Source organism: Parapedobacter deserti, assembly GCF_042646065.1.
Classification (GTDB): domain Bacteria; phylum Bacteroidota; class Bacteroidia; order Sphingobacteriales; family Sphingobacteriaceae; genus Parapedobacter; species Parapedobacter deserti.
Window position 1 is genome coordinate 57,672 of sequence record NZ_JBHRTA010000016.1, and the last position, 57,671, is coordinate 115,342.

The following is a 57,671-nucleotide window of genomic DNA, read 5'->3' on the forward strand; positions in this document are numbered from 1 at the left end:
CCGGTGATGACCGGGTTGAATTGAACACTCAAGGTATTCGACGCTTGGTTTCCATTGTTTGCGATATTAACCGCCACGCCCGCAGCGACAGAAAGCTGCACTTCCCCGCGCATAGCGGGTGTGACCAGAAACGTGTAAGCCGTATTGTCACTTGTCTGCAAATCACTCACGATGCCGTTGGAAACTGTGATATCATCAAGCGTAAATCCGGTGACCGCCTCACTGAACGTCGCGGTAACGACGAATGGCCCGTTAACCGGCGAAGCCACCTCAGTCGTAAGTGTCACCGCTGGTGTCACCGAATACACCATCACACCGTCAGTCGGCGCTATGCCCTGCAATGCCCGAAGTGCATCATTGCCCGCGGCGTCTTGTATGGTTCCTCCATCCAGCATCAACTCATTGCCCAGTGTAATGCCGTCCAGATCCTGATCATCCGCCTGCACGGTATAACTAAAGGTGAGCGGATCGTTGTCTGAACCACCAACATAGCTTGCCTGCACGGTGACCGCGCCAATGGTCAACTCCAAATAAGGTGTGCCATTGGTGGTATTGACCGTCACTGCTTCATCTAGCTGTACGGCAAATATCAGCGCATCACCTTCCCGATAATAGCCGTTTGCCGGGACATTTACCGAGATTACCGACGGTGACACCGCATCTACCAATATCCCGTTTGTGCTTCCCACACCCGCCAGCACAAGGGAGGCGTCGTTTCCGGCCTCGTCCTGCAGCGCACCGCCATTCAGTGAAATGCCAGGCCCTATTTCAATTCCATCCGTATCCGATTCGCCCTCCTGAACGGTATAGCTAAAGCTTAGTGTGCTGTTGGTGCTGCCGGTAAGATGCGCTTGTACCGCATTGCGGCCAATCGATATGGGCAAGGTAGGCACACTGCCGGATACCGACACATCTTCACTAAAGTGTACGGTAAAGCTGAGCACATCGCCACTGCGATAAGTACCCCCAGCTGGCACCGCTACGGATGTCACCGCCGGTGCCGTGCCATCGTAGACAAGGCTGAGCGTATTGGAAGCGGTGTTGCCGTTGTTGCCGATGTTCTGCGCCGCGTCCGCGAGCACCTGAATGCTCACTGCACCGTCTGCGACAGGTGTCACGAGCGCAGTATAGGTGATGTTATCGGCGGTCTGCAGGTTGCTGACAGTCGCATTGGCAACCGACAGGTCTGCCGTGGTAAAACCGGTGACCGGTTCCGTAAACGCTATACTGACGGTAAACGCCTCGCGGACCGGCGAAACTGCGGTGGTCGATAGCGTGACACCCGGCGTTATCGCATAGACAAACACCCCATTCGTGGCTGCCACGCTGTTCAGGATCGGCACTACATCATTGCCTGCAATATCCCGTATGGTGCCGCCATTCAGCCGAATGTCACTGCCAAGCACAACCCCATCCAAGTCCTGCTCCCCTGGCTGCACGGTATAGCGGAAGGCGAGGCTATTGGTGCCTGATCCGCTTATATAAGGCGCTTGCACTCCCGTTGTGCCAATGGTCAGACCCAGGTAAGGGATGCCAACGCCAGCGTCCACGATTACGTTCTCATTGAACTGTACGGTAAAGGTGAGTACATCATCTTCCAGGTAGTAGCCGTTGGCCGGCACGGCTACCGAAGTAACCGCAGGTGCCACCCCATCGATGATGATGTCGTGTTGTCCGGCTATTGAATTGACGCCGCCCACTGCGGGCAATGTCAAGATCGCATGGTCGCCGGAAGCATTCCTTATGGTCGCCCCATTCAGTGTTAGCGCTCCGGTAGATTCGTAATCCAGGTCGGCGCTGAGGTCGCCCGCCTGCACGGTATAAGTAAACGTCAGTGTATTGGAGCCCGAACCGGAAACATACGTCGCCTCCCGGTCGATACTCCCCGTCTCCAGCACCAAGGTAGGTGAGCCATTTATAACATCGACGATAACCGCTTGGTCAAACGAGACCGTCAGTATAATGACGTCAGCTATTTTATACAATCCGTCTGGAGTGACGGCCTGAGCCCCAGTGATTTTTGGATTTATGGCGTTTACGGTAATGGTGATTGTATCTGTGGCGGTCTGGGTACCACCACTGCCGCTTAAGCCCAGGTCGCTGGTCGTGATCTGCAGGCCGGCCGCGCCGTTGTATCCGGGTGTGGGCGAAAAAATCAGACCATTTAACGCACTGTTGATGTCCGCAATGGTGCCCTCGAAAGTCATGCTGCCATCATTGGCCCCGCTACCGACAATGAAGCTCAGGCCTGTAGTGCCCGGCAGCGTGAGCAACCCATTGCTGGCCGTCAGTGTGACCCGTATGATACCTCCTCCTGCATCCACATCGCCGACGGAAATGAGGTTGCCGTTTCCGGCGCTGAAGACCAGTGCTCCATCCTGATCGACAGTTTGCGCTGCGGGAACGGTATTCACGGGTGCATCGTTTACCGCTGTCACAGCCAGCGTTATGGTGGTGGCGTCTTCCAAGGCTCCGCCCGACCCGGTGTGGCCGTTATCGTTGATACTTACGGTCAGCGCCACATCTGAGGTGGCGTTGAGCGCCGTGGTGAAATTAAGATTACTTGCTGCCACAAACGCATTAAGGTCCGCGATCGTACCGACCAATGTTAAAGTCCCTGTTCCGGACCCACTGACGGCTATCCCACCACCCGAAGTGGCGGAAAGCGTGCCGCTTCCCACCGAAAATGTGGCGGTAACGGGATTGCTACCTGCATCCACATCGGCGAAGCTGATGCCCGTAAGCGCGGTTGGCACGTCTTCATCTACCGCAATAGTGGCTGGAGCCGTAACAACAGGAGCATCGTTCACGGCCGCAATCGCTAAGGTTACCGTCCCGGAATCCTGGCGGGCCCCGCCTGATCCGGTATTGCCATTGTCATTTATTGTTACAGTCAATGTCACATCGCCATTCATATTCAGCGCAGGGGTGTAGGCCACAGCGCCCGCAGCAATGAAAGTGTTAAGATCCGCAATTGTTCCACTCAAGGTTAGGGCACTGGCAGTTCCCCCGACGGTAACACCACCTCCGCTGGTCGCTGACAGCGAACCGCTCGGGACGGAAAACGTAGTGGTAACGATTCCTGATCCGGCATCAACATCGCTGAAGCTAATGCCGGTAAATGGGGTTGTCGTATCTTCATTGACGGCAATCGTGGCCGGAATTGTCAGCACCGGTGCCGTATTCACCGCTGTCACATTGACGGTTTTGGTCGCCTGCACGCTCTGATCCGTCCCATCGTCTACCATAAAGCTGACCGTCCGATTGGCGGTATTCGGGTGCTGTGAGGTATTGCTGTAGGTGACGGCGCGTAGCGCTGCTTCCCATTCCGCTAATGTGGCTATCGCACCCGCGGAGGTGAGTTCCAGCGTGCCGGTAGCGGCGTTGAAACTACCCGTGATATTGCCCATCGTGGAACCATCGTTGATAAAGCCCAGTACATCCTGACCGCTTTGGAAATTGCCGGTAATAGCCACCACGGCCGAAGCAAGCGTTGTGTTGTCCGGGTCGGTCACCGTCAAAGCATTATCAATCGCTATAGCCGCCGGGCTGCCATCAACCGGCTCCGTAAAGGTGGTGGTGCCACCGGTGGTGGTGACCAAGGGTGCATCGTTAACGGCTGTGATATTGATCGGTACCGTACCGAGTTCGACGTCTCCGGATCCATCACCGTCATTGGCAGTGATCGTGAGCATGTCGGCGGCAGGTCCACTGAGATTCGCGGGCGGGACATATTGTATATTGGTTGGGATGCCGATATAGCTATTTATGGCGATAGGGGAGCCAGTTATTGTTGCCGTTGCGGTGCCGTTTCCAGCGAATGTCACCGGTATACCTCCGGGGGCTGAAAAAGCAATCGTGCCATTGAATACTGATAATATGACTGTGATTTCGTCACTATCGACATCGGCAAAACTGCTTGAAGAGATATCGAGGTTACCCATGATGTCTTCAGTAACCGTGATGACCGCTGGTAAACCGACGACCGTAGGAACGTCGTTCACAGCGGTAACGGGAAAGGAGACAGACGCCTCATTGGAATTTACATAGCCATCATTAGCCAAGAAAGCGATGGTAGCCGTACCAAAGAAATCCGGTGTCGGTGTGAATGTGGCAGCCTTTAGTGCGGTATTGACAGCGGCAAGCGTGCCTGACGCGGTAAAGGACGCCGTTCCATTTCCTCCTCCACTAAAGGTAATGCCGTCGGTTCCCAGGGTTATAGTTCCACCCGTTACCGTAAAGGTGAGAGTCTGGTCATCGCCGTCGATATCAGCAACCCCGATATCATCAGAAAGTGCTATTGGCCCGCTGTCTTCTAACACGGCTGTTGGCGCCGTGGGCGCCGTGGCTACCGGAGCATTATTTTCGATTTTTTGCACGGTGGCTGTAGCTGCCGCTCCTACGTTGTCGGAAGCATCCGTCAGCGTTACGCTGAGTGTAACCGTTCCGGGGTTTAAATCACTCAGGTTGATACCCGTCACTTGATCAGTCACACTTGTGACCGTACCGGAGTTTGAAACAGGTATACCCCCGCCGCTACTAGTAAATGTGTAATGATAAGTTGCCCCTACCTCAGCTCCCGCAAAGGTAAAACTGATGGCCGCCTCGTTATCCGAGGTAATCAGATCCTGATCAATGCTTACGGTATAACCCAATGGTGGAGCGAAGTCTAGGCACCAACTAAAATTATCCAGATTTAGGTAGATAAATCCTCCAGCTATCGAGATCTCTAACTGATCGATCAGCTTTTTGGAATGATCTTCGGGCCCTTCCGCCGAGAAATCGATATAGGTGTAACCAGAGTTGGAGGTAGGATTTGTTTCAAATCCTCCCGTTTTGGTAAATGTGTAAACTTGGCTTCCAGATCGGAGTCCGCTGATCGTCACGGAACCGCTACCCGTTGGGCTTGCGCCATCCGCTATCGAGGATAGGTATAGGTAAAGCCCCGGCACGGCAATTACTCCGTCAACTATGGTAATGGTAAAGGGGCCTGTTCCGGCAGTATTCTTTAGGTTATACGCTGATCCTCCCCATCCATTGTTTGGAATTTCGCTATTGACCCTCCAATTTGTAGAAAGCGTAAATACTTTCCCGTTGCCCGAAAACGTTGTTGCGCCATTGGTTTCCCCTTGATCGAACGTTTCAGTAAAACAGGAGCCGACATAATGCAGTTGCCCGCCCGTAAATGCCGGAGTGCCACCGGTTTCATCTTCATTTTGGATGTCCGTATTAGCTTTTAAATCCAACCGAAGGCTGCCCTCACCGGCGACGTTGTTGACCACAACGGTGTAAGTAGCAGAACCGTTAGTGCCTGAGACACTAGTGATGGTCCCGCTTGCGGAACCCGTGGTTGTAAGCTCAAAATCGGTAATATCTACATTGAATGCATTTTTAGAAAAGGTAACCGCATAGGAAACCGTTGTGGCAGTGCTGGTGGGGCTGCCCACGAGCGCAATACCCAGCACCTCAACGGGGTCTTCATCGCCTACCGAAAAGGGGGAGGCGTATGTAAAATGGTCGAGATAAAAGTTGATGTCGCTGGCTTCTATTCGAATCTCGTCTACGTCAAAGAAGATCGGATTTGCCGAAAAGTCTAACGGTGCTTCGGCCGTTCTAGAAAAACTGGCAGGGACCGAACCGGTGGCTATCCCGTTCTTATACCCCGTGATAGTACCCGATTCATCTGCGAACCCGGCATCCCTCAGGTAAATACCCCTAAACTGAAATGCTCCACCATCTGCTTTCTTTATTGTCCATGCAGTGATTGCCCCTGGATTTGCGTTGTTATCATACAGACAATAAGAACCACCATATCCCTCAATCAGCTTCCCAGTAATTACGCTTCCATTACCTGGATCATTAATTGAAAACAAAAATCCTCCGGCGTTTGCGACTTCCGGTATCCCCGGATCGGGCAAATTATCTCCGAACGTGAGTCCGTATCCATACTCGGCACCCAGATTATTAAAATCAATAGTAGTCTGTGCCTGATTCCAGTAAGGCACAAACATCATCAATAACCCTGCAAAGAGGGCAGAAGCGAAGAAGCTTTTCATGGCAGATCCAAAATGTATCCAAGCTGATAGAACTTGAAAAAGGGGATGTCAATCACATCCCCGAAAATCGGTTAATTTCTTGAAGGGAATATTCCTTCCAATGCGATAATATAATTCATCGCAATGTAGGGTTGCCTATTCTCGTGTGGTTGATTTCCCCCCACCGGTTGGATGGTTTGTGGGCTCATCGTTGTGTTGGGCACACCTTGGATGAAAGCGCTACCGGCAACTGTCTTTCCCCGTTCGATCGTTACCTGGTTATTGGCAATGACAGCATTCGTGGGATCACTTGCCGTGCCATTTTCTTTACTCGCCATCAGTTGATGCGTGTGCATGGGCATTTGGGCCGAGATAAGGCTTACGTTTTCCACCCCACCCGTTTCGCCTTGCGTGTAATTAGAGCGTCCGGCACCCTGGCCCATGCCTATCGCGCACCTCCCGCGCAAATCCGGGAGAGCGAACGTCGTTCGACCGTCCCCACCATAGGTGGTGCCCAAGAGTGAAAAAAGCGCAGTATTTTGCGCAATCGAAAGTAGCCTGCCGTCACAAATCGCCCAGCCCCTTGGAGCGAAATTGAATCCGACCATCATGATTTGTCCAAGAAACGGTTCCATAGTTTTGAATTTAAGTGGTTAAAAAAATTTATAGCGTAGTCTAACTTAATAGTAAAAGGCTCCGAAATCCGATGCTTCAGTTGATATTATTAGGTCGTCAATCAGTCTGAATTCTATTCATGATTTATAAAGGCTCCATCTTGAGCCCATCATGAAAAAACAGGTTGGACGGCGCGAAACGTCGAATACTGCGCATATAAGTTGGCCGACAATTTAGATAGCGTTTTAAGTGATAGATAGTAGATATAAATAGATAGATAGATAATGCCGTGCAAGGTATTAAAAAATCTTCTTAATGTCATAGAATTTATTCGCATAATTTTCGAAAAGTATGCCACTTCGATACACTTCGTCTTACCGCGATACGCCTGGTGCCATAGCTTGCCTTGCGGCTCCGTCCGACAAAAATGTTGCACCATTAATTGCCTGATCTTGAACTAATCACTATTTTCGTTGCAGATATGGCAACTTCTAACGGATCGGGGATGGATGGTGATCAGCTGAAAGGCAAATCGACAAAGCCATGCGTGGGCGACGATTCGTTGCGCCTGCAATTCAATGCTATCTTTCACACGTACGAGCAGCCCTTATTTCGCCTGGCCGCCAACCTTTGTAAAGATGAAGACATGGCGCGTGACATTGTGCATGATGTTTTCCTGAAGCTGTGGGAGATCCGCCAGCAGCTGCATCAGATCGAATCTATCGAAGCTTTTCTCTATACGCTTACACGCAATAAGATCATGGATTACCTCCGTAAGGTCGCCTCGGACGCCAGGCTCAAACAGGCCATCTGGGAGTCTATGCAGGAGGTGCTCCATGCAGACAGTAACACAATGGAGGCAAAGGAATTTCGTGACATCCTGAACGGTGCAATAGATCAGTTGCCTGCCCAGCGGAAGGCCGTCTACCTGCTGCGCGATGCCGGCTACAACTACAACGAGATCTCGGACCGCCTGAACATCTCGCGGCACACCGTAAAGAACCAAGTGAGCGCCGCGCTAAAGACCATCCGTAAGGCTATCGGCAACTTTTTCAATTAATTTATTCATTCGGATAGGACACATTCCCGCTTGTTGCGTCTATTAGCTTAGACAACGACATGAAGAAGCACATCCGTTACCTGTTTCAGCAGTATCTTCACAACCGGGCAAGCCGTCAGGAATTGGAGGCCTTTTTCCACATCATCAATTCCGCACGCTACGATCGGGAGCTTGCCGCCCTGTTAAAAGAAACCTATGAGACATTAAAGCGGGAGTTTCCCTCATTGACGTATATCGATGCCGACGGGAGGCTCAATTTCCTGCAGACAGGGGAGCCAAGGACCACCAAGCGGCTATCGACACGCAAGCGTGTGTGGATCGGTTCGGCGGCCGCTGCGGTCATCCTTGCCGCCTCTATCGGCATCGGGCACCTGGCCCCAAGACTGACTACACCGCAAGGCAGGGAAACCGTGCAGGTGATCCGCCAGGCTGCAAGCGATGAGAATAAGGTCATTCAGCTTTCGGATGGGACAACCGTGTGGCTCAACTCATCGAGCAAACTGGAATACCCCCAGCATTTTGAGCGGGGCAAACCTAGGGAAGTGTCGCTCATCGGCGAAGCCTACTTTGAGGTGGAGCGCGCCGAAGAGTGGCCGTTTATCGTCCATGCTGCCGAGGTAAAGACCTCCGTGCTGGGCACCGCCTTCAATGTAAAGGCCTATCCCGGCTCGGCAGCTGTAACCGTGGCGGTAAAGCATGGTAAGGTGGCCGTCAGCAAAAGCGGCGAGCCGCTGGCTGTATTGAAGGATAACCAGGAGCTGCGGATTCCGCTTGCCACGCAAGACCATCCGGTGCTGGAGCGGCAGCTCAGCAGTAAAGTGGCGGGCAATTGGAAAGCGGGTTATCTTGACTACGAAGATGAGACCATCGCCACGGTGATTGCCGATCTGGAACGCTTTTACGGAATCCAGGTGACGCTGGAAGACCAGTCGCTGGCCGATGAGGAGATCACCATCTCGCTGCGCCGCGACAGCCGGCCGGAATACGCCATATCAATACTGTGCCGGCTTATCGACAAGCAATACGTAAAACAGGAAAATATGTATATCATTCATTAACATTATATAAACACGAAAAAGCGCGCTTATGGGCTGAAACTATACAAAAAGCGAAGCCACCGCCGGCTGGTCCCCGGCGATGGCTCATGGATCCAATAAACTAAAGGCATGTTATATTAAATCATTTCAAAATTATGCATTTAAAACCAAACCAATGCAAGAGGAGACTATTGATGAGAATTTCCTTCCTTTCCATTTTTCTTACTGCTGCAACGGTATTTGCAGTATACTGCTCGGCGGCCCAGCACCTGAGCACCGTTAAGGCGACACTGCCAGCAGGCACCGTATCCCTGCGCGATGCGCTGAAACAACTTGAGCAACAGACGGACATCCGCTTCACTTACCGCAGCAACGACATCAGCGAGTACAAGGGCATACGGGTGTCGGGCAACGGCAACAATGTGGCCAGTATCCTCGACGACATGCTTCAGCAGACCGAGCTGCGTTATGAGCATGTGGGCCAAACGGTTATCATCAAGAAGGTCCCACCGGTATCGCGGGGCGCCGAAGCCGAAGGCCTATCACTGCCCGGCTCGCAGCAGCTGATTACCGGTCATGTGGTAGACGAGCAGGGGAACCCGCTGGCAGGGGTTTCCGTCAGGCTGAAGGGCAGCGCCCAGGTGACCACCACTAACGATGAAGGCGTGTTTACACTCCCGGGCGTCGGCCCCAGCGCCACGGTGGTGATCTCCTATGTAGGTTATCAAACGCGTGAGCTTACGGCAGCCGAACTCTCCGGCACATCACCGCACATTGCCCTCCAGCCGGATTTCGGCAACCTCGATGAGGTGACGGTAATCGGCTACGGCACCACCAGCAGGCGCGTTAGCACGGGCTCGACATCGGGCATCAGCAGTGAAGAGATCAGCCGTGCCCCCATCAACGATCCGCTGGCGGCTTTGCAGGGGCGCATCGCGGGCCTTGACATATCGAGTAGCAACGGGTTGCCCGGGTCGGCATTTACCGTGCGGCTGCGTGGCCTGAACTCACTGCGGCAAGGAGGCAATGATCCGCTGTATATCGTAGACGGTGTGCCGTATTTCTCGACGCCGCTGAATGCGTTCAATGGCGACAATGGCAGCCAGAGTCCGCTCACGGGGATCAACCCTGCTGATATTGAGCGCATCGATGTGCTGAAAGATGCCGATGCTACGGCCATCTATGGATCGCGGGGGGCCAATGGTGTCATCCTGATTACCACCAAAAAAGGTACCGCTGGCAGGACACGGGTGGGCTTCAACCTCTATACCGGCGCGGGCAAGGTGACCAACCAAGTAGATATGCTCAGCACCGCCGAATACCTGGAACTGCGCCGCGAAGCTTTCCGGAATTCCGGCGCGGAGCCCGATCCGGAGACGACGCCAGACCTGTTCGAGTGGAGCCAAACAGACGACCGGAATTGGCAGGATCAGCTTATCGGCCACACGGCTAGCGTTACCGAAGCAAACGTTTCGATGTCTGGAGGCACTGAGCTCACCTCCTTTCTGTTGAGTGGTACGTTGCGGCGGGAGGGCACCGTGCAGCCCGGCAACAACGGCTACCGCAAGGGGGCCGGTATGCTGACCATCAATCATCAGTCGGCCAACCGCAAGTTTGGCATCACGGCCACGGCCAATTATACGGGCGATCTCAACAATGCCCTCGCCACGGATATCACCCAGTACTTCAGCCTGTCGCCTAATACGCCGGTCCGCGATGAATCGGGCGCTTTCTACTGGTACGGCAATGACCAGAACCCCATCGCCTACTTGGAGCGGCGCCATGAGACACGCAACAAAGCCCTGCTCACCAGCGGTACCGTGCGGTACAGCCCCATAGATGGACTTACGTTGTCTACTGCGCTGGGTTACAACCACACCAGCCTTGATCAGTTGCAGCGGTATCCTTCTACGACATTCAACCCGGCAAGTGGATCAACCAACATGTCGTACTTCGGTGATAGCGACGTGGCATCCTATAGTGTGGAGCCCCAGGTTACCTACACCTATACAGCGGGCGGGAGCACGCTCGACCTGCTGGCCGGAGGCACCTGGCAACAGAGTGAGCGGCAGGGCCAGTTCCTGCAGGCCGAGAATTTCTCATCTGATGCGCAGCTGAACAACATTGGGGCTGCCGCTACCCTCCGGACACGCAGTACCTCCTATGCCATGTACCGCTATCAGGCCTTCTTTGCCCGGGCAACTTACAATTGGGCCAGCAAGTACATCGTCAACGCCAGTTTCCGCCGCGATGGCTCCTCGCGCTTCGGGCCGGACCGCCGTGTGGGCAACTTCGGTGCCGTAGGTGCAGCATGGGTGTTTTCCGAAGAGCAGCCCATCACGGACGCACTGCCTTTTCTTAGCTTCGGCAAGCTGCGTGGCAGCTTCGGCACCACGGGCAACGACCAGATCGGCGACTATGGCTACTTGGATAGCTGGAGCTACGCCACTTATCCGTACGACGGCGTCACCGGCCTGTATCCGACGCGCGTAGCCAACCCGGCCTACAGCTGGGAGCGCAACCGCAAGATGGAAGGCGGGGTTGAACTCGGCTTTGCCAACAACCGGTTTACGCTAAATGTAAACTACTATTTCAACCGGTCAGACAACCAGCTTATCCAGAAAACACTGAGCCCGCAAACTGGCTTCTCGGGCTATACCGCCAACCTGCCCGGCGTGGTTGAAAACCGGGGCTGGGAATTCGAAGCGAGCAGCGTCAACTTCCGCAACGATGCCTTCGAGTGGAGCACGTCAGCCAACCTGACCATCGCACGCAATAAGCTGGTAGACTATCCGTACCTGATCGGCTCGGGCGAAGAAGACCGCTTGGCCATCGGCTACCCAATTGATCTCGTGTTTGGATTCAAGTTTACCGGGGTGGATCCGCAAACCGGCATCGCGCAGTTTGCTGACCTCGATGGCGACGGCCAGGTGACAAACCAGTTGGGCGATAGGTACGTGATCGGTAGCCGCCTTCCTGAGTTCTACGGCGGCGTCACCAACAACCTGCGCTATAAAAATTTTGATTTGAGCTTCCTGCTCCAATTCGTCAAGCAAGAGGGTGAGGGCCTCAACTTCGGTTACATGGCTCCCTCGGCACTCGGCTTACGCACCAATTTTGACAGGTCGGTGCTCAACCGCTGGCGGCAGCCCGGCGACATCACCGATATCCCGCGTGCTGCAGCCTTGGCTGCTGACGAGGGATATAGCACATACAACACCTACTACCGCCATTCGGATGCGCTTTGGGGTGATGCCTCCTTTATCCGGCTCAAGAACGTCATGCTCAGCTACGATTTCACGTCGCTGTTGCCGGCCCTCAAGACACAGCACGTTAGCCTGTATATACAGGGACAAAACCTGTTTACCATTACCGGCTATGATGGCTTCGACCCGGAAACGCGCGGCCGAGTGGTGCCGCCCATGAAGTTCTACACCGCAGGTATTCGTTTCACTTATTAATTTGAACAGACGATGAGAATTCTTACCTATATCGCTTTCGCTATCCTCCTTGCCGGAGCCGGCTCGTGCAGCAGTTTCCTCGACCCGGGCGCACCAAAAAACCAGATGCCGGCAGCGCTGGCCTTTACAGACGATAAGACGGCCACCGCCTCGGTTACGGGTGTGCTGAGCCGGATGAACCAGCTCAACTATCAGTTTGCCAATGTGCTGTCCATGATCCTGCCGGCCATGGCGGCGGACGAGTTTGTCTACGCGGTTTCGTCGGCCCCGTTTGACGAATTCAAAGACAATGCCGTATCATCCGCCAATCAGTATGTAAGCACGCTGTGGAGCCAGCCCTACTCCTACATTGCACAGGCGAATGCCTGCATCGAAGGGCTTGAAGCCGCCACCGGGCTTAGCCCGGCCGTGAAGAGCCAGCTACTGGGTGAGGCCCGGTTCATCCGCGCATTCTGCTATTTTTACCTGGTTAATTATTTCGGTGATGTGCCGCTGGTGCAAACCACAGACATATCGGTGAGCAACACCCTGGGCCGCGCGCCTGCGGCAGAAGTGTATACTGCCATCATCGCCGACCTGCAGGATGCCAAAGAAAGGCTGGGCAACGGCTATCCGGCTGGCGCTGCCGTCGATGCCGGCGGCGAACGCATCCGGGCGAACAAGGCGGTTGCTTCGGCGCTGCTGGCCAGAGCTTACCTATACACCGAGCAATGGCAGGCCGCAGCGGCCGAGGCCACAGCGGTGATCGGCAATAGCCTGTACCGGCTTATGGATACCGAAGCGCTTGACGACGTATTTAAGGCAAACAGCGATGAGACCATCTGGCAACTGCAGGCGGTAAACACTGCTGGTGGGCGCAACACCTGGGAAGGCTTCCTGCTGATTCCGGCAACCCCGACGTCCTCGCCGCTGTTCCGGCTGGTGCCGGGCTACCTTTACGACGCCTTTGAAGCCGGAGATGAGCGCTTTGCCAGCTGGGTAGGCAGCGTAACCACCTCCACAGGCGCTGAACACCGGTATCCATATAAGTACAAGGCGCGGTTCGGTGTCACCCCTGTACAGGAATACACCATGGTACTCCGCCTGGCAGAGCAGTACCTGATCCGCGCGGAAGCCGCGCTGATGCAGGGCCGTCCGGAAGAGGCCATGGTAGACATTAACACCATCCGCAGGCGTGCCGGCTTGGCCGAGCTGCCTGCCGATGCCGGCGCTTATGGTGGCGCCGGAGCCTTTGCCGCTGCCGCGCGGGAGGCGCTGGAACAGGAGCGGCGCGTGGAGCTGTTCGGCGAATGGGGCCACCGCTGGTTCGACCTGCGGCGCTGGCCCAGCGTTACCGGCGATACGAATAAGACCCGGGCCGACGATGTGCTGCCGGCACTGAAAAACGACTGGCAGTCTGCCGACATATACCTACCCTTGCCCGATGCGGCCACGAGGACCAACCCCAATCTATTGAAGTAACCCTAAAACGACAACGCCATGTTCCCAAGATCACTCGTATTGCTCCTCTTCTGCTGCACGCTGGCGCTCGCCGCCTCCGCTGCCAAACGAAAAGCCACTGTCACAGGTAAGCTGACCGGCTATGCCGAGCAGCAGGTGACGCTGAACGTTCAGGAATACGCTGTTCTGGCGGGCCAGGAAAAGGTGGAGACAACCCTCGCCGGCGACGGCACCTTCAGCTTTGCTGTTGAGCTGACCGGCCCGGCAAGAGCTTTTCTGGTCTTGGGAACATCGCCTGTCGAAGAGCGCTTTACCGTACAGAAGGCGGATGGGCGCGACACCACCATCACCACGCAGACCAATCGTGCGGCGCTGGTATACCTATACCTGACACCAGGCAGTAAACAGCATTTGACGGTCGATGCCAACGACGTCCAGAACACGCTCCAGATTACCGGAAAGGGAAGCGCTGCCAGTAGGTACCTCAACGAGGAAGACTGGCGATTCAACCGCTACCAGGATAAGCACCTGAAAAACTATTTCAGCTATATGCACTATCCGCCCGAGCTATACGTCCGGTATGTCGAGCAGCGCAAGGCAGACCGGTTGGCCTTTCTCCAGCAGTATGCCCGGCAGAACCGCCTTCCCAAACACCTGCGCTACGTGAGTGAGCGGACCATCCGTGGCGACGCGGTCACGGCGCGGCTGCTCTACCCATCCATGCGCAACAGCTACCGCAAGGACGACTTCGTGCCAGATGACAGCTACTATAGCTTCATGGAAGAGGTCGAGATCGATTACTCGCGAAGCGATAAAGGCATCGCCTACTTCTACTTTCTTGACTATTACCTGAAAGAGAGCCATCGGCTGGCAGGCACGGATGAAGACTACTTCGATTGGGTGAAGACCAAGCTCAGCGGCTGGCCCCTCTACGAGTACTACGCTTTTGCGCTGGCCAGCAATTTTAAGAAGAAGCTGTATGACCATTTTGGTTCGGATAGCCCCTATCCCCAGCTGGCCGCGAAGGTGAAAGCAAAGTATCAGCAGCTGGAGGGCATGCTGGAGGGTAGCCCCGCGCCGGCCGTCGTGCTGTACGATACCAGTGGGAGCAAGGTTTCGCTTTCCGAGCTCAACGGGCAATACCTGTATCTCGATTTCTGGGCTACGTGGTGTGGGCCATGCATCCAGGAGATACCCGCGTTGGAAGCGTTGCAGCACGACTACCAGGGCCGCAACATCGCGTTTGTCAGTATTTCGGTAGACAAAGAGGCCGACAGACAAAAGTGGAAAGACTTTGTCGCTTCCCAACAATTGAAAGGCATCCAGGTGTGGGCTGATGCCACGAACAGCCGCAAATTTACCGAAGCGTTCAACATCCGGCAGATACCCCGATTTGTACTGCTTGATCCCGCCGGCAATATTGTTGACGCCAACGCTGCACGTCCGTCGGACAAACGCATCCGCCAGCTCTTGGACAAGCTGCTGTAGGCGATGGGAGAATAGGCGTTAAACCATCCGTTTAAAACTGTTCGTCTGTCAGCTCTTTATTTGCCATGGCACCTGCCAAACTTCCGGCAGCCACGGCGGAAGCCACCGAGCGCATCATACCTGCGTTGTCTCCGCAGGCGAACACACCGGTCACCGCTGTTTTTTGAAAATTGTCTACTTCGATATAGCCTTGCTCCGTCAGCTTGCAACCTAAGCTGGCGGGTATATCCGTATGCTGTTTGAATGGAACCGCTGCGTAAAGCGCCTTGAAACTCATTTTATTGCCATCGTACAGCACAACGCTGTTGATATGCCCGTTTACATGCTCCACTTCAGCAATTTCCGTTTCCACAACCGGAATATGGTATGTTCTTAGCTTTTCCGCTTGTTCGGCACTAAATGCTGCCTTTCCCAAAGTCAGAACCGTGATGTCGTCGGTCAGGTTGTTGACCATTGACGCCAAGTGAAAGGCGCGCTCGCCGTTTGCCATAACTCCCGTCTTCTGCCCGCGGAACTCATAGCCGTGGCAATAGGGGCAGTGGATCACAGAGATTCCCCAGCATTCGGAAAAACCCGCTATCTGGGGCATGATATCGATTATACCCGTGGCAAAAATAAGCTTCTTTGCACTAAACGTATCGCCCAGTTGAGTGGTAATCGTAAAACCATGTTCGGTTTTCTTTCCGCTGACGGCAAGTCCATCGTGAAATTTTACGGTGCTGTATTGCAACACCTGTGCCTTGGCTTTCGCTGCGATTGCGCCAGGCTTCTCTCCATCTTGTGTGATGAAATTGTGCGAGTGCAGCGTCTGCCTATTGCAGGGTTTCCCGCTGTCAATGATCAATACTTTTCGCAGGGAGCGGCCCAGTGACATAGCTGCGGAAAGGCCGGCATAACTTCCGCCGACAATGATCACATCACTATTTTTTCTTTCTTTCATATGATTGAAATTTGCAATTGCCCAAAGTGCACCTGTCCATTGATTTGGAAAGTACAAGCAAAGTTAAAAAGAATTCTTTTATTGCGACATTATCGCAATTAATTAATGCGATTTATTTGCATTAACTTTGCAACGGAAATAAATGACGATGAAACGCAGGAATACACCGGCAAAAGAGGCCGTACTGAATGTGCTGGCCAATACCAGAAAAGCAATGAGCCACGACACGATCGGACAGAAAATAAACATGGATGTGGACCGCGCTACGATTTATCGGGTATTGAGCCGTTTCTGCGAAGACGGCTTGGTGCACCGAATTATCGCGGAAGATGGGAAGCAATACTTTGCGGTCTGCATGAAATGCGATGAAAATAAGTTAGACGATAATCATTTCCATTTTCGCTGTACAAACTGCCAAACCATCGAGTGCTTGCCCATTCCTGTTCTTGTTTCTGTGCCGGAAGGTTACCGCGTGGAAAGCGTAAATTGTGTGCTCACGGGGACGTGTAAAGACTGTGCATTGTAGGATAGGTAAATTAAGCGTTTGTTGCAAAGAGATTAACAAAAAGTTACCAAAATATTATAAGTTTACAAAAACGGCCCGCGGAGCCGGCCTATTGCATATCTTTGGCAAACGTGTATATAACCGCATGGAGCGCTCTGATCTGATTCGTGATTTACAAGCAGGGAAAGAAGCTGGTTTGACGGCTGTTTTTCGTCTCTACAATCGCTCTTTGCTCTATTTCTCACAGCAGTTTGTACCTCAGGAAGTAGGAGAAGAAATTGTCGCCGACACCTTTCTCAAAGTGTGGGAGCTACGGGATCGCTTTAATACCATGGATCGATTGAGGGCTTTTTTATATATCGCCACTAAAAACGCATGCCTGAACTATCTGAGAAGTCCCCATGCAAAACGATCAGTGGAAAATATTTCCGAGTTCGAGGATTCTTTAACTGAAGACACCGACACGTTGACCAAGATCGTCCAAACAGAATTGATCAGGCAAATTTATGAAGAGGTTGCTAAACTCCCGCATAAGCAAAGGGAGGTATTTAGTCTTACCTACCTTGACGATTTGAGCGTTGAGGAAATCAGCGGAAAATTAAAAATTAGCCCTTCAGCGGTCTACATCAATCGTTCCAGAGCATTAAACTACCTGCGTAGTTCGCTAAAACTGGATGATAGCCTTTGGATATGGGCCTTGTTGCTCCCTGTGTGTTGATGTGTTACGCCGGCTGCCATTACTCAGCACGTTCCTTCCAATATCCCGATACCTCATTAGTCAGCCGCCCAGTCGGCCAACCGTATACTTTTGCCCCCTAATTCTTAAACTGCTCAGCCTTTTATATAATTCGTAAAAATCCTTGAAAGATTTTCGATAATGACGTGTTTCTATAAATGGAATACAAGTTATACGCCCATGCGCGAAATAGACAACATCGTACGACTGATCAAAGAACACCTGGAAGGAAAAGGACAGCCCAGTTCCGAAGCGGAATTGAACGAACTCTTTGAACGCTATCCAGAACTGATTGGCCTCATGGAAAAAATGAAACGCAGCCAGGAACTGAAATCGGCGTTAAACAACTATAAATCTATCTATAACGAGCAAAGCCAGTTGAAAGAGGAAAAAATGCTGGAACGCGTGTTGGCGGGAATCCGCCATAAAGAACCGAAAAAACACACGCAAGCTGTGCTATGGAAATATGCTGCCGCTGCAGCGCTTGTTATATTTTCTCTGGCTGGGCTTTGGGCCCTGAAAGACCTAACAACAAAAGATGCACATCCGCAAACGGAATTGGGCGCGCACTTACTGCCCGGCAAAAACAAGGCTGTCTTAACACTGTCTAACGGACAACAGGTTGAACTTAGTTCCGAGCAAGAAGGCATCGTCATCAGTGAGCAATTAACATATTCAAACGGTGTCCCGCTGCTGGAACACGAACAACATCCAGATAATGCCATGCAAATGGCGCTGACCACCCCAAGGGGAGGTCAATACCAGATTGTGCTGCCTGATGGTTCGAAGGTGTGGCTCAACGCGGACAGTAAATTGGAATACCCAAGAACGTTTTCGGCGGACCACCGCAACGTGGTACTCGAAGGGGAGGCTTATTTTGAGGTCGTCGAAAATCGCGAGAAACCGTTTATTGTCACAACAGCCAAAGAAACCGTCGAGGTATTGGGAACGAATTTTAACGTCAGCGCATATAAGGACGAACCTGTATCATCGGTTGCACTAATTGAAGGAAAGGTTAAGATTTCGCTTCCCAACCAACGGTCGACAATTATCTACCCCGGCCAGCAAACGCTTATCGACGGCAGTGCCATGCGTGTGGAAAGCGTGGATGTAAACGAGTGCGTATCATGGAAAAATGGCGAGTTTATGTTCAACAACGAAACCCTGGAAAGTGCGATGCGCAAACTGGCCCGGTGGTATAATATTGAGGTTGATGTAGCCCCCAGCTTACAAGATATATCGATTTGGGGTTCGGTATCGCGATACGACAATTTCGATAAGGTATTGCGCATCATTAAAATGGCAGAAGAAAACATCCAGTTTGAGGTAAAAGGAAGGAGGGTGACGCTTATGAAGTAACTGTTTTATCTCATTCTGGAATAAGAACAAAGCTGAGGAAGGTGGTGCTTCCCCAGCGAATGGTTCTATTCTAAACAGCTTGTTACATCTTGTTTTGAAACTAAAACCAATCAAAGGTAATGAAAAATTACACGTTATCCCTGGGAAACGGACAACCGTTTCTCAACTATAAAAGTCTAATTATCGTGAAAACAGTAGTTGTGTTTCTCTTGTTTGGCGCATTTAACATGCAAGTAAACGCCTATGCACAAACGGTTAGTATCGATAAAAAAGATATAGCCATTATCGACGTTTTCAGGGAACTGAAGCTACAGACAGATTTTAATTTTATCTGCAGCTCAGCAATATTAAAAGAAACGCCTCCCCTTGATGTACACTTAACCAACGTACCGTTGGAGGAGGCGCTGCGATCGATTTTAGCCCCCCATGGACTGATCCACGAACGGGAAGGAAAGAACATAGTGGTACGGAGGGAAAAGAAGAAGCCCAACTACTCTTCCACACGCGCAACCTCGCAACAACAAATGGTTTCCGGTCGCGTCACTGATGGGAACGGCAAGCCCTTGGCCGGCGCTAGTGTCACAGTCAAAGGTAGTCTGACGATAATTGCGACCGACGCAAACGGACAATTTACCATCACTGCAGATCGGGGAGATCTCTTGGTGTTCAGCTCCGTTGGTTATGCAAAGGTCGAGCAGCCAGTTGGGAGTTCCAATGTGATTAATGTGCAACTCGCAGCTCAAGAAACCGATTTGGAAGAGGTCGTTGTAATTGGATACGGCGCAGTGGCTAAAAAAGATTTAACTGGGGCGGTCAGTACCATCAGCGGCGAATCATTGCAACAAATTCCGGTTCAGCGGGTGGATCAAATGCTACAAGGACGCGCAGCAGGTGTCGATGTAAAATCTGTAAACGGAGCGCCAGGCTCAGGAACCACCATTCGAATCCGGGGAAGCCGATCCATCAACGCAAGTAACGAACCGCTTTATGTGATTGACGGCGTGGTTGACGCCGGGGACCTAAATACCATCAATCCGGCGGACATCGCTTCCATTGACATCCTTAAGGACGCCTCAGCCGCGGCCATCTACGGCTCTAGGGCATCAAATGGCGTGATAATCATTACCACGAAGCAGGGTACACCGGGCAAGGATAAGGTTACGGCAGCAGCATCTTATGGCGTTTCACACATCCCGAGCCATCCGAAGATGTTAAACGCTGAGCAGTACATTGGTTTTATAAATGAAGCGTATATCGAGATGGGACAGCCCGAGCTGTATCCCAATCCAGATTCTATTCTGCGCGTCGTAGGCAGCGAAGGTACACCGTGGATAGAATCCGTATTTCAGACCGGCCACTTTGCAAATTATGACTTGGCGGTGAGTGGCGGCAATGAATCGCTGACGTACCGTTTGTCCGGAAATATCACTGACCAGAAAGGGACGGCTATTCGATCTTCATTCGATCGGTATCAGGTGCGCTTGAATATGACCAAACACCTCAACGAGTCGTTGCGTTTCGGTGTAAACGCCAATTATAGTCATTATGTACGAGAACCCGGCTCCAACATCAACTTCGGTTCCAACGAAGGGTGGTCATACTCGCACATGTTCCTCCCGCCAACCATGCCGATGCATAAGGGAGACGGAACCTTTGAAAGCTACAATCCCAGTCGATATGTCGGAGGCGGCCACGTCAACACAAGTGTCGCCACGGCCAGTCTAACAGACGCTTACACAAAATACAATGATTTGCTAGCCACCATTTACGGTGAGTACGACATCATCGCAGGGCTCACGTTCCGGTCGACATTAGGAACCACGGTTTCACATAGCCGATACAATTTTTATCGGCCTTCGTATATGCCGCTGAGCGTTGTCAATGGCCAGGAGTTTGGTGATGCGCTGTCGGACATCTACCTGCGCAGCTATTTGCTCAACGAAAATACACTGACGTTTAAGCGCGCCTTCGGTGAACACAGCCTCAACGCCGTAGGTGGTTTTACATACCAGCGAAGAAATAGTGAACGGCTTTATGTAAGGGGCGGAGGTCTTACCAATGATATCATTAGGTGGAATGATTTTGCAAGTGTGCCCCAGGATCAGCGCAACACCATTTCCAATTACAACGACAACACACAATCGTCGTTTGTAGCACGTTTAGCATACGACTACGGCAAAAAATATTACTTGACACTAACCGGCCGCTACGATGGTGCGTCGAATTTTGCGCTTAGGCACAAATGGGCGTTTTTCCCCTCTGCAGCATTCAAATGGCGGATCATTGAGGAGGAATTTATGAAACAGCTGAAAGGAAATACCTTAAGCGACCTGGCCCTTCGCCTAAGTTACGGCACTTCAGGCAATCAAGGTATTGCCAATTACCAGTCGTTGGCAACGCTGAGCTCCGATCCTCACAGTTATGTTTTCGGCGGTGTACCACGGCTCGGATATACACAGGGACGATTGGAAAACAGGGACCTAAGATGGGAAAAATCCAGACAGTTAAATATTGGCGCCGACGCAAGCTTCCTCAATGGACGAATCCAGCTTTCCACTAACTACTACCAAACCGAGACAAGAGACCTGTTGCTTACTGTTCAGATCCCACGGCAAACGGGCTATGCAAACAGACTGGTCAACCTGGGTAAAACGAATAGTCGTGGATTTGAATTCGAAGTACGGGGGGATGTCATCAAAAGACCTGACTTTACCTGGAACGCCGTCGTGAACTTATCCACAAATCAGCAGGAAGTGACCGATATCGGACCGCTTGTCCGGGTGCTGCTTGATGACAACGGATACGGTGCCCAGACGAATTTTCTGGAAATAGGCGTACCCATCGGTGCTGCTTATGGTGTAAAATATGAAGGAACATGGAAAAATCAAGCGGAAATAGACGCGGAACTGGCTAAACCTGCCGGTGAACGTACGCTCGTTTCAAACTCCAACTTCTACCGGCCCGGAAAACCCCGATATGCCGATACTAATGGAGACGGTGTGCTTAATATTGATGACTACCACTACCTCGGCACGCCGCATCCGAAGCGCTTCGGTGGTTTTGGCAGTACGTTCAGCTATAAAGCGGTAGCGTTAGATTTCTTCTTCAACTTCGCTCATGGACACTCGATGTTTAACAACATGGAGTTTTTTGCCGGTACCGGCACCTATCTCACCAACCAAATGAGCTACATGGCGGATCGATGGTCTCCCGACAACCCCTATTCAGACATCCCTGGGGTCAATTCAAGAGACCATGTCCCCAGTACACGGCTGTTGCAAGACGCCTCATTTCTGCGGTTAAGCCAGCTAAACCTCAGCGTAGACCTCGCAAATTACGTATTCAAACAGACAGGCAAACAGCTTGTTGTGTACGTCGGCGGCAGAAATCTTTTACTGTTCACGAAATATAGGGGGTATGATCCGGAAGTGAACAGCTCTGGGACTAGTTCGACAGTGCGGGCAAAAGATGATGGTGCCTACCCCAACAGCAGAATTTACAACATCGGAATTAACCTTACACTTTAATCTTTACCAAACTCATCTCTAAGATCATGAAGATTATTAGACTTCTATATGGTGTTTTCTTGGCATGTGCATTATCCGGCTGCGAAGAAATGCTCACAGAAAGCCCGCAAAGCATCATCGCGCCAAATGATTTCTTTACCACGGAAGCGCAATGCATCCAGGCGACCAACGGTGTATACAGCTCGCTAACCGGCATTTTCGGGAATCAAGACCTGTGGGCATTGACGTTTGCCGGCAGCGACTTGTTTTTGTTCAATGGCGGCGGAGTGGACATCCGGGCCTACCAAGCTTACACGCACTCCGCGTCTGCATCAGCTAGCAGCTACAACACCTGGAACAGGTGCTATACCGCTATAAAAAATGCAAATATGGTAATCGCTAAGGTCGCCGAAGCACCGATCGACCAACGTATCAAAGACCGGTTACTGGGCGAGGCAAAATACTTGAGAGCCCTTTATTACTTTATACTTTCCAACGTTTTTGGGGACGTGCCAATGTGGCTAGATGAACTGGATGTAACCACCGTCTCCGAAATGGAAAGAACACCCCTAGCTGCGATCAGGGCACAGCTCATTACCGATCTTGCCCAAGCAGAAGCCGGTCTTCCATGGCAATATGGAGCGGAAGATTTGGGCAGGGTAACCAAAGGTGCTGCGCTCGGCTTGCTCGCCAAGATGCATCTCTACAACGAAGACTGGACAAATGCTGCTACTGTCGCCAAACGGATTATCGAGGAGGGTCCCTATGAGTTGCTTCCTTACGATCAACTATTTAGTGAATTCAATGAACACAAGAACAACAGCGAATCCCTATTCGAAATCCAGTTCAGCCGTAATGCGGAAACTGGCCAGAATTTTCAGGTGAACTACTTCTATACCTGGTTTTTTCCTACCCGAGACGGCACTTCCAATACCTATTCTGGCGTCAATTTTGGAACCACAAATCTGGAAAGCTACCCCGAGTTTTATCCCACCAATAAGCTCATAGGCCTCTATGAGGCGGGCGATTTGCGCTTGCCGTTCGTTATTGCCTATGAATACGATGAACAGCCGTTTACCGGTTTTCCCCGCCACCTGGCTGATCCGACCAAAATATTCCCTTGGTTTGGTCCCAAGTTCTGGGACCTTACGGCCCTCAGGCGTGCTAGTGAGAAGAACCTGTACTTTATGCGGTTTGCAGAAGTGTTATTGATTCATGCAGAGGCCCTCAACGAGCTGAACCAAACGGACCAAGCAGTCCTGGAACTGAACAAGATCCGGCAGCGATCGGGTCTTGATGATTTGGGCAACCTTTCGCAGCCCGAAGTGAAAGCCTATATCATGGACGAAAGGGCCAGGGAGCTGGTGGGAGAATTCCAGCGACGCTGGGACCTCATGCGCTGGGACATACTGGTAGAAGTCGTGCAATCCACCGCTGAGGACAATCCAGTTGGTGCACAGAATGTCAAGCCCTACCACCGGTTCTTCCCCATTCCGCATGACGAGATTGTAAAAAATCCTAATCTTACACAGAATGATGGATATCAATAGACGGACATTTCTTAAAACTTCGAGCATGCTTCCACTAATCGCAAGTGGAAGCGTGCTTGCTTCCACATCCGCCGACGGCCGGTTTGGGCGGATCCGCTTCGGGGTTTGCACGGATGTACACCAAGATCTCATCCCTGATGCGGAACGCCGTCTGGCGGCTTTCATCGAAGAGATGGAACGCGAAAAACCGGACTTCATCATCCAGTTGGGCGACTTCTGCTTTCCTGATGAGCAAAACACTAATTTCATGCAAATCTGGAACAGCTTTTCGGGCAAAAAGCTCCACGTAGTCGGCAATCACGATCCGGAGGGCGATTACACGTTAACCGAGGTTATGGATTTTTGGGGCATGGAGTCTCCCAACTATTCCTTGAACCTTAACGGATATCACCTTGTTACCTTAAACGGAAACGATGTAAATCCCGAGCATGAAATTCCGTGGAAGTATGAGCGATATATATCAAAAGAGCAGCTTGATTGGCTGGAATCGGATTTAAATGCTACCGATTTGCCAACGATTGTGTTCTGCCACCAAGGATTGGACAATCCTAAGAGGATCGAAAATGCGCTGTTTGTCCGAACGCTTTTTGAGCGGGTCAACCAACACGCTGGATTTCGAAAGGTCCAATTGGTATTTTCCGGTCATCATCATTTAGATTATCACAATGTCATCAACGGTATCCACTACATCCAGATCAATAGTATGTCTTACAATTGGCAGGGAGACAACTATGCCGAAAGCCCTTATCCCGAATCAGTAAACAAACAATATCCATTACTTAAGTATATGGCGCATTATAAAGATCCACTATGGGCACTCATCGAGATAGACGAGTCTGGCCGTCTCACGCTTACAGGGCGTAGCTCGACATTCTTCGGCAAGTCGCCGCAAGCCCTTGGCAAGCCTCGATATGAATACGCATATCCCGTTGTTCCACACATCAAAGACCGCCAGGTTCAGCTTACCAATGCTGCGTTTGCGCCTGCTACGGGATGTTGACCACTACACACTACGGATAATTCTACACCCACCAAGCATCGGCCAATGATCTTTGCCCATGGATTGCAGAATTCCGGTATTGTACCTATCTTAGTAGGCCATTTGTACTTCCGATTATGGATAGAAAACACTTTTTAAGACATGTTGGTCTTTTGGGTATCGGTGCGGCAACCGCCCGTTATGGTTGGGGCAATACGAACGTGCCCACTACAGCAGACACGCCCGTCGGCGTAGGTGTTATCGGATGCGGAGACCGGGGCAAAGGCATCATGCATACGATAAAAAACAGCGGCTCAAACTGGTTCAAAACGGTAGCACACTGCGACCTATTGGATTTCCGTTTGGCGGAAGCCAAGAAAATCACACCTTCAGCAACAGCATACCGCGACTACCGGCATTTACTGGACAATCCGGCTGTGGCGGCCGTTGTTGTCGCCGTACCGCTCCACGCACACTTTGCAATCGCAAAAGACGCACTGCTGGCCGGAAAACATGTGTATCTGGAAAAAACGATGACCTTTACCATTCCGGAAGCGCTTGAGCTCGTGCAGATGGTAGAAAGCCGCCCATCCCAAGTGCTCCAGGTGGGATATCAGTACCGCTATTCACCATTGTATATCAAGGTAAAGGAGCTGATACGGCAAGGGCAGCTTGGTGAAGTGACTCAAGTGGACTGCCGCTGGGACCGGAACAACGATTGGCGGCGTAAGGTGTCCGATCCGGCTTTAGAACGGTTGATCAACTGGCGCCTTTACAAAGAATATTCCGGGGGCTTGGTGGCTGAGTTGCTTTCACATCAAATGGATTTCATCCACTGGGTCTTTGATACACACCCCGATGAAATCATGGGATTTGGCGGCGTAGACATCTACCGCGATGGCCGGGAAACCTATGACAACGTGCAACTGACCTTACGGTACAACCAGCTGGGTATGATTGGTAACTTCGGCACAACGCTGGGTAACGCACGGGACGGATTTTCCTTCCGGATCAAGGGCAACAAGGGTACCATCTCCCTGCTCTTTGATACGGGTAGGTATTATCCAGAGTCGGGCACAGCGCCCCCTAAAGGAATTATAGACGGTGTTACCGGAGCAACGGCTGTTACTGGTGAGAAAGGGGGTGGATTTGCGATACTTCCAGAACCCACCAAGGACGGCACCATCTACGCGTTGGAAGATTTTCACCAAGCTATATTAACGGGCAAAAGTCCCCTATCGAATGTCCATACAGGAGCTAAAGGCGCGATTTGCGCATCGCTGGCCAACCAAAGCCTTTATGCCGGCGAGCCCCGTTACTGGAAGCCCGAATATTCGGTTTAAGCGCCATTTCGATGAGTTAACCTAAATTTAACGGCCAAAGCACATTGACTTTAGGCGGGTAGGCTACCTTTGTCATTGATCGTATTCGGTAACAGTGCAAAAAAAATTTTACATTTGTTGTTGCATTGCCAAGGATACTCCTATTTAGCAAAGAAACGTAGCTGGGTTTACTGAGATGTCTGCACGTATACAAGTAGCTTCCACGCTGATTGCCGGCCTGAGGGAAGGTCAAGAAATTGCATTCCGGATGATATACGACCAGATGCATAGACCTATTTATCGAATGATCCATGCGCTGGTGAAAGACGCGACGAAAACCGAAGAGTTAGTCCAGGAAACATTTGTCGCGCTATGGGTAAACAGGCAACGCCTGAACGCCGACCAGCCGCTGTACCCTTACGTGTACTTAACCGCTAAGCGGCTCGCCATTGACCACTTCCGGAAAACATTGTTAGAAACTCAGGCTGTTGACCATCTGAAACACTCGGCCGACCTATATACAAGCAATACTGAAGAAACGATTGCGGTCGCGGACCTTCACCGCTTTGCGGAAGAAACCATCCGGCGGTTGCCCCTACAACAGCAAACGGTATTTATGCTGAGCCGCAATGAAGGGCTCTCCTACGAGGAAATTGCCCAGCGTTTGCAAATTTCGCCCAATACGGTCCGAAACCATATGGTATGTGCCTTGAGAACGATCAAACTCCGTTTTTTAAACGGCGGACTCATCTCCTTGCTGGTCGGGTTCATCTCCTTGTTGGCCGCCGTTTCCGTAATAAGATAGCATTTTTTTTCCTCGTACTAGTCCGACTATCCCTGTAGTCCGTTTATTCAATAAACGGAGCAAACAACCGTTGGTAATAAACGCACTATGGATAAAGACAGGCTGCACCTCTTGTTGAAACGTCAGCTCGCCAAAGGGCTTCAGGAAGAAGAACTGCTGGAATTGAAACACTTTAATGAGGATGAGATTAAACAAGCCCTCAACGAATTGTTGGACGAGCGCTCCCCTGAACAGCCAAGTGACCCGTCAGACCATCAGATTCCCAGCGAGCGGATTTACCGAGAAATTTTGCGCCATCCACACGTAGCGGCAGGCTTTGATCGGCCAAAAAAACACGACCGTCGACTATGGCATTCATCCGTGAGGTGGGTCGGAGGGACCGCCGCCCTGCTATGTGTCGGCTTATTCCTGTTTGTTTTTGTGAATGACTGGTCAGAGGCAGCGCCTCCTCCTGCTACCGCAACGGCGGCAGCCGACCCGATCGTACCGGGAGGAAACAGGGCCACCCTGACGCTTGCAGATGGCCGGACCATTACACTGAATGAAGAACAGGAAACAATTGCTATCAACACAGACAACATAACGTATGGCGACGGCACACAGTTGATCGAGCATAGTCATCAAATAGACGATTTCCAGCAGTTTGCTACCCCCCGCGGTGGTACCTATAGGATTACGTTATCTGACGGGACGGAGGTATGCCTGAATGCAGACAGCAAGTTGAGATACCCCCTGCAGTTCACGGGGAACGAGCGGGTGGTTGAACTTGACGGAGAGGCTTTCTTTGATGTAGCGGAACAACAGACGGCACAAGGACGGAGACCTTTTTTGGTTAAAACCAAATCGCAGATCGTCGAAGTGCTGGGTACCCAATTCAATATCTCGGCGTATCGTGACGAGGCGGCAGAATATACCACGCTCATTGAAGGGTCAGTGAGAATTTCAGGAAATGACAGACATACCGTGCAACTTGTTCCGGGTGAACAAGGGATCGTGTACGAAGGGAAACCGCACGTAAAAACTGTGGATGTTAGTGTCTTCACGGCATGGAAAGACGGTTATTTTGCTTTTTCTGATACGCACATTCAAAACGTAATGGCGTCCATTGCGCGATGGTATAACATCGATGTGGAATATGATGATGATGAATTGGATGCTTATTTCGGCGGGACAATATCACGCTTTTCGGACTTCGAAACGCTATTGGAAACCATTGAACTAACCGGGTCGGTTAAATTTAAAATTGTCGGAAGGAGGGTTATTGTCATGACATAGTACGATGTAGCGCGATAGCGGCGGGCCAAGTCATAAAAAAGCATTCAGGAGCGTTGCGACCGCTCCCGAAATGCGAGCATGACACAGGCCACGCGGATTTAATAAAATAAGTGGAACTCTTTTAGTTAAACCCAATTCAAATGTACGAAAATTACACCGCACGTTATTACTTTTTACGAAAATGTGTCCAGCCCAATTCGTTATTGATTATGAAATTATGCGTTATCTTGTCTCTGATCAGTTGCCTACAGGTAAGTGCATTCTCCTACGCACAGCGTGTCACGCTGGAGGCAAAGCAAACAGCGCTGGTTGACGTATTCAAAAGCATAAAAGAACAAACTGGATACCACATCTTCTATGACAGCCGGGTGATCCGCCATGCGAAACCGGTGACCCTCAATCTTTATGGTGTCACGCTCGAAGAAGCCCTGAATAAAAGTCTACAGGGGCAGGCACTGGGGTATAAAATCGTTGAGAAAAATATTATCATTACCCCAAGGTCAGTAAGTTCGCCAACGATGACGGTCCAGGCCCAACAGGTGGTCATCACGGGCAGGGTTGCTGATGAGCAAGGCAATCCACTGGAGGGAGTCACCGTCCGTACAAAAGACGGGGCAACGGTCGTGACCACCGACGCCAACGGAAACTACCGCATCTCGTTGGCTAACCGTGAACAGACTCTTCAGTTCTCAATCGTCGGGTTTTCAGCGCACGAAGCGCCTGTGCCGGCCGGCAATATTCTCAACGTATCGCTGAAGGAGCTAGTGAGTGGCCTTGACGAGGTCGTCGTGGTAGGCTATGGTACCCAACGGAAAGCAAACCTCACCGGTGCGGTGGATCAGGTAGGGCCTGAAGTCTTGGAGCAGCGCCCGATCACCAATGTCTCGCAAGGATTAGTAGGGGTTGTTCCGAACCTGAATATCCGGCTTTTGGACGGCAAACCTACCCAATCACCGGCCTTCAATGTCCGGGGGATGACATCCATCGGGCAACAGGGCAGTGCCTTGATTTTGATAGACGGGGTGGAGGGCGATCCGCGGATGCTGAATCCAAATGACATCGAAAACATCTCCGTATTGAAGGATGCGTCTTCTGCTTCGATTTACGGGGCACGCGCGGCGTTCGGCGTAGTCTTGATCACCACGAAGAAGGCGATCGAAGGTAGTACATCGATCACCTATTCGACCAATTTTTCGTCACGTTCACCTACAGCGGTGCCCGACAACATCACCGATTCCTATCCATGGGCACAAGGGTTTAGTGATGCTTGGTCGCGATGGAACGACAACGGGAATACGCCTACCGCCATAAACAAGACGCTACCGTTTTCACCCGCATACCTTGCCGAAATCAAACGGCGGTGGGAAGACCCTTCCCTGCCTCGGGTTGACGTTAATCCGTCGACTAATGAATACCAGTATTATTATAGCACCGACTGGTACCGGGAGCTCATGAAGGACCGCTTTTTTGCCCAAGACCACAACCTTTCGCTCACCGGCGGCAACGATAAAGCCTCATTTTATGTTAGCGGTCGCTTCAATGGGCAGGACGGGTTGTTCCGGTACAATTCGGACGACTATGGCATGCACAACATACGGGCTAAGGGCAGTATTCAGCTCACACCATGGCTGCAGGTCGAAAACAACACCGATTTTTCAAAGATGACATACCACCAGCCGCTCAATGTAGGAGAGGGTAGCGGCATCTGGCGTAACATGGCCGACGAAGGTCATCCACTTGCCCCGTTGCTTAATCCAGACGGCACGCTGTCGTTTTCCGCAGCCTATACCGTGGGCGACTATTTTATCGGCAGGAATGGCATTGATACCGAGCAGCGTCTGCTTCGCAACCGTACAGCGCTTACGGCAGCGTTTTTCGACAAAAGCCTGACCCTGCGCAGCGACTTCACGTTCCAAACGAACGACATCGGATCGAACCAGAACCGGGTACAGGTGCCGTATAGCCGCTTCCAGGGTGTCATCGGCTATACCGGTACTAATACCAATGATCTGGAAGAACGAAGACGCACTACCGAATACCTGGCTACGAACGTATATGCAGATTACGTCAAAAGCATCAACGATGCGCATAATTTCAAGGTGCTCGCCGGCTTTAACTACGAACAATCGCTGTACAGAAACCTCACCGTGCGGCGCAATGGCATTGTATATGAAGACGCGGATGACATCAACCTGGCGTTAGGGCAGGGCATCGTTACCACAGGGGGATACCAAAAGTGGGCGATTGCAGGTGGCTTCTTCCGGGTGAATTATGACTACCGTGAGCGCTACCTGCTTGAAATCAACGGACGCTATGACGGGTCATCGAAATTCCCTTCAGACCAACAATGGGCATTTTTCCCGTCGGCATCGGTCGGCTGGCGCATTTCGGAAGAACCGTTTTGGAAGGTCAGCCCCCAAGCGGTATCTAATGTCAAAATACGGGCTTCGTTCGGCTCATTGGGCAACGGTAACATCCGGCCTTATGAGTTTACCGAGAACTTCGCAATTTCTCAGTCCGGACGTATCATCAACGGCATCCGTCCGCAGCGAACTGCACAGCCCGGTGTCGTCCCTGCAGGCTTGACCTGGGAAACCGTGACCACGGGCAACCTGGGGCTGGAATTTGGCATGGTGAACAATCGCCTGCAGTTCGTTGGCGATATCTACCGGCGGTGGACCACCAACATGTTTACCGAAGGGCCGACACTGCCGGCAGTATTCGGCACGAACGTGCCTAAGGGAAACTACGCCGACCTGGAAACTACTGGCTGGGAGCTGTCGCTCAACTGGCAAGATCGGTTTGAATTGGCCAGCAAGCCTTTTGGCTATGGCATCAAGGTTTTCATGGCCGACTCCTGGTCAATCATCACCAAATACAACAACCGTGATATGAGCCTCGCCCTACCACACTATGCCGGAAAACGGGTAGGGGAGATCTGGGGGTACCGGGTGGAAGGCCTGTTCCGTTCGGAAGAAGAAATTGCAAATTCTCCGTCTCAGCACAATATCCCGAACACCAATACACGCCGAAATTATCCAGGGGACCTCAAATTCAAAAACCTGGATGGCGACGATGTGATCTTTCACGGTGCAAACGAAGTTGGGAACTCCGGCGACAAAACCATTATTGGCAACTCCGAACCGCGTTATGCCTATGGTGTAAACCTATCGGGCGATTGGAGTGGCTTTTTCCTTTCTGCTTTTTTTCAGGGGGTGTTAAAGCAAGATTGGTATCCTTCGGCAGAGGCACGTTTCTGGGGGCAATACAACCGGCCATATAACCAATACCCCCGCTGGCATGAAAATAACATGTTTCGGGAAGAGTTGGGTAACTTTGACGCATACCTGCCCCGATTGGTGGGCTATATATCGCAGGGCACCGGGCGGGCATTGCAAGTACCAAACGATCGATACCTGCAAGACGCCTCCTACATACGCCTGCGCAACCTGCAAGTAGGCTACCGGATACCGCAACGTGCGCTCTCCAAGCTGCGCGCGCAAGGCCTCACCGTGTACCTTTCTGCCGAAAACCTTTGGACTTGGTCTCCCATGTATAAGTGGACACGCGATACCGACGTGACGAGCATCTATGGCTCCGACAGGGACCTGAGCGGAGGCACCAGCGGCGACGGCTACAACTATCCGATGATGCGGTCGATCGCTGCCGGTTTAACTCTTAATTTCTAATGACAGCAAATATGAAAACATTCCGTTATATTTTGATTGCAGTGGCCACCGTGTCATTTGCTTCTTGCAAACTGGATGAGGTTCCGGTCGATACCGCTACCAACCGTGCGATTTTCGGGTCGGCCAGCGGCATGGAACTCTACGCCAACTCATTCTACGACATCCTGCCCACCCCGTATGACGGGGTATTTGCCATCGACAATTTGTCTGATATCGTTGCCCGAAATGGCGTGGATAATCTGTTGGCTCCTAATGCACTGAGCGCGATTACCAGTTCTGGGTGGAGCTGGGGAGACCTGCGAAACATCAATTACTTCATCGAAAACGCGGCTCAAAGCGCAGTCGCGGAAAAAAATCATTACATCGGCTTGGCGCGATTTTTCAGGGCGCTGTTTTATTTCAATAAGGTCAAGCGATTCGGCGATGTACCCTGGATAGACCGGACAATTGAGGTTGATGACGACGAGACCTTGAACGCACCCCGCACCAGTCGGTTTACGGTAATGGAACGTGTGTTAGAAGACCTGGATTTTGCGATCGAGAATATTTCGTTGACCTCCGATCCGACCTGCACCCGCATCACTAAAAACGTAGCGCGGGCCTACAAAACCCGCATTTGCCTGTTTGAGGCCTCATTACGCAAATATCATACGGACTATGATATGCAGGCCACAGCCGATGAATGGTTTCAGCATGTGGTAGACGCCGCCAACGGGATCAGCGGCTTCACACTGCACCAAGCGGCCAGCCCGGACCTATCTTACCGCGAGCTTTTCATCACCCGGACACCTTACGCTGATGAGACGATCTTAGCCGTCGCCCTGGATGCCAGCTTGCAGGTGTTCAGTTCTGCAAACCGACGGTTTATCAGCCCCACTTACGGTAGCCGCCCCAGCCTTACTCGCAATTTCGTCAATATGTACCTTACCCTTGACGGTAGCCGCTTCACCGATTTGCCCGGCTACGAAACCACGCCCTTTGTCGACGAAGTAAAAAACCGCGACCTTCGGCTGAAGCAAACGATCCGCGTCGGCGATTACCACCGCACGGAAAACGGTGTGCCGGTTATCGCTCCACCTAACTTCAATCAAACCTTTACGGGTTACCAACCCATCAAGTGGTGTTATGACGAGCGCTTCCCCTACGATGACGAAAGCCGTAACGACAACGCCCACATCATTATGCGTTGGGCCGAGGTATTGTTGAACAAAGCAGAGGCGCTGGCCGAACTGGGCAGTATGACCGCTCAAGAATGGGCAGCAACAATCGGCGCCCTCCGTGCCCGCGCCGGTATCACGGGACCAACGTTGACCGCACTACCCGCGTCTGCTGACCCTTACCTGTCTGCGTATTACAGCGGGCGGTTCACGGATCCCATCTTGTTGGAGATAATCCGTGAGCGCACGGTCGAATTGGTATTCGAAGGGCTTCGCCCGGACGACCTAAGGCGCTGGAAACTGGGCGAACTGTTCGAAACCGCTCCAATGAATGGCATTTACGTGCCGGCTTTAGGCGAACACGACCTCAACGGAGACGGTATTATGGACGTCTGCTTCTATCAGGGAAACCGACCGGCTCCATCTAACCCATCCGTAGCATTTGTGGACGTATCCTCCTCGTCTGCTGCAGGCAGGATACAGCTATCAAACGGGACATCAGGAGAAGTTATCTGGAACCCGGGGGTAAGGGAATGGCAAGACCGGAAATACCTGTACCCAATACCTCAGGCAGACCTCGAGCTGAATCGCGAATTGGGCCAAAATCCGGGATGGTAGCGATGAGACGGTTAAGTATGCTATGTCTTTGTTTAGCCCTGCTAGGCGGGGTTAACGCGCAAGACCGCCGGACGAATATCCATGTGGCCAGCTACAACCTGCGCATGGACACGCCACGCGACAGCCTCAACGCATGGCCGCACCGGAAAGAGAACGTCAAGGCGCTGATTCAGTATCACGATTTTGACATTATCGGTACGCAAGAAGGTTTTATCCACCAATTGCAGGACTTGTTGGAAATGCCCGGTTATGCGTATTTCGGCGCTGGCCGCGACGACGGTAAGCAGGCAGGTGAGCATTCGGCTATCATGTATAAAAAAGACCGTTTCCGGGTAACTGACTCAGGGAATTTCTGGCTGCAGGAAACACCCGAGGCGCCGGGATTAGGCTGGGACGCTACCTGTTGCAACCGGATTTGTTCGTGGGCAAAGCTCAATGACAAAATCACCGGCCAGTTTTTCTTTATATTTAATGTGCATTTCGACCACCAAGGCGTTGTCGCCCGCAGAGAATCTGGCAAACTGATGGTGGACAAAATCAAGGAAATTGCCAAAGGTGCTCCGGTGATTTGTACCGGCGATTTCAACTCCACCCCCGAGACCGAGCAGATAAAAGGCATGTCAGCGATTCTGCAGGATGCATATGACGTCTCCCAAATGCCTCCGTATGGACCGTTTGGGACCAGCAACGGATTCCGCGTTGCTGCGCCGTTAAAAAACCGGATCGACTATGTGTTTGTCAGCAAGGATTTCGAGGTTCTGAAATATGCGGTACTCACCGACTCCAAAGACCAACGGTATCCATCGGATCACCTTCCCGTAGTGGCTACCGTGCGCTTTATCGACTAGCGTCAATACACGTTGGTAAATAGCAGGAACCTATTGCTTTAAGCGATGGTTCCTGCTTTTGTCTGGTTTGCGGGGATGCAATCGCCAGCAAAATATGCGCCTTCAGTGCGCCTCTAAATATTCACGTACCTCATGAAGGTTATCGAATGTGCGGTCCGCTTTCAACATTTTCCTGATGGATTCATGGGTTTGCACACCGAAACAGGTTAAGCCCGCGGCCGTTGCGGCAGTCGATCCTGTAACGGAATCTTCCAGTACCAGGCAGTCCTTCCTGTCTACCGCCAACTGCGCCACGCATAGGTTGTAAGGCTCCGGATCGGGCTTGGGATTTTGCACCTCTGTGCGGGTCACCAGCAGACGGAAATAATGTTTTATTCCGTTCCGTTCGAGGTGATACATGGTTACCGGACGCTTACTGGAGGTCACCACCGCCATGGTGATACCCCGATGGTGCAAAAAACTAAGCAGATCCGCTGCTCCGGGCATCAGGGGTACGGCTTCTTCTTCATGCTGCTGGGCAACGTTCGCCCTGACTTCCTCAAAGAATGTTTCGCGCTCAGTTTCAAAGCCATATTTGCTACGCAATAACTCAAGTGCTTGTGTATCGGTTGTTCCGGCGAGCTCATTTAGCCACACATCGCTCTGGAGCGGAAATCCGTGATGTTCTAACGCCTTCCGCCACGCCTTATAATAAAACCATTCAGAGTCGAGCAGCGTTCCATCCAAGTCAAACAGCACAACTTTCCATTTTGCAATCATATCCGTCAATATTAGCTCTTGGTGCGAAGATAAAAATATATTAGATATACATAGCAACTTATCAGGGCATATCATAGCGCTCAAAAATGTCTTCGGCTACGTGGGGCTCGAAAATCCACATGAATTACCCGCCTAATGGCAAAGAGGGAATCTGGTGACTTCTTCGCAGATTTCCTCTTTTCGGGTCAAAGCAGTCCTGCCTCCCTGCCAAACCGGTATTGGATACCGATCTCGTGGGTGGTGTTGCTGATGCGCCGGTTCAGCGGCTGGTTGCCCGGGTTGAACTGGTAGCTGTAGCCAACACCGAAGCCCGAGAAGTTGAACTGTGCAATGCCGGCTACCTCTCCGTAGCTGCGCACGTTTGCACCGATGCCGAACACACGCTTGATGAACACCAGCGCTGAAGCCTCCGCCTGCGGACGCAGGTTCTCCGCATACGTCACCAGCAGCCCAGGCCGCACATGGAAGTCCCCGCCCAGGCCGAACAGCGCCCCCGCCGTCAGGTGGTACAGGTTCCGGAAGTTGTAGCGGCTGTCGCTGTCTACACCCAGGCTCCCAAGCATCAGACGCGGCAGCGACAGCCCCACGTAATAACGCTCCGGACGGAACAGCATAACCCCGAAGCCGATCAGCGCGTCCGTCTCACGGATGTCTTCCCGGAAGGCAGGGTCCATCGGGTCCAGCTGCGAGAAACGCCCGTCGAGGTAGCTCACGCCGGCATTCAGCGACAGCCCCACGTATTCCGTCTCCGATATCCGCACACGCTTGGCGAAAAACGCCGAGGCCTCCGTCAGCTTCTCCACCGCAAGGCTCTCGTGGCGAACATTAACGCCCGCCGTGGCGCCGAAACCTTCCAAACCAAAATGTCCGCTGCCCCAGAAGACGGTGGGCGCACCATCCATGCCCACCCACTGCCGGCGGCCGATCACCGACACCTCCCCGCCCATGCTCATCAGACTCGCCGACGGGTTGACAACCGTGCGAAGCTGACCGTACTGGGTGTGCGTCAGCGCATGCTGCGCATGTGCCGCCGCAACCCGGGCCACCAGCACTGTTATTATTAATAATGTCCTTTTCATATATATTCGTATGTCCCTTTCACATTTTTATCCGCCAAATCCGTGTCATCCCTACTTCAATGTTAATACCTCAGCACGAAATACCCTTTCTTATATTTCCACATACCGTTCTCCTTCACTTCCACGATATAAAAGTAGGTGCCGGCGGGCAGCGGCAGCTGCCCCGTGCCAATGCCACGGAAAGCCACCCGGTTGTTGTCGTAGCCGTTAGCCTCCCATAGCAGGGTGCCATTGCGGTTGAAGATCGTCACCCGGTTTTCCGGATAGTCCTGTATCGCTTCGATCATCAGGAATTCGTTGATGCCATCACCATTGGGCGATATCACCGGATGAACAAGTACCGGCAGGTCAGATGATGGATCTACTACGCGTACCGTCACCGTGACCGGTGCTGCCGGCTCGTGGTTACCGTCGCCCGCCTGCGTGGCCGTGATCCGTACCGTGCCCAGGCGGTGGATGTGCAAGACCGTGCCTTCCACCGTTGCCACCTGTTCATCGTCGATGACCAGGCTCACCGGCAACCTGCTGCCGGCCGAAACATCCAGCTGGGTGCTGCCCGCATCGCGGTTTACCGTAGTGGGTGCATTGAACGTGATCGACTGCGGTGCTTTATGCACGGTGAGCACCCGGCTCACCTCCGGCCGGTTGCTGTAGTTGCCGTTCTCCGGCACCGTCGCCGTGATCGTCGTTGTCCCCGCGCCATGGACCGCGATACGGCCGTCCGCCGTAACTTCCGCCACCAACGGGTTGCTGCTCGTGTACAGTATGTCCTCACCGCTGCTGGCTGTTGCCCCCGCGGCGAAGTCCGCATCCCCGTAGGTCTTCTCCGCCAAGGGCGCAAAAGTGATTGTGCGCGGGGCCGGAGTAACCTCTAATATCGCCGTTAATACCAATGTTTGGTACCCCGCCCCGGCCATCGTCGCCGTCACCGTCTGGCTGCCTACATCCGTGCGGCCGTTGTTGATATAGGACACCGATACGCCTGCTGGCAGCTCACCGGTTATCACTAATCGGTGTACCGCGCCGTTATAAAGGAAGGTACCGTTGTTGAGGCTGATACCCGTAATATCCGCTGGCAATTCCGGTGGTGCAATGATAAAGTCGGCCCCGATGAACGTAATAACGTAGTTACCGCCGGCTGATAGGTCGCCCTGCGTAATTGCATAGGAACCTGCATCCTCACCCGCTGTCCGCGCCAGACTGCCCGTAAAGGCATTCCCCGCCACCAGCGCCGGATCAACCCGGTATGTCAGCTCCGGATCGTCCGAACCAAAGATCTTCGTCTGATCGTCTGCCGCCACCGTGATGGCCAGCGGCGTGATCGTCAGCGTGGCCGTCAGCTCCAGGGTCTCGTAGTTATCGCCGCTGACCGTGGCTGTCACTTCATATTCGCCCGCATCGGTAGCCCCATTGCCCGGCTCGCCGTCGATGGTGTAGCTCACCGACGCGCCCTCGGGCAGGTCGCCCGTGATGGCCAGCGTATGGTCCGTGCCGCTGTACGTGAAGCTGGCGTCTTCAAACGTAATGCCCGTGATGGTGGCCGGAGCGATTGAAAACTCCGCACCAGTGAAGGTAATTGCGTAGTTATCACTTAGCGAGAGGTTGCCCTGTGTGATCGCATAGCTACCCACATCCTCACCCGCTGTCCGCGCCAGACTGCCCGTAAAGGCATCCCCCGCCACCAGCGCCGGATCAACCCGGTATGTCAGCTCCGGATCGGCCGAACCGAAGATCTTCGTCTGATCGTCTGCCGCCACCGTGATGACCAGCGGCGTGATCGTCAGCGTGGCTGTCAGCTCCAGCGTCTCGTAGTTATCGCCGCTGACCGTAGCCGTCACTTCATATATGCCCGCATCGGTAGCCCCATTACCCGGTTCGCCTTCGATGGTGTAGCTCACCGACGCACCTTCCGGTAGATCACCCGTAATGGCCAGCGTATGGTCCGTGCCACTGTACGTGAAGATGGCGTCTGCAATCGCAATGCCCGTGATGGTAGCCGGAGCGATTGTAAGCTCCGCACCAGTGAAGGTAATTGCGTAGTTATCACTTAGCGAGAGGTTGCCCTGTGTGATCGCATAGCTACCCACATCCTCACCCGCTGTCCGCGCCAGACTGCCCGCAAAGGCATCCCCCGCCACCAGCGCTGGATCAACCCCGTACGTCAGCTCCGGATCGTCCGAACCGAAGATCTTCGTCTGATCGTCTGCCGCCACCGTGATGGCCAGCGGCGTGATCGTCAGCGCGGCCGTCAGCTCCAGGGTCTCGTAGTTATCGCCGCTGACCGTGGCTGTCACTTCATATTCGCCCGCATCGGTAGCCCCATTGCCCGGTTCACCGTCGATGGTGTAGCTCACCGACGCGCCCTCGGGCAGGTCGCCCGTGATAGCCAACGACTTGATCGTACCATCATACACCACGCTCTTATCTTCTATTGAAACACCCGCTACCGGCATATTATACTGCACTTCCAGCACATTAGATGCGGTGTTACCATTGCCGGAAGTATTGGTGACCGCATCGGCCGGAACTGACACCTGTACGGTGCCCCCCACTGCAGGGCTTACCAGCACCGTATAGCTGACATCATCCGAAGTCATCAGGTTGCTCAACGTTGCATTGGTTGCGGTGATATTCCCCGTTGTGAATCCGGTGACGGCCTCGCTGAATACCACGGATACCATAAACGGTGCATTCACTGGCGAAGAAACCGTCGTACCGACCGTCACGCTTGGGCGTGGAGTCACCGTGAGCGTAAATATATCAGCCACCGTTCCACCGTTACCATCATCGGCCGTCACCGCTATCTCAATAGTACCGACATCCGTATTCCCCGGTGTGCCGCTGAAGGTTCTGGTATCTTCATCAAAATCGAGCCAATCCGGCAGGGATTCTCCATTACTCAATTCAGCCGTGTAGGTGAGCACATCGTCCTGGTCAGTGTCTTCAAACGTATCTTCCGGAAACTGAAAGCTGAATGGCGTATTCTGGATCGTTTCCTGATCGGGAATGGGGTGCGTTACGGTTGGCGCTATATTAACCCTCAGATCGAGCATGCTGCCATTTTGTATGTTATATTCAGCCAGTGTCCGACCGTCTTCTAACGCGGCGCCGTCAAAGAGCAGCCGTTGTAGATGCGGCGGAACACCAATCTGGTCTTGAATCCGCTGTTTCACCTGCTGGATCGCATCGCTTCCTTCCGCATGAATGATCAACGTACGACCCGATTCGGTTCTCACGAAGATCACCATCGACGCGCAGGCGGGGGTGTCCCCTTCAACCGTCCAGCTATGGTCATCAATCAACGACTGCCGCGCTTCGGCACCGGCACAGTATTCCAGTCCCATCGCCCCTAACCGGATGCTATTTTGCAAACCGGGCAGCGCGGCCCAACCGATCAACGTAGCGTCGTAGTTTTCAAGCGAGAGACCGGAATTGGCCAGCATGTTGTGCATATTGGTCACCTGGGAAATAGCCCAGTTCCCCAGATCGCGGTTGAAAGATGTGGCGCCACTGAACGTCGATTCCATATTCGTCACATGGGAAACATCCCAACTACTGAGATCCCTATTGAACGCTACCGCATTCCGGAACACCCATCGCAAACTGGACGCATTTGGAAAGGCCCAACCTGCTATATCGCCGTTAAAGGCCTGTGTGTCATTAAACATCCCGATCATATTGGTCACGTTTGAAACGTCCCAGTTGCCGAGCGCTTGATTAAACGCCTTTGATTCGGCGAACATCCACGACATATCCCGCACATTGGAGACATCCCATCCACTGATATCGTTGTCAAACGACGCTGTCCTTGCAAACATAGCAGACATATTCGTAACACTGGAAACGTCCCAGTCGCCGATATCCTGATTGAATGCGAACGCGTCCTGAAACATCCAATTCATCGCCGTAACGCGCGAAACATCCCAGTCGCCGATATCCTGATTAAATGCGGCGGCCCCCTCGAACAGCGCCTGCATGTTGGTGACCTTCGAAACATCCCAACTGCCGATATTCTGATTAAAAACGGAAGCATGGAAAAACAACCGCCGCATATTGGTTACATTGGAGACATTCCAGCCACTGATATTGCCGTTAAAAGCGGAAGCTTCCTCGAACATTGCATCCATATTGGTCACACTTGAGACATCCCAACCACTGAGGTCAGCATTGAAGGATCTGGCACCAGCAAACATCCATGCCAATGACGATACCCCGCTTAAATCCGGAACGTCGACCGCGGTTGACCTCAGGTTGCTGGCATTTGCAAACGCGCCTTCCATGGTTGTCCACGCGATATCGCCCCATTGCTCAATGCTACGTAGCTTCTGGTCATTCGTGTTGTCGCTGGCAACACTTCCAAGCTGGATGGCCGGGAAGTCTCCGCTGATAGACACCGTATACGTCCCTGCTTCCGCGTAGCTGTGCACGGCATTGCCGGTTTGGCCGGTGGAGGTCGTACCGTCCCCCCAGTCTACCGAATAATTGTACCCGCTTACGTTGGGATTCACCGGTATGGTGATGCTTTCATTGGCGGTAGTGGTTTGCCAGCTAGTGACGAATGGCCGTTGGGTATCGCAGCCGGCATCACCAGTAATCGTCCAGCCATGGTCATCCATCAACGACTGCCGTGCTTCGGCACCGGCACAGTATTCCAGTCCAAACGCCCCTAACTGTACGTTGTTTTGCAAACCGGAGAGCGCTGCCCAACCGATAAGCAGGGCGTCGTAGTTTTCAAGCGAGAGGCCGGAGCCGCTGAGCATATTCGACATATTGGTGACGCTGGAAATGTCCCACCCTGCTAAGCTTTGATCGAATGCCGTAGCCCCGAGGAACATCGCGCTCATGTCCGTTACGTTGGATACGTCCCAGCCAGCTATATCCCCATTGAATGCAGTTGCATTGTTGAACATCGAGAACATATCCGTCACGCTGGATACATCCCAACCGCTTATATCGCTATTGAAAGCAATTGCGCTAGAAAACATACCCGTCATGTTTGTGATGTTTGAAACGTCCCAACCGCTTATATCCCCATTGAATGCGAGCGCTCCCACGAACATGTATTCCAAATCCGTAACACTGCTTAGATCGGGGGCATCGGTGGCGTTGCTTTGCAGATTGGCCGCGCGAGAAAAGGCCCTGTTCATCGACGTCCACTGGATGTCGCCCCATTGCTCAATGGATAGGATCTTTTCCATATCGCCACCTACCGCTACGGTTCCGAAACTAATGCGGGGAAAGTCGCCGGTAATCTCTACCCGATAGGTACCGGCAGTCGGGAATGTAAGGGTGTGCGTACCCGTAATACCCGTCTCGACGCCGTGGACCGCGGCATCGTTGACATCCGCCCAATAGATCGTATAATCGTATCCGCCTCCAATTGTGGGAATCCGGATTTGGGTATCACCGGTTTCGCCCGGGTTATCAGTCTTCCACATGGTGATGAAATTTCCGGGATCGCCTGGGGTGATTACGTTTGTATCGCCCACTACCGTAATTGTAAGGGCCTTCTCAAACGTTTCGCCATGGCCATCAACCGTCCGGATTCGTAAATTGTACGTTCCTGCAGCTAGTGCAGAAGCATCGTTGGCCCGCAGCGTATTTCCGCTGATGTTGAAGCTGGCATTGTGGGTACTACCTGCACCCGCAACCAGCGAGTAAGCATGCGTATCCCCCACGTCGGGGTCAGCCGTGCTAAGCAAGCCCACCTCCGCATTGACACCCGCGCTCTGATTAACAGAGCTATTGCTCAGGGTGATGTCGGTGGGTGCATCATTGACCGGGGTGATGTTGATCTGAATGATTCCAAGGCTGATATCGTTTCCACCCCCGGTGCCTGTATGGCCGTTGTCATTAATGAATACTTTCACTTCTGCTGCACCCACTCCACTGAGGTTGGGCGTTGGCCGAAAGTAGATGTTACTGGGAATGGCGATATAATTGTTCAGGTCGGTTAAATTGCCCGAAAGCGTCAAACGGTCAGTTAGGTGGCCGGAAAGGATAATGCCCGTTCCAGCAGCGATATCAAAGATGCCGCCGGTTGCAATCAATGTTAACGTAAGCGCTCCCGACCCCGCATCCACATCGCTTATCGTAGCAGCAGAAATATTGAATTCATCTGTAATGGCATCTTCCTGTACGGCGATGAATGATGGCAGCCCCGTGACCGTGGGGTCTACATTGGATTGGCAACGGGATTCCTGGGGAATAAAGGAAACCAAGAGCCCGATCAAAAACGAAACGAGAAGCAGCTTTTTTTTCATCAATAGCGTTGTTACTAAAAAATGGGAGCGTAAGACCGCCCAGGGGACCACCGCAGGTAGAACGGGTAGATGTCTTTCCATAGTGGCACAAATAGACCACAATTCCTATTGAAATGGTATCCCTCTTTTGGGGGGTACGATATCCCACCCGAAACAGCCTTTTCCCCGAGCACTTCGCTATAGGTTCCCGGTAAAATGCCGTGCTTTGGCCTTTTTCACGGCATTGTATAGGCTCACATAGGGATATCACAGGGATGAAGCATAGAGGAAGCATAAAGCAAGCATGAATGAGGCATAGGTGAAGGCAGGGCTATTAACTTAGGGACGCGTTACTTTTTACTTGTACTTCCGGCTAATCAACGCATGCCGGCTATTGACTTGTAGCTTTTCGTAAATGTTCTTGATGTGATATTTTACCGTTTCAAGCGAGATATCCAGACGGATGGCCACTTCCTTGTTGGTGAGCCCCTCCTCAATGGCGGTAACGATCTGCGCTTCCCTTGGCGTCAGCTTTTCCGCTAAGTCCCCGGTATTTTTGGGATTGAAATATTCCACGACCTTACGGGCGATGCCGGGGGACATGGGGGCACCACCTTCGTGCAGCGAAATCACCGCTTCTTTAATCTTTTGCAACGGAGTCTGTTTAAGGAGGTATCCCGATGCGCCGTTGCACAAAGCCTGGAACACCCGAGTGGTATCATCGTAGACGGTAAGCATGATCACGTGGCACGTAGGCGCTTGCCTTTTGATACGCGTGATACCTTTGATGCCTGACTCTCCTGGCAGACCGATATCGGACAGCACAATATCGAGGAAAACATCGTCCTTCCATTGCTCAAAAAAAGCCTCGACGGAATGTGCTGCCAGTATACAGGAAACGCCAGGCTGACTGTCGAAAAATTGGGTCAGCATGTTTCTGATCTGCTCATCGTCTTCAATAATGCCCAAACGAATCATGGGGTAAAAGTACGGTTTAACTGCGAATGGATATATCCCCCTTTTGGGTAGTACGTTGAACGAAAGCTGAAACGACAAAGAAGAGGTTTCGAATCGAAAGCATTTGCGCCTTTGCGTTAAAAGATTTATATTGCCTTATGGTATTGACGATTATGGTTGTTTCGGCAGTGCTGATTTTACTCAGTGCACTGCCCTTTATACAAAATCAGCATTGGGTATTCCGGGTAGCTGAATTCATGAAGCTCCAGCTGCTTTTGCTACAGGTCATCGTATTCGTTATCGCTTTCTTTTATGTCGAAGACAGCCCTGCGCTGTGGTATTTCCAGGCCGCACAGGCCGTGTTGATCGGTTACCACGTTTACATCCTGATGCGTTATACCAAATTCTGGAGAAAACCTAAAACGGAAAAGACGGGTAATGCTTCCGATCCGATTAAACTAATCGCATGCAACGTTTATCAGTTCAACCCGGATCCCAGTCGCTTTATCGACTTGATCCGCAAGGAGCAGCCCGATGTTCTCCTAACCATGGAAAGCAACAGCACTTGGGAGCGGGCCATGCGCCCGCTGGAAAAAGACTACCCGAACCGGGAAAAAGTTACCCTGGAAAACACCTATGGCATGCACCTTTATACGAAACTGAAAGTCAACCAGATGCATGTGCATTTTTTTGTCGCCGATGATCTGCCGAGCATAGAAGCAGAGCTGGAAACGAATGGCGGACATCGCTTTGTATTCTTTGGCGTGCACCCCCCGCCGCCGAGCCCTACGGAAGAAGATACCTCTAAGGAACGTGACGGAGACCTGCTCTGCGTGGCTAAGAAAGTAAGGGATTATCAACTCCCTGTTGTCGTTGCCGGCGACTTCAACAATGTGGCATGGGCCAGATCTTCGATGCTATTTAAGAAAACAAGCCGGCTCATTGATGCCCGGATTGGCCGGGGCATATTGGCAACCTTTCATGCGAAGTACTGGTTTTTCAGGGTGCCGCTGGACTTGCTGTTTCATAGCCCAACGATTTTTATCGATTCCCTCTTTACCTATCCGGATATCGGTTCGGATCATTTTCCTGTAGGATGCACTTTCCACGTGGGCGCCCTTTCGTCCAAGCAAGGGGAAGAACTGAAACACCTTGAACCCGACGAAATGCAGGAGGTGAATGAATTGATTCAGGAAGGAAAGGAAGAGCAAGACAACAACAGGGATGCAAAACACTGACGTAGCGCTAGCCGATGATACAGCGGCATGTTTACCCTCCCTTTTTTGGTGGCAAGTCCAAGGAAAGCTGAAACAAACCATGCTGATCGGTCACGGAAAGCGTCCCACCGATTTTCGCAGCCCGATGTTCCATATTCACCATCCCCCGTCCGCCCTGGCGGCGCCCTACACCATTGCTTTTTGCCGAATACCGGTTAATGATGACAAGCCGCACGTTCTTATTTACCAACAAGTTAATAACGATTTCCGAGCCATTGCTGTACTTGATGGCGTTGGTCAGTGCCTCCTTGAAAATCAGGAACAGGTTTTGCCTGAAAGCCTGTGAAACTTTGGCGGAGTCCACGTCGCCCTCCTCATCAAACCGGTAGCTAAAATCCAGCTCCTCCCGGAGGCGGTATACATAGTCTTTCATGCGGATGACCAGGTCCTTCATCGTGTCGAACCGCGAATCGATCGACCAAACCATATCGCTCATCGTCAGCAGCGCTTGCTTGCTGGTGTCGGCAATCAGCTCCAGCTGCTTCGCCTGATTTTCTTCCGGCATCTGGTTCGCAGACAACGTATTGGCCTGGAAAAAAATCCGGGTCAGCGAACTGCCTACCTCATCGTGGAGGTCAGCCGCAATGCGGTTGCGGATAGTCTGTTCGCGGCGGATTTTCTGTATCCGGCTTCGATACCAAAGCACCGTTAGGGATATGGCCAGTGCGACCAGCAGCCCGCCGAACCACCAGGTTTGATAATAATGGGGTTGTTTGACTACCGTAATCTCCCTAAGCCTGCTGGTGGTTCCTGTACTCCTGGTTTTCAATCGTATTTGATAGTGGCCAGGCGAGGGATCGATAAGCGAGATGAATTGGCCAAACTTCAGCATGTCCGAATCGCCCGAGTTTATCGAATAAGTCACCTCACAATCCGCTCGGTAGTTCTTCGGTGTTCCCACGTACAGTCCCGTAAGGCTTTGGCCGGGCTTCAACGTCAATGTTCGATCCGCGCGGTAAGGCCACGAGTAATCGGACATTTTCTCACCTGCATTACCTTTTGACGTGTGTATTTCGGTCACATAACTTTCCAGCTGATTGCCTTCATTAAACCAGTCATGCGCCATATCCAGGACGGTATAGCCCATCAGCCCGCCGATAAACACCCGATTGCGGACGGTATCCGGAAACGATGCGCCGGAATTGAACTCCGACTGACTCAGCCCTTCGGCCGTTCCGATGCGTCTCACACGCTGTTGCCCATCGATCAGGTTCAGTCCATTTGCCGTGCCAGCTACTTTTACGCCGTTCGACACTTCAAGACTATAAATCAAGTTATTGCTCATCCCATTGGCCGTCGTTAAACGCTGCAACACCTCCCCGTCTGGATCAATCGCTACTAGTCCATCCCCCTGTGTCGCCACCCACGTGGTATCATTTATGATTATGGACTTAAATACGCCAATGTTACCGGATTTTGGGTATTTCTTTGTTAACACCCCGTTATCGAGCAAAAAGAGGCCAACATTCGTACTTAAAAACAAGCCTTGCCCTTCGTGGTGTTGCATGTGGCGAATCTGAACATCCAGCGCATGCGGCTCGCCGGTCGTCAATTCGTATCGATCCAAACGAAGACTTTTTTTATCGAGCATCCAAAGCCCGTTCATGCCGCCAATGAGGTAGTCCGTTGCGGTCTCAGCGAGGCACATTACGAATATCGGCAAGTGGGCGGCGTACTTTTCGCTGGCATTCTGGGATAGTGTGTAGCGCAAATCCGCAACCCGGCGTTGGCGCCGGTTAAAAACTTTCAGAAAGCCCCCTTCTGTACCCACAAGCAACTTGTTGTTGTTCATCGGGAGCATCACATATGCATGCCGGAGCTCCTGAAAGGTAAACACCGTACCGTCGGGCTCGATGTAACCTGCTCCGTTGTATGTCGCATAAAACTGTGCGCCATCGGGGTAAACATAAATGCCCCGCGTACTTTTGTTCGGGCCCGGATTGGCCGGGATAAGTTGTGAAATTCCTTTGGTTTTGGGGTACACCACAAAAATCCCTTCCTCCGTTCCCAGCAACACTTCACCGCCGGCAATATGGACCGATGTTGTTCTGAACCGGTGTCTGGAAGGGATGCCCACCCGTTGCCGAAGGCGGAGGGTAGAATCCAGCAGGTATACCGCTTCGTCATCGGCGTAAGCATGCAGACCATTGCCTTCTTTCAACACATAGTATTTATCTTCAGACAACACAAAATTCCGGGGTCTTATTGTTGTCGCAATACCCTCATCAAGCGAGTAACTGAATTGTTCAGGAACATCCAAGAATAACGTATCTTGATGTGCAACCAGGTTTTTGATCAACGATTGGAGGCCTGGGAGTTGACGGTACTGCGTTTGTCCATGGCGGTCGGTGTTGATTGAGAGCAGGCCACCTCCCGTTGTACCCACCCATATCTTTCCTTTCCAGATGGTCATGCTCCGTGGCGACACCTTGTTGCTCGCAAGTTTGCCGCGTTCATTCAATTCGTCAATCCGGGTAAACTGGTTGCCTTTCAACAGCAGCAGGTGGCCGTTTTCATAAGCGATGATGACCGTGGAGTCTGCCAATTGTGCAATTGAATGTACGGTGCGGTCTTGGATTGGTGGCAGAAGAGCCGAATCTACAGCATGTACTTTCCAGGTCTTGAGGTCAAGGTAACTCAGGTTGGCGTTGCCCGCCATCCACAACCGATTCCGATAATCGATTAGAATGCGCTGGGGCATATCGTCGGTGAGTCGCTGAGCCGAAATAGTATTCAAGATATCCAGCGAACGGTATCCGTCATAACGGTAGATTTCGCCGTTGGTGAGGTACCAGATAAAGCCGAGGCTGTCTGTCGTTACATCCTTGATGAGCACCTCATCCTGACTGGGAAAAAGTCGGAGCCTTGCGATCGTGTACTCCTGTCCATAGATGGTCAGTTTGGCGCACAACAGCCAAATGAGACTACAAAGTCGAAAGCACCGATTCTTCGTCATGTAGGAAAGTAGATGTACCTTTCAAAGGTAAGGCAAATCGCAGCCTGAATCCAAATACTTTAAGTATATGATAACAAATTTAATCCCCGGCGAAGCGATAGCAGATGGCGTAATCACCTACTCAAATTTTAAGGCACTAAAAAGTTGATCTGCTCCCCATGAAAATGTGGAACAAACCAACCATAATAGACGGATTAATTTTACGTTAACGGTCAATAAAAAAAAGTGCCCGCTTCTGCCAGACCAGGCTGCCGCTGCGAATCATGACCCGATACCGGTATCAGCTTGAAGTAGCGAAACGATTTTTGCGCCTCCAAATCGATGTATTGGTACTCACGGTCAATATTCCTTAACCCAACTAAACCCAAACTTTCCCATGTTTCATTGTCGTCACCCACCAATATTTCCATTTCCCGAATTTTACGATCCCCATTTTTCTGAGCAAAGTAAAAACCATCAACGTTTAGCACTTCACCCATGTCCACCGTAACCCAATGATCTGGGTAGTTAGTCGCAGGCGACGCAAAACGTGCTATCCAAAAGGTTTCGGATGTGCCATCAATCAAGTTTGCGACAGCATGCCTGTCAGCAGTATTCTCCGAACTAAATCCGGCGATCGACCACGTTTCTTTAGGGTAAAGGGTCCGCTCGGTGACGATAAATTCCGCCGGATCGACCGTTTGAAACGCAGCATAAAACGTATCAATGGCCAAAGCCGTAGGCTTATATCGTGTGGTAAAGGCAAACTCCGTCTCCGGTCGGTAGTCGGGAAGCATCGTCTGATTGGAGACCGCCCCTGTAGTGACATGGGCCGAGTCGCCCTTGTTGGTCATATACCTTACCAACGTGCCAAGCAAGGTGGAGTCTGCAGATTCGGGAAACCAGTTAATAAGCAACCCTCCCTCGGTTTGCCGGACATTGTCAATAATCCGGTGGTTAAGGTTTTCGACATAACTTTCCCCGTACACGCGACCGAATATTTCAGCACGCATCGAGCTATTGCCTTCGCCGTCATAGGTACGAATGTCAAACGTGTAGATACCCTCCTCAATTTCTGGGATGACCACCTGCTTGTATGTGGCGATATCCTCATCGGTAACCTCTGTCTCATAATACCCGTCGATCCCCCACGATATGCTCATCTTCCCGACCCGAGCATCGGTACTCATGAGCGCCCGGACGGCCGCCCGCTTATTGCCGGGCAGGAACAAAAGGGAATCAACCCTGCCGGGATATACTTTTTCCGCATTTTCCAGATAATCGCGGTAATGATAATCAATCGGCGTACACCGGCTGATCATTAAAACGACCAAGACCAACAAAAGGGCCCGTGCCGCCATGCTATTAATTTTTCTTTCCATAACGATTTGTCTTGATGTTAGTAAGCCGTACCAAAGAACGTGAGCTCGCCCAGCGCGACATCGGAATTTCCACCCCAGGTATCCAATGTCCGCCAGCGCCAATACCGATAGGGTTCTTCCTGAAACTCGACGTCAAACTCTTCGCCAGCGCGGGCATAACTGATGTCGTCATCTGTAAACTCCCCGAATGGAAGTCCTGAAGGTTTGATAGATTCAAACGTACCGACCAATGTCCACGACTCCCACGTGCCATCCGGGTTCGGATCGTTGGAACCCCACAATTCAAAAACGCTCGGGTGATTGAACCGGTACTCATTATTCAACCTTGAATACATCAGGAACCGGCTCAGCATCGCCGGAACACCCATATCAAACGTAAAATGCTGGGGGATCCCCGTGCCCGGTGCTGTATGGAAGATAGTGCTCCCGACCCGGTCATTGCCATCCCAAAGCACCCTCGGCGTATGGAAGCCTGTATGTGCTTGATAAGTATCTGACGGCAAATTGTATTCCCGGAACAACGATTTATCCATCATCTCCTCGTACACAGGTAGGTAAACGCCCGTCAGCGTGTCCGAAGTATTGTTCCAGCGATCGGTAATATAAACCCCAAACTCGCGCTCTTGGCTTGGATATCCTCTTACGTTGATGATACCGGACTGAAGTCTGGTATAGAAATCCCGAGCCCTTTCCCAGCCTCCCGCATCGTTTTTAGCAATAATATGGATTGCCAGCGCAGCTTCTGTCTCGTTTTCAAAGTATAATCTGATTCCTCCGAACGTTGCAGTGATATTTTCCGGCTCAGCGAGCTTTTCGAGTGCACGTCGGTAGGGCGGTGTCAACGCAGTGATGGTCAAAGTGGTCGGATCCGAATCCACATCTCCTACACTGACGGCATAAAGGTTCACCTGATAGTCCCCAGCCTCTGCAAACCCATCGACGGTAATCGAGTTTTTGTAAATCGATGCCTTATTTTCACGCACACGGCCATCTCCCAAAGTAAAAACGGCTTTGACATAACGGAGATCCCGATGATTGGGCAATTCATAAGTAATAATAGCCCCTCCGGAAATACTGGTTACCTCGTATGAAGTGATCGGTCCCGGCTTTTCACCCTTCCTTGAAGGACCCGGTTCGAGGTTGTCCTCGCAGCCAACAAGCAGGAGTCCTATGAAACCACACCTCACGGCATATAGAAATTTTTGTAAGTAATTCATAATAATCATTTTTAGAATAATATTTCTGCTGGTCCCAGCAACCGTTTACCAAAGCGGAGCTTGCATCAGATCGGGGTTTCTTCGCAATTCATTGATGCTTATCGGCCAGAAATATTCGCGCTGTGTAAAGCTGCGATTAAACAAGACGACCGGACGATAATAGGTCTGCGGCGTAGATTGGCGGATGTCCCAGCCGTAAATCGGTGTGTTCAATTCCTCCTGCGCCTTCCGCCAGCGCCGCAGATCCCAAAAACGCTGAGACTCAAAAGCCATCTCGATGGTGCGCTCCCGATGGATAATCTCCCGCAATCCGTCTTTGGTGTTTGGCTTGTCGGGATAAATGGAATGATCCGACCAAGATTCGATCACTCCACGTAAGCCGCTGCGTTCGCGGATGCGGTCGAGGTACATGAAAATCTCCTCCGAGGGTCCATTTACCTCATTCAACGCCTCTGCATAGAGCAGATACAGGTTGGCCAGACGCATCATCACAAAGGGATACGGATATGTCGTAATACTGTTCTGGTCTCCAAGCACATTAAAATAGCTGACCAGTTTCTTTGGTGTATACCCGGTTCCGGAGTACCGGGTGGGTGAATTCGTGGCAGCTGCATTTCCACCCGGCCTCGCGTTGATGGCATAAGCCAGGAGGTCATTGGTGTGGTTGCTCATAAAATATCTCCCACCGTCGAAAGACAGGGATGCATAAAAACGGTCTTCGCGGTCAAAGTGTAGGCCGACCGTGGTATACCCTGGAATCAGGTCGTATTGATAAGGGGATTCCCCCAACGGCACGTCCCGCAGTTCAAAGCGGTTCTCATAGTCGTAGCTGAAATCTTCTTCGATCGGAACTCCGTTCTTGCTATAAAACTTAAGAGCCATATTCAGCGTAGGTGCCATATAGCCGCCCGCCCGCTGGTTAGTGATCCGGGCCGGATCAATACTCCTCGGTGTAAACGCTGTAAATTGATGATCTGCAAACGCTGTACTCCTGTTGTTTACCCACAGCAACTCAGGATTGTCCATCCGCTCGGTGACGGCCTGCCGTAGGCTCATCTGGTTGATCGTACTTTCCTGGGGTCGCACCAACATGGTCGTAGGGGCAGTCCACTGGTACAACCGCTTGCCGACCGCTTGTGCTGACTCAATGGCATCCAGGCAAGCATCGGCTGCCCGCTCCCACTTTTCGGCACTGTAGGCCGCGTTAAATAACGATTGCCCTTCGGCATTGGTATAGCTTTGATAATCGGCGTTTCCATTAAACAACGGACTTGCCGCGGTGACCAACATTTCGGCCTTCATGGCTTTGGCAACAACCTGAGTGACCCGCCCCGTCTCCATCTGCGGTTGCATTACGTCTGCCATCAGCGCAGGCATAGCCTCATCGATCGTCCGGACAATGTAATCAAACACATCGTCCACAGGTTGGCGCACAAAGGATACCCTTTCTGGATCTTCAAACACCTCGTAATTCTCATCCACAATTGGGATAGGGCCGTACATCCGTAATAGGTAGTAGTGATAATACGCTTTTAGAAACTTGACCTCAGCGGCCCAACGATTTTTTTCCATCTGATCCATATCTCCCACACCCTGAATGTTCTCCAGAAAAATATTACATTCACGGATGCCCCGCCATAGGTGGGTTCCTCCCTGATTGCCGTCCCAATAATTGACCAAGGGACTGTTGACATTTTGGGCACCCATAGCCAAATACCAAGTGGGCATACTTCCTTGTGAGAAGTTGGTTGTCGAATTCAGCCACATCTCGTCGCCGGCAAGCCATGCCGGATTGCTATTAAACGAATGTCCGGTCGGAATCCAGCTGTAGCAGGTGAACAAAAAGCGTTCGGCCATCATCCGCATGGAAAAAGCCTGATTAAGCTCAGCCACATTGTCGGGCACAATATCCATGAACTTGTTGCAGCTATTGAAAACGAACAAGCCGGATAAGAGTACTGTTTTTATAATCTTCTTCATTTTGAATATCATTTATTTTGGTCAGCCCTTGCTTAGAGTGTCACGAGGACACCCAAGTTAACCACACGCTGTAATGGATATCGCAACCCGGCATCCCCCATCTCCGGATCCCATAGGTCAAACCTACTTACATTGAATAGATTGGTTCCGCTGGCATATATTCGGAACCGATCAATCTTATATCTTTTTGTGAATTGGGGGTTTAACGTATATGCCAGCTCTACCATTCTAAGCCGCAGAAAAGACCCGTTTCGCATCCAATGGGTGCTGGTCTGCGTATTGTTGGGCAGCGGATTTTGGCTTAGCCGGGGCCATAACGCATAGATGTCCCGGTTGTCTTCAGTCCAATGGCTATTTGCCCATGCCTGTAATACGGCATTGGGCTCCCACATGCTGCCAAATGGAGCCGCTCCGCTGACATTGGGATCGTTTGGACTATGCGTAAGCGGGTTAATGTGCAGGGAGGTGCGCGCCATCCCGCTGAAAAAGAATGAAAAATCAACGTTTTTAAAACCCGAAGTCAATCCGAAGCCATAGTTGATCTGCGGCACGGTAGGGAAGCCGATCGGCACCTCATCATTGGCATCGATCACCCCATCGCCATTCACATCCAAGTACTTGATGTCGCCTCCCATTACCATTTGGCCAAACGATTGGCGGGGATTGTTGTGGACCTCTTCGTCGTCAATGAATAACCGTTCGGCGATATATCCCGTCCGTTGGTTGTGGTCGCGGCCGATCCTACTCAGGTAAGGGTGATCGTATGTCGGCTCCTCATAATAGAGGTATTCGCCTCTTGCGAAGGTAAACGTACCCCGCCCCTGAAACCATAAATGCTGGTTCACATTGTGGTTGTAAACCAGCTCCGCGTCAAACCCTTCGCTTTTGTACTTCCCAAGGTTTGCCAATACCGGAGCTGCCAACCCCATAGAGGAGGGCAGTGCAGCACGTTGTTGCACGACATTGCTTCGGATTTGCCGGAAGACATCCCCGTTAAAGTTAATTTTTCCGTTGAACAAGGCCAGGTCAACACCCAGATTGGCCTGCTGGGAAACCTCCCACGTTACAAAGGGGTTTGCATAACGATTGATAGAAACACCGTTTCTTTCGTAATTCCCTTCGCCCGGGTTGATCCCAAAGTTAAATCGACGGGCATTGTCATCCAGATTGACGTTTGACAAGTAGAAAAACCGTGTATCATGGATGTGGTCATTACCTACAAGCCCGTAGGTAAATCGGAGCCTGGCGGTGCTGAATATATCCCGAAGCGGATCCATAAAAGGCTCATTGTGAATGGTCCATGCGATACCAGCCGAGGGGAAAAAGCCCCACCGGTGATTTTCTGCGAACACCTCGGAGCCGTTGTAACCGAATGAGAACTGCGCATGGTAACGGTCGTCATACACATAGGTAAGACTTCCGGAAAAACTGGCGTTTCGGAACGGCAAGGTATTGATCACCGATGCGTTTGACGCATTTTGAGGCAAGGTGACCCGGTTCCGGATCGTATTGACTAGGAAGGCGTTAAAGCTGTGTTTTTCGGCAAATCGGCGGTTATAATGAAGCTCATTTTGCATGAAAAACACCGATTCCTGCCCGCGGCCGTTATCACTGAAGCCTAGGTATTCCGTCCCACCCAGCGGGTTAAGGCCCATAAAGGAATACGCTCCTGTATTCTGGTCGACGAAAGACGGCGTATAATAAAACGGGGTATACGACCGCACGTACTCCATCCGGGCGTTGCGCGAAGCATTGATAAAACCACTGTAGCGGAATCCTTCGATCCACTGGGAAAAGTCCTGCTTCAACTCGACCTGTACCTGCATATTACTCTGCGACCATTCTGAATACCCCCGAACGATCTCTGCATAGGGGTTCAAATAAAGGTTGCCGCTTCCATCATCGTAGTTGCCGAACAACGGGTGGGTGATGTACGCCTGTTGCGGCCCCGCATGATATACCGGTTGAAAAAGCACCGGATTCGCCCGCAGCGCATTGCGAAACGAAGAACTGCCTCCCTGTGGCGGTCCGCTATAATTGCGGTAATTGGCCATCGTGCGCACCATTAACTGAGTGGATTTAGTCACATTGACTTCAATGTTGCTCCGTAGGTTGTACACCTTAAAATCAACATTATTGTTGAAGTTATTTATTGGATTAACCCGTATCAACCCATTGTCCTGCGTCAGGTTGCCGCTGACCATGTATTTGGCCAGCTGTCCGCCCCCTTGGATGTTTAGGTTGTAGTTCTGAGTGTAAGTATTAGGTTTCGTGACTTCGTTCAACCAGTCTACAGCGGGATAAGCTATCGGATCATCGCCCGCAGCGGTCCGCGCAATTTTTTCGTCTGAATACAAGGTCAGTGCAGTTGGATCACGTGTCAAGACGGCCTCGTTGTGCATGCGCATAAACGTGACCGGATCGGCAATCTTCGGCATCTGCGTGGGAGCAGACAGCCGTTGTTCAGCGCGTACCGTGATTCTGGGACGGCCTTCATTGCCCAGTTTGGTGGTGACGAGAATCACACCATTGGCACCGCGTGAACCGTAAACTGCTGCTGAGGTAGCGTCCCGCAGGATGGAGAAGCTGGCGATATCATCTACCGGAATACGTGCCAAATCATCGGCGGTAACCTCCATGTTATCAATCAAAATCAACGGGCGTTGGTTAACCCCGAACGTGCCGACGCCGCGAATGAAAAAGTCAGCGTTATCCAGTCCGGGTTCGCCGCTTCGTTGGAAGGAAATCATTCCCGCTACCCGCCCCTGCATTGCTCCGGTCAGGTTACTCATCGGCATGCGGAGCTCCTCGGGATTGATGGAACTCACCGATCCGATCAAGTCCGTTTTCCGTTGGCGATGGCCGAATGCCGTAACCACGGTTTCTTCGATCATAAAAGCAGCTTCGACCAGTACGACATCAATGATTTCTTTCCCCGTAGTACTGATTTCCTGCGTTTCAAAGCCAATCATATTGAATACCAGCATGGCATTAGCAGGAACATTGAGAATATATCGACCGTTTAGATCGGTGGTGGTACCCACGCTGGCCCTACCTTTCACGGAAACCGTGACACCGGTTAGTATCTGCCCAGTGGTGTCCCTTACCGTTCCCCGTACTTCGTGATCTTGGATGGTGCGTTTCGGCAATGATACAGGAGCTTTACGTACAAGCGCTGGTGGCCTGCTCCGTACCACTATGGTATTCTTATCCACTGTGTAGGTCACTGGCTGCCCTTTGAAGACCTCCGTCAATACCTCTTCAAGGGAAGCTTCTCGGAAATCAGCGGTAATTGGCGAAGTTCCTGTGAGCATTAACGGGTTATACAGCACATTAAATCCGCTGGCCTTTCGGACAGACTGGAGCACTTCCTCGAATGAACGGTTTTCTAACCGGATGGTAATCCGCTGCCCATAGGTAAGTGCGCTCACATGTACGGTGCCAAACAAGGTTAACAGGACAATGAGTTTCATGACTTTTCTTAAGACTAAGCCATTAAATACGTTGCGTCTTCTTTGCAATACGACATAGAAGTTATACATTTGGTTTACTTGGTTTGTAGCAATTAAAAAAATGTGAATTTACAGTCTTAGTTGTTTAGCCAATGTTTATACCGGGGGCGGTTCCAGCGCCTCTGGTATTTTTCTTGGCGTTATAACGAATGCCTATTCCATAACTGTTACCCTCCTTCCTTCCACATGGAACTTTACGGTGCCCGTTAGTGCAAGCATATCCAGCACATCCTTTATATCATCGAATCTTGACATGGTGCCGGTAAATTGTTTCCCGCGCATGTCGCCTTGATAGGCAACTTCTACATCATACCACCGGGCTATTTTACGCATCACGCTTTCCACCGGTTCGGCTTTGAACCAAAAGTATCCTGACTTCCATGCCAGCGCTTCTTCGCGCTCAAACCGCTCTTTCTGCACATGTTTCTTGCGCTTATGATACACAGTCCGCTGCCCGGGTTCCAATTCGTAGCCCTGTGCGCCAATTTGAACCTGTACACTACCCTCCAACAACGCTGTCTGTTGCACTTGTTCATTCGGATAAGAAGTAACAACAAATGACGTCCCCAGTACTTGGACGGTTTGCTCTTCGCACCGCACAACAAACTGTTTGCCGGCCTGCTTTTCTACGTCAAAAAACACCTCTCCGGAGACCTCAACCACACGCTCGTTGCCGCTGAAAGCCAAAGGAAAACGAATGGAAGACTCGGCGTTGAGCCAGACATCCGTGCCATCGGCCAACGTCACCCGGAATTGCCCACCCCGAGGTGTACTGACGGTGTGGTATTGGAGAGCATGTTGCCCCGGTGCATCCATAGCAAGACTTTCATATTCCAATAGTCCGTCCGCCAGCTTACGGATAGCCTCTTGGTGCTGTCCGCTCAGTAATGAAAGATCAATTTCGTTTAGCGAAACCTGTGTCCCGTCCTCCAACGTTAACAGTGCCTTGTTACTTCCGGGTTGGATGAGCGCCTGCTGAACCGAAGGCTCATTAATTGACGTTGTCCGTAAATATAAACTAATAAAAACCACCAGTCCAATCAGTAACATCGCGGCCACCGCATACGTATGCCAACGGGAACTTCGGCGTTTGATCTGCCGATATAACCGTTTTCGGATACGGCGCTTGATCTGCTTCTGATTTCCCATGGCTATTTCGTCCCATGGTCCTTCTGCCAACTCGAATTCATCCCGGTATGCTTCCAGCAAGCTAATTTCCTCAGCCGAACATTGCCCAGCAATATACTTCTCGTATAGAGCCATAAAGGCGTCCTTGGTCATCATATATTCAAGGTTTACTACTTACATAGAGTCAAAATTCTTCCAGCACACACACCATGTTTATCACCTTTTTTAAAAAACAGTGCTTATCGATTTAGGCAAATCGTTTCAAGATATTTACTACCTTTGGCAGCAAGAGCCAATTAGATTCATACCCACAAGAAAGTTAAGACAGGTTATGGGGTCGAAAAAAAAAGCATTTGCGATGGGCGGAGTGCGGCCGGACGCTGAGCTTTGGGAAGCCGTGGCCAATGGCGATGGGACCGCATTTTCCCTGTTGTTTGACCGTTATTGGCCCATAGTCTATAAAACGGTGTTTTCGTACATTAAAGACGGGGCGCAAAGCGAAGAAATCACACACGATATTTTTCTAAATCTCTGGCGTGGCCGTCATACGTTTCAAATCCTGTCTTTTCGCGCATATTTACTTGCGGGAGCCCGATACCATGTCTATCGGTTTATGAAGTCGGCGAAAGCCTCGACAGTAAAATACATCGATAATTGGGACCAGATTTCCGTACCAAAGGTGGCTAATGCCGGCGCAGAAAAAATAGCCACCGATGAATGGGAGACTGATATAGCCGGACTATTGGCCGACCTGCCGGCAAGGTGCAGGGAAATCTTT

The 57,671-nt window shown here is 51.7% G+C and carries 32 protein-coding genes (2 of these 32 cut by a window edge); 19 read left to right on the top strand and 13 right to left on the bottom strand.

Annotation, left to right across the window (positions count from 1 at the left end; genetic code table 11):
• Together ACFOET_RS05835 and ACFOET_RS05840 are read right to left on the bottom strand one after the other, a co-directional pair.
• A protein-coding gene (locus tag ACFOET_RS05835; RefSeq protein ID WP_379020522.1) for an MBG domain-containing protein crosses the window boundary here: on the bottom strand, positions 1-6,056 show its 5' portion. It extends 1,879 nt beyond the left edge of the window; 6,056 of the gene's 7,935 nt are visible here — the first part of the coding sequence; it begins with the start codon at positions 6,054-6,056; the stop codon falls past the left edge of the window.
• Positions 6,057-6,127: 71 nt separating this feature from the next.
• Positions 6,128-6,670, bottom strand: coding sequence for a phage tail protein (locus tag ACFOET_RS05840; RefSeq protein WP_379020524.1), 543 nt, complete (start codon positions 6,668-6,670; stop codon positions 6,128-6,130).
• A 461-nt stretch (positions 6,671-7,131) separates the two neighbouring features.
• Between ACFOET_RS05840 and ACFOET_RS05845 the strand changes: the two genes are divergently transcribed.
• From ACFOET_RS05845 to ACFOET_RS05865, 5 genes are all read left to right on the top strand, one after another.
• Positions 7,132-7,710 (top strand): RNA polymerase sigma-70 factor, encoded by a 579-nt coding sequence (locus tag ACFOET_RS05845; RefSeq protein ID WP_379020526.1) that lies wholly within the window; start codon positions 7,132-7,134, stop codon positions 7,708-7,710.
• A 59-nt stretch (positions 7,711-7,769) separates the two neighbouring features.
• Positions 7,770-8,768, top strand: a complete 999-nt coding sequence (locus tag ACFOET_RS05850; protein ID WP_379020528.1) for a FecR family protein — start codon at positions 7,770-7,772, stop codon at positions 8,766-8,768.
• A gap of 173 nt (positions 8,769-8,941) precedes the next feature.
• Positions 8,942-12,208, top strand: coding sequence for a SusC/RagA family TonB-linked outer membrane protein (locus tag ACFOET_RS05855; protein ID WP_379020530.1), 3,267 nt, complete (start codon positions 8,942-8,944; stop codon positions 12,206-12,208).
• Positions 12,209-12,220: 12 nt separating this feature from the next.
• Positions 12,221-13,669 carry a RagB/SusD family nutrient uptake outer membrane protein gene (locus tag ACFOET_RS05860; RefSeq protein WP_379020532.1) on the top strand — a complete coding sequence of 483 codons (1,449 nt, stop codon included), beginning with the start codon at positions 12,221-12,223 and terminating at the stop codon, positions 13,667-13,669.
• Between the two features lie 18 nt (positions 13,670-13,687).
• Positions 13,688-15,136 (top strand): TlpA family protein disulfide reductase, encoded by a 1,449-nt coding sequence (locus tag ACFOET_RS05865; RefSeq protein WP_379020534.1) that lies wholly within the window; start codon positions 13,688-13,690, stop codon positions 15,134-15,136.
• A 31-nt stretch (positions 15,137-15,167) separates the two neighbouring features.
• On the opposite strand, the gene ACFOET_RS05870 is transcribed toward ACFOET_RS05865, so the two are convergent.
• Complete coding sequence (locus ACFOET_RS05870) at positions 15,168-16,076, bottom strand: NAD(P)/FAD-dependent oxidoreductase (protein WP_379020536.1); 909 nt, start codon at positions 16,074-16,076, stop codon at positions 15,168-15,170.
• Between the two features lie 148 nt (positions 16,077-16,224).
• Here ACFOET_RS05870 and ACFOET_RS05875 point away from each other — a divergent pair, with 148 nt between their 5' ends.
• From ACFOET_RS05875 to ACFOET_RS05930, 12 genes are all read left to right on the top strand, one after another.
• Entirely contained in the window at positions 16,225-16,602 is a 378-nt protein-coding gene (locus ACFOET_RS05875) for a Fur family transcriptional regulator (RefSeq protein WP_379020538.1), read from the top strand.
• Between the two features lie 124 nt (positions 16,603-16,726).
• Complete coding sequence (locus ACFOET_RS05880) at positions 16,727-17,299, top strand: RNA polymerase sigma factor (RefSeq protein WP_379020540.1); 573 nt, start codon at positions 16,727-16,729, stop codon at positions 17,297-17,299.
• A gap of 159 nt (positions 17,300-17,458) precedes the next feature.
• Complete coding sequence (locus ACFOET_RS05885) at positions 17,459-18,676, top strand: FecR family protein (protein WP_379020542.1); 1,218 nt, start codon at positions 17,459-17,461, stop codon at positions 18,674-18,676.
• 119 nt (positions 18,677-18,795) lie between these two features.
• Positions 18,796-22,203, top strand: a complete 3,408-nt coding sequence (locus tag ACFOET_RS05890) for a TonB-dependent receptor (protein WP_379020544.1) — start codon at positions 18,796-18,798, stop codon at positions 22,201-22,203.
• Between the two features lie 26 nt (positions 22,204-22,229).
• On the top strand, positions 22,230-23,732 hold the full coding sequence (locus ACFOET_RS05895) for a RagB/SusD family nutrient uptake outer membrane protein (RefSeq protein WP_379020546.1): 1,503 nt from the start codon (positions 22,230-22,232) through the stop codon (positions 23,730-23,732).
• 25 nt (positions 23,733-23,757) lie between these two features.
• Positions 23,758-24,732, top strand: coding sequence for a metallophosphoesterase family protein (locus tag ACFOET_RS05900; protein WP_379020548.1), 975 nt, complete (start codon positions 23,758-23,760; stop codon positions 24,730-24,732).
• A 116-nt stretch (positions 24,733-24,848) separates the two neighbouring features.
• Positions 24,849-26,054, top strand: a complete 1,206-nt coding sequence (locus tag ACFOET_RS05905; protein ID WP_379020550.1) for a Gfo/Idh/MocA family protein — start codon at positions 24,849-24,851, stop codon at positions 26,052-26,054.
• Between the two features lie 175 nt (positions 26,055-26,229).
• A complete protein-coding gene (locus tag ACFOET_RS05910; protein ID WP_379020552.1) occupies positions 26,230-26,838 on the top strand; it encodes an RNA polymerase sigma factor in 609 nt (202 codons plus the stop codon).
• Between the two features lie 87 nt (positions 26,839-26,925).
• Entirely contained in the window at positions 26,926-28,113 is a 1,188-nt protein-coding gene (locus ACFOET_RS05915) for a FecR family protein (protein ID WP_379020554.1), read from the top strand.
• Between the two features lie 209 nt (positions 28,114-28,322).
• A complete protein-coding gene (locus tag ACFOET_RS05920; protein ID WP_379020556.1) occupies positions 28,323-31,802 on the top strand; it encodes a TonB-dependent receptor in 3,480 nt (1,159 codons plus the stop codon).
• Positions 31,803-31,813: 11 nt separating this feature from the next.
• The gene (locus ACFOET_RS05925; protein WP_379020558.1) at positions 31,814-33,577 is read left to right on the top strand and encodes a RagB/SusD family nutrient uptake outer membrane protein; all 1,764 of its coding nucleotides are present in this window, start codon (positions 31,814-31,816) and stop codon (positions 33,575-33,577) included.
• A 2-nt stretch (positions 33,578-33,579) separates the two neighbouring features.
• On the top strand, positions 33,580-34,425 hold the full coding sequence (locus ACFOET_RS05930) for an endonuclease/exonuclease/phosphatase family protein (RefSeq protein ID WP_379020560.1): 846 nt from the start codon (positions 33,580-33,582) through the stop codon (positions 34,423-34,425).
• 102 nt (positions 34,426-34,527) lie between these two features.
• On the opposite strand, the gene ACFOET_RS05935 is transcribed toward ACFOET_RS05930, so the two are convergent.
• The 4 genes from ACFOET_RS05935 to ACFOET_RS05950 all read right to left on the bottom strand — a co-directional run bounded on the left by ACFOET_RS05935 (position 34,528) and on the right by ACFOET_RS05950 (position 43,483).
• The gene (locus ACFOET_RS05935) at positions 34,528-35,184 is read right to left on the bottom strand and encodes an HAD family hydrolase (protein ID WP_379020562.1); all 657 of its coding nucleotides are present in this window, start codon (positions 35,182-35,184) and stop codon (positions 34,528-34,530) included.
• A 185-nt stretch (positions 35,185-35,369) separates the two neighbouring features.
• Complete coding sequence (locus ACFOET_RS05940) at positions 35,370-36,263, bottom strand: PorP/SprF family type IX secretion system membrane protein (protein WP_379020564.1); 894 nt, start codon at positions 36,261-36,263, stop codon at positions 35,370-35,372.
• A gap of 62 nt (positions 36,264-36,325) precedes the next feature.
• Positions 36,326-42,526: a BspA family leucine-rich repeat surface protein gene (locus ACFOET_RS05945; protein ID WP_379020565.1), complete on the bottom strand. Its 6,201-nt coding sequence runs from the start codon at positions 42,524-42,526 to the stop codon at positions 36,326-36,328.
• Positions 42,527-42,862: 336 nt separating this feature from the next.
• On the bottom strand, positions 42,863-43,483 hold the full coding sequence (locus ACFOET_RS05950) for a response regulator (protein WP_379020567.1): 621 nt from the start codon (positions 43,481-43,483) through the stop codon (positions 42,863-42,865).
• Positions 43,484-43,620: 137 nt separating this feature from the next.
• Here ACFOET_RS05950 and ACFOET_RS05955 point away from each other — a divergent pair, with 137 nt between their 5' ends.
• Entirely contained in the window at positions 43,621-44,700 is a 1,080-nt protein-coding gene (locus ACFOET_RS05955) for an endonuclease/exonuclease/phosphatase family protein (RefSeq protein ID WP_379020569.1), read from the top strand.
• A 31-nt stretch (positions 44,701-44,731) separates the two neighbouring features.
• On the opposite strand, the gene ACFOET_RS05960 is transcribed toward ACFOET_RS05955, so the two are convergent.
• The 6 genes from ACFOET_RS05960 to ACFOET_RS05985 all read right to left on the bottom strand — a co-directional run bounded on the left by ACFOET_RS05960 (position 44,732) and on the right by ACFOET_RS05985 (position 57,049).
• Positions 44,732-47,695 (bottom strand): sensor histidine kinase, encoded by a 2,964-nt coding sequence (locus ACFOET_RS05960; RefSeq protein ID WP_379020571.1) that lies wholly within the window; start codon positions 47,693-47,695, stop codon positions 44,732-44,734.
• A 212-nt stretch (positions 47,696-47,907) separates the two neighbouring features.
• The gene (locus ACFOET_RS05965; RefSeq protein ID WP_379020573.1) at positions 47,908-49,056 is read right to left on the bottom strand and encodes a DUF4998 domain-containing protein; all 1,149 of its coding nucleotides are present in this window, start codon (positions 49,054-49,056) and stop codon (positions 47,908-47,910) included.
• Between the two features lie 17 nt (positions 49,057-49,073).
• Positions 49,074-50,273: a DUF5000 domain-containing lipoprotein gene (locus tag ACFOET_RS05970; RefSeq protein ID WP_379020575.1), complete on the bottom strand. Its 1,200-nt coding sequence runs from the start codon at positions 50,271-50,273 to the stop codon at positions 49,074-49,076.
• 45 nt (positions 50,274-50,318) lie between these two features.
• A complete protein-coding gene (locus ACFOET_RS05975) occupies positions 50,319-52,253 on the bottom strand; it encodes a RagB/SusD family nutrient uptake outer membrane protein (protein ID WP_379020577.1) in 1,935 nt (644 codons plus the stop codon).
• A gap of 32 nt (positions 52,254-52,285) precedes the next feature.
• Positions 52,286-55,726: a TonB-dependent receptor gene (locus tag ACFOET_RS05980; RefSeq protein WP_379020579.1), complete on the bottom strand. Its 3,441-nt coding sequence runs from the start codon at positions 55,724-55,726 to the stop codon at positions 52,286-52,288.
• 192 nt (positions 55,727-55,918) lie between these two features.
• Positions 55,919-57,049, bottom strand: coding sequence for a FecR family protein (locus ACFOET_RS05985; RefSeq protein ID WP_379020581.1), 1,131 nt, complete (start codon positions 57,047-57,049; stop codon positions 55,919-55,921).
• A gap of 175 nt (positions 57,050-57,224) precedes the next feature.
• Between ACFOET_RS05985 and ACFOET_RS05990 the strand changes: the two genes are divergently transcribed.
• Positions 57,225-57,671, top strand: partial view of an RNA polymerase sigma factor gene (locus ACFOET_RS05990; protein ID WP_379020583.1) — the 5' portion only. The gene runs 171 nt beyond the window's last position; the window shows 447 of its 618 coding nt (coding positions 1-447); it begins with the start codon at positions 57,225-57,227; its stop codon lies beyond the right edge, outside the window.

Coding starts and splice junctions, on each gene's coding strand:
- ACFOET_RS05840 (WP_379020524.1), bottom strand. CDS start 6,670: ATGGAACCGTTTCTTGGACAAATCATGATGGTCGGATTCAATTTCGCT.
- ACFOET_RS05845 (WP_379020526.1), top strand. CDS start 7,132: ATGGCAACTTCTAACGGATCGGGGATGGATGGTGATCAGCTGAAAGGC.
- ACFOET_RS05850 (WP_379020528.1), top strand. CDS start 7,770: ATGAAGAAGCACATCCGTTACCTGTTTCAGCAGTATCTTCACAACCGG.
- ACFOET_RS05855 (WP_379020530.1), top strand. CDS start 8,942: ATGAGAATTTCCTTCCTTTCCATTTTTCTTACTGCTGCAACGGTATTT.
- ACFOET_RS05860 (WP_379020532.1), top strand. CDS start 12,221: ATGAGAATTCTTACCTATATCGCTTTCGCTATCCTCCTTGCCGGAGCC.
- ACFOET_RS05865 (WP_379020534.1), top strand. CDS start 13,688: ATGTTCCCAAGATCACTCGTATTGCTCCTCTTCTGCTGCACGCTGGCG.
- ACFOET_RS05870 (WP_379020536.1), bottom strand. CDS start 16,076: ATGAAAGAAAGAAAAAATAGTGATGTGATCATTGTCGGCGGAAGTTAT.
- ACFOET_RS05875 (WP_379020538.1), top strand. CDS start 16,225: ATGAAACGCAGGAATACACCGGCAAAAGAGGCCGTACTGAATGTGCTG.
- ACFOET_RS05880 (WP_379020540.1), top strand. CDS start 16,727: ATGGAGCGCTCTGATCTGATTCGTGATTTACAAGCAGGGAAAGAAGCT.
- ACFOET_RS05885 (WP_379020542.1), top strand. CDS start 17,459: ATGACGTGTTTCTATAAATGGAATACAAGTTATACGCCCATGCGCGAA.
- ACFOET_RS05890 (WP_379020544.1), top strand. CDS start 18,796: ATGAAAAATTACACGTTATCCCTGGGAAACGGACAACCGTTTCTCAAC.
- ACFOET_RS05895 (WP_379020546.1), top strand. CDS start 22,230: ATGAAGATTATTAGACTTCTATATGGTGTTTTCTTGGCATGTGCATTA.
- ACFOET_RS05900 (WP_379020548.1), top strand. CDS start 23,758: ATGCTTCCACTAATCGCAAGTGGAAGCGTGCTTGCTTCCACATCCGCC.
- ACFOET_RS05905 (WP_379020550.1), top strand. CDS start 24,849: ATGGATAGAAAACACTTTTTAAGACATGTTGGTCTTTTGGGTATCGGT.
- ACFOET_RS05910 (WP_379020552.1), top strand. CDS start 26,230: ATGTCTGCACGTATACAAGTAGCTTCCACGCTGATTGCCGGCCTGAGG.
- ACFOET_RS05915 (WP_379020554.1), top strand. CDS start 26,926: ATGGATAAAGACAGGCTGCACCTCTTGTTGAAACGTCAGCTCGCCAAA.
- ACFOET_RS05920 (WP_379020556.1), top strand. CDS start 28,323: ATGAAATTATGCGTTATCTTGTCTCTGATCAGTTGCCTACAGGTAAGT.
- ACFOET_RS05925 (WP_379020558.1), top strand. CDS start 31,814: ATGAAAACATTCCGTTATATTTTGATTGCAGTGGCCACCGTGTCATTT.
- ACFOET_RS05930 (WP_379020560.1), top strand. CDS start 33,580: ATGAGACGGTTAAGTATGCTATGTCTTTGTTTAGCCCTGCTAGGCGGG.
- ACFOET_RS05935 (WP_379020562.1), bottom strand. CDS start 35,184: ATGATTGCAAAATGGAAAGTTGTGCTGTTTGACTTGGATGGAACGCTG.
- ACFOET_RS05940 (WP_379020564.1), bottom strand. CDS start 36,263: ATGAAAAGGACATTATTAATAATAACAGTGCTGGTGGCCCGGGTTGCG.
- ACFOET_RS05945 (WP_379020565.1), bottom strand. CDS start 42,526: ATGAAAAAAAAGCTGCTTCTCGTTTCGTTTTTGATCGGGCTCTTGGTT.
- ACFOET_RS05950 (WP_379020567.1), bottom strand. CDS start 43,483: ATGATTCGTTTGGGCATTATTGAAGACGATGAGCAGATCAGAAACATG.
- ACFOET_RS05955 (WP_379020569.1), top strand. CDS start 43,621: ATGGTATTGACGATTATGGTTGTTTCGGCAGTGCTGATTTTACTCAGT.
- ACFOET_RS05960 (WP_379020571.1), bottom strand. CDS start 47,695: ATGACGAAGAATCGGTGCTTTCGACTTTGTAGTCTCATTTGGCTGTTG.
- ACFOET_RS05965 (WP_379020573.1), bottom strand. CDS start 49,056: ATGGAAAGAAAAATTAATAGCATGGCGGCACGGGCCCTTTTGTTGGTC.
- ACFOET_RS05970 (WP_379020575.1), bottom strand. CDS start 50,273: ATGAATTACTTACAAAAATTTCTATATGCCGTGAGGTGTGGTTTCATA.
- ACFOET_RS05975 (WP_379020577.1), bottom strand. CDS start 52,253: ATGAAGAAGATTATAAAAACAGTACTCTTATCCGGCTTGTTCGTTTTC.
- ACFOET_RS05980 (WP_379020579.1), bottom strand. CDS start 55,726: ATGAAACTCATTGTCCTGTTAACCTTGTTTGGCACCGTACATGTGAGC.
- ACFOET_RS05985 (WP_379020581.1), bottom strand. CDS start 57,049: ATGATGACCAAGGACGCCTTTATGGCTCTATACGAGAAGTATATTGCT.